This is a genomic window from Leisingera sp. ANG59 (genome assembly GCF_013317235.1).
In the GTDB taxonomy this organism is placed as follows: Bacteria; Pseudomonadota; Alphaproteobacteria; order Rhodobacterales; family Rhodobacteraceae; genus Leisingera.
Window position 1 is genome coordinate 110,801 of sequence record NZ_WLCM01000005.1, and the last position, 54,332, is coordinate 165,132.

The 54,332-nt window shown below is 64.9% G+C and carries 58 protein-coding genes and 1 pseudogene (1 of these 59 cut by a window edge); 20 read left to right on the forward strand and 39 right to left on the reverse strand.

Features of this window, described 5'->3' with window-relative positions; translation table 11 throughout:
* The 3 genes in view from GKC28_RS06890 to GKC28_RS06900 are tightly spaced (at most 26 nt apart) and all read right to left on the reverse strand, a layout consistent with a single transcriptional unit that may run on beyond the window.
* Positions 1-348: the 5' portion of a DUF6173 family protein gene (locus tag GKC28_RS06890; RefSeq protein WP_174146168.1), read on the reverse strand. 105 nt of this gene lie to the left of the window's left edge; only the first 348 of its 453 coding nucleotides appear in the window; it begins with the start codon at positions 346-348; its stop codon lies off the left edge, out of view.
* Positions 349-374: 26 nt separating this feature from the next.
* On the reverse strand, positions 375-1,421 hold the full coding sequence (locus GKC28_RS06895; protein ID WP_174146169.1) for an MBL fold metallo-hydrolase: 1,047 nt from the start codon (positions 1,419-1,421) through the stop codon (positions 375-377).
* A gap of 4 nt (positions 1,422-1,425) precedes the next feature.
* Positions 1,426-3,129 carry an acyl-CoA dehydrogenase gene (locus tag GKC28_RS06900; RefSeq protein ID WP_174146170.1) on the reverse strand — a complete coding sequence of 568 codons (1,704 nt, stop codon included), beginning with the start codon at positions 3,127-3,129 and terminating at the stop codon, positions 1,426-1,428.
* Between the two features lie 142 nt (positions 3,130-3,271).
* On the opposite strand from GKC28_RS06900, the gene GKC28_RS06905 reads away from it, so the two are divergent.
* Positions 3,272-4,222 carry an L-threonylcarbamoyladenylate synthase gene (locus GKC28_RS06905; RefSeq protein WP_174146171.1) on the forward strand — a complete coding sequence of 317 codons (951 nt, stop codon included), beginning with the start codon at positions 3,272-3,274 and terminating at the stop codon, positions 4,220-4,222.
* A 126-nt stretch (positions 4,223-4,348) separates the two neighbouring features.
* On the opposite strand, the gene GKC28_RS06910 is transcribed toward GKC28_RS06905, so the two are convergent.
* The gene (locus GKC28_RS06910; RefSeq protein WP_368041101.1) at positions 4,349-5,158 is read right to left on the reverse strand and encodes a YqgE/AlgH family protein; all 810 of its coding nucleotides are present in this window, start codon (positions 5,156-5,158) and stop codon (positions 4,349-4,351) included.
* Between GKC28_RS06910 and GKC28_RS06915 the strand changes: the two genes are divergently transcribed.
* Both GKC28_RS06915 and GKC28_RS06920 read left to right on the forward strand, forming a co-directional pair.
* Positions 5,095-5,907, forward strand: coding sequence for a protein-disulfide reductase DsbD domain-containing protein (locus GKC28_RS06915; protein ID WP_174146173.1), 813 nt, complete (start codon positions 5,095-5,097; stop codon positions 5,905-5,907). The two genes, GKC28_RS06910 and GKC28_RS06915, sit on opposite strands and share 64 nt — an antisense overlap.
* Entirely contained in the window at positions 5,904-6,365 is a 462-nt protein-coding gene (locus GKC28_RS06920; RefSeq protein ID WP_174146174.1) for an NUDIX hydrolase, read from the forward strand. The genes GKC28_RS06915 and GKC28_RS06920 overlap by 4 nt, the downstream gene beginning before the upstream one ends.
* Here the strand turns inward: GKC28_RS06920 and GKC28_RS06925 are convergent.
* From GKC28_RS06925 to GKC28_RS06950, 6 genes are all read right to left on the reverse strand, one after another.
* Complete coding sequence (locus GKC28_RS06925; RefSeq protein ID WP_174146175.1) at positions 6,335-9,730, reverse strand: efflux RND transporter permease subunit; 3,396 nt, start codon at positions 9,728-9,730, stop codon at positions 6,335-6,337. The two genes, GKC28_RS06920 and GKC28_RS06925, sit on opposite strands and share 31 nt — an antisense overlap.
* Positions 9,731-9,735: 5 nt before the next feature.
* A complete protein-coding gene (locus tag GKC28_RS06930; protein ID WP_174146176.1) occupies positions 9,736-11,190 on the reverse strand; it encodes an efflux RND transporter periplasmic adaptor subunit in 1,455 nt (484 codons plus the stop codon).
* 126 nt (positions 11,191-11,316) lie between these two features.
* Positions 11,317-11,859, reverse strand: a complete 543-nt coding sequence (moaB, locus tag GKC28_RS06935; protein WP_174146177.1) for a molybdenum cofactor biosynthesis protein B — start codon at positions 11,857-11,859, stop codon at positions 11,317-11,319.
* Entirely contained in the window at positions 11,860-12,480 is a 621-nt protein-coding gene (locus GKC28_RS06940) for a LysE family translocator (RefSeq protein ID WP_174146178.1), read from the reverse strand. It lies immediately after the preceding gene.
* A complete protein-coding gene (locus tag GKC28_RS06945; RefSeq protein ID WP_174146179.1) occupies positions 12,477-13,076 on the reverse strand; it encodes a metallophosphoesterase family protein in 600 nt (199 codons plus the stop codon). The genes GKC28_RS06940 and GKC28_RS06945 overlap by 4 nt, the downstream gene beginning before the upstream one ends.
* Positions 13,077-13,084: 8 nt before the next feature.
* Positions 13,085-13,849 carry a uracil-DNA glycosylase family protein gene (locus GKC28_RS06950; protein ID WP_174146180.1) on the reverse strand — a complete coding sequence of 255 codons (765 nt, stop codon included), beginning with the start codon at positions 13,847-13,849 and terminating at the stop codon, positions 13,085-13,087.
* Positions 13,850-14,003: 154 nt separating this feature from the next.
* On the opposite strand from GKC28_RS06950, the gene GKC28_RS06955 reads away from it, so the two are divergent.
* The 6 genes from GKC28_RS06955 to GKC28_RS06980 are packed head-to-tail and all read left to right on the forward strand — an operon-like array spanning position 14,004 to position 18,057.
* Positions 14,004-14,954: an aspartate carbamoyltransferase catalytic subunit gene (locus GKC28_RS06955; RefSeq protein WP_174146181.1), complete on the forward strand. Its 951-nt coding sequence runs from the start codon at positions 14,004-14,006 to the stop codon at positions 14,952-14,954.
* Between the two features lie 5 nt (positions 14,955-14,959).
* A complete protein-coding gene (locus tag GKC28_RS06960; protein WP_174146182.1) occupies positions 14,960-15,493 on the forward strand; it encodes a hypothetical protein in 534 nt (177 codons plus the stop codon).
* Positions 15,493-15,876, forward strand: a complete 384-nt coding sequence (locus tag GKC28_RS06965; RefSeq protein ID WP_174146183.1) for a hypothetical protein — start codon at positions 15,493-15,495, stop codon at positions 15,874-15,876. Before GKC28_RS06960 ends, GKC28_RS06965 begins: the two co-directional genes overlap by 1 nt.
* On the forward strand, positions 15,873-17,183 hold the full coding sequence (gene pyrC, locus GKC28_RS06970; protein ID WP_174146184.1) for a dihydroorotase: 1,311 nt from the start codon (positions 15,873-15,875) through the stop codon (positions 17,181-17,183). Before GKC28_RS06965 ends, pyrC begins: the two co-directional genes overlap by 4 nt.
* Positions 17,183-17,788: a glycerol-3-phosphate 1-O-acyltransferase PlsY gene (gene plsY, locus GKC28_RS06975; RefSeq protein ID WP_174146185.1), complete on the forward strand. Its 606-nt coding sequence runs from the start codon at positions 17,183-17,185 to the stop codon at positions 17,786-17,788. Before pyrC ends, plsY begins: the two co-directional genes overlap by 1 nt.
* Positions 17,785-18,057, forward strand: coding sequence for a hypothetical protein (locus GKC28_RS06980; RefSeq protein ID WP_174146186.1), 273 nt, complete (start codon positions 17,785-17,787; stop codon positions 18,055-18,057). The genes plsY and GKC28_RS06980 overlap by 4 nt, the downstream gene beginning before the upstream one ends.
* Here the strand turns inward: GKC28_RS06980 and GKC28_RS06985 are convergent.
* Entirely contained in the window at positions 18,047-18,397 is a 351-nt protein-coding gene (locus GKC28_RS06985; RefSeq protein WP_174146187.1) for a hypothetical protein, read from the reverse strand. The two genes, GKC28_RS06980 and GKC28_RS06985, sit on opposite strands and share 11 nt — an antisense overlap.
* Positions 18,398-18,637: 240 nt before the next feature.
* On the opposite strand from GKC28_RS06985, the gene GKC28_RS06990 reads away from it, so the two are divergent.
* On the forward strand, positions 18,638-19,114 hold the full coding sequence (locus GKC28_RS06990) for a YHS domain-containing (seleno)protein (RefSeq protein WP_174146188.1): 477 nt from the start codon (positions 18,638-18,640) through the stop codon (positions 19,112-19,114).
* 73 nt (positions 19,115-19,187) lie between these two features.
* Here the strand turns inward: GKC28_RS06990 and GKC28_RS06995 are convergent, their stop codons facing one another.
* From GKC28_RS06995 to GKC28_RS07010, 4 genes are all read right to left on the reverse strand, one after another.
* Entirely contained in the window at positions 19,188-19,442 is a 255-nt protein-coding gene (locus GKC28_RS06995) for a hypothetical protein (RefSeq protein WP_019297146.1), read from the reverse strand.
* A 195-nt stretch (positions 19,443-19,637) separates the two neighbouring features.
* Positions 19,638-21,008: a glutamate--cysteine ligase gene (locus GKC28_RS07000; RefSeq protein WP_174146189.1), complete on the reverse strand. Its 1,371-nt coding sequence runs from the start codon at positions 21,006-21,008 to the stop codon at positions 19,638-19,640.
* A gap of 65 nt (positions 21,009-21,073) precedes the next feature.
* Complete coding sequence (locus GKC28_RS07005) at positions 21,074-21,601, reverse strand: hypothetical protein (RefSeq protein ID WP_174146190.1); 528 nt, start codon at positions 21,599-21,601, stop codon at positions 21,074-21,076.
* Between the two features lie 163 nt (positions 21,602-21,764).
* Positions 21,765-22,490 (reverse strand): 16S rRNA (uracil(1498)-N(3))-methyltransferase, encoded by a 726-nt coding sequence (locus GKC28_RS07010; protein WP_174146191.1) that lies wholly within the window; start codon positions 22,488-22,490, stop codon positions 21,765-21,767.
* Between the two features lie 12 nt (positions 22,491-22,502).
* Between GKC28_RS07010 and ubiA the strand changes: the two genes are divergently transcribed.
* The 3 genes from ubiA to GKC28_RS07025 are packed head-to-tail and all read left to right on the forward strand — an operon-like array spanning position 22,503 to position 25,726.
* Entirely contained in the window at positions 22,503-23,465 is a 963-nt protein-coding gene (gene ubiA / locus GKC28_RS07015; protein WP_174146192.1) for a 4-hydroxybenzoate octaprenyltransferase, read from the forward strand.
* Between the two features lie 60 nt (positions 23,466-23,525).
* Positions 23,526-25,415 (forward strand): OmpA family protein, encoded by a 1,890-nt coding sequence (locus GKC28_RS07020; RefSeq protein ID WP_174146193.1) that lies wholly within the window; start codon positions 23,526-23,528, stop codon positions 25,413-25,415.
* Complete coding sequence (locus tag GKC28_RS07025) at positions 25,412-25,726, forward strand: hypothetical protein (RefSeq protein WP_174146194.1); 315 nt, start codon at positions 25,412-25,414, stop codon at positions 25,724-25,726. The genes GKC28_RS07020 and GKC28_RS07025 overlap by 4 nt, the downstream gene beginning before the upstream one ends.
* Before the next feature lie 251 nt (positions 25,727-25,977).
* Here the strand turns inward: GKC28_RS07025 and GKC28_RS07030 are convergent, their stop codons facing one another.
* From GKC28_RS07030 to GKC28_RS07085, 12 genes and pseudogenes are all read right to left on the reverse strand, one after another.
* A complete protein-coding gene (locus GKC28_RS07030; RefSeq protein WP_174146195.1) occupies positions 25,978-26,424 on the reverse strand; it encodes a molybdenum cofactor biosynthesis protein MoaE in 447 nt (148 codons plus the stop codon).
* Positions 26,425-26,428: 4 nt separating this feature from the next.
* Positions 26,429-26,674 (reverse strand): molybdopterin converting factor subunit 1, encoded by a 246-nt coding sequence (gene moaD, locus GKC28_RS07035; protein ID WP_174146196.1) that lies wholly within the window; start codon positions 26,672-26,674, stop codon positions 26,429-26,431.
* Entirely contained in the window at positions 26,674-27,345 is a 672-nt protein-coding gene (gene pgsA / locus GKC28_RS07040) for a CDP-diacylglycerol--glycerol-3-phosphate 3-phosphatidyltransferase (RefSeq protein ID WP_174146197.1), read from the reverse strand. The genes moaD and pgsA overlap by 1 nt, the downstream gene beginning before the upstream one ends.
* 162 nt (positions 27,346-27,507) lie before the next feature.
* The gene (locus GKC28_RS07045; protein ID WP_174146198.1) at positions 27,508-27,960 is read right to left on the reverse strand and encodes a hypothetical protein; all 453 of its coding nucleotides are present in this window, start codon (positions 27,958-27,960) and stop codon (positions 27,508-27,510) included.
* Between the two features lie 197 nt (positions 27,961-28,157).
* Complete coding sequence (gene uvrC, locus GKC28_RS07050) at positions 28,158-30,050, reverse strand: excinuclease ABC subunit UvrC (RefSeq protein ID WP_174146199.1); 1,893 nt, start codon at positions 30,048-30,050, stop codon at positions 28,158-28,160.
* A 299-nt stretch (positions 30,051-30,349) separates the two neighbouring features.
* Positions 30,350-31,129, reverse strand: a pseudogene (locus tag GKC28_RS07055) (SDR family oxidoreductase); the annotation flags it as partial.
* 30 nt (positions 31,130-31,159) lie between these two features.
* Positions 31,160-32,116 (reverse strand): calcium/sodium antiporter, encoded by a 957-nt coding sequence (locus GKC28_RS07060; protein WP_174146201.1) that lies wholly within the window; start codon positions 32,114-32,116, stop codon positions 31,160-31,162.
* Positions 32,113-32,286: a hypothetical protein gene (locus GKC28_RS07065; RefSeq protein WP_174146202.1), complete on the reverse strand. Its 174-nt coding sequence runs from the start codon at positions 32,284-32,286 to the stop codon at positions 32,113-32,115. Before GKC28_RS07065 ends, GKC28_RS07060 begins: the two co-directional genes overlap by 4 nt.
* Before the next feature lies 1 nt (position 32,287).
* Positions 32,288-33,085 (reverse strand): S49 family peptidase, encoded by a 798-nt coding sequence (locus tag GKC28_RS07070; RefSeq protein WP_174146203.1) that lies wholly within the window; start codon positions 33,083-33,085, stop codon positions 32,288-32,290.
* A 311-nt stretch (positions 33,086-33,396) separates the two neighbouring features.
* The gene (locus GKC28_RS07075; protein ID WP_174146204.1) at positions 33,397-34,158 is read right to left on the reverse strand and encodes an ABC transporter permease; all 762 of its coding nucleotides are present in this window, start codon (positions 34,156-34,158) and stop codon (positions 33,397-33,399) included.
* A complete protein-coding gene (locus GKC28_RS07080; protein WP_174146205.1) occupies positions 34,155-35,114 on the reverse strand; it encodes an ABC transporter ATP-binding protein in 960 nt (319 codons plus the stop codon). Before GKC28_RS07080 ends, GKC28_RS07075 begins: the two co-directional genes overlap by 4 nt.
* Before the next feature lie 111 nt (positions 35,115-35,225).
* Positions 35,226-35,747, reverse strand: a complete 522-nt coding sequence (locus GKC28_RS07085; protein ID WP_174146206.1) for a CoxG family protein — start codon at positions 35,745-35,747, stop codon at positions 35,226-35,228.
* Positions 35,748-35,955: 208 nt separating this feature from the next.
* Here GKC28_RS07085 and GKC28_RS07090 point away from each other — a divergent pair, with 208 nt between their 5' ends.
* Positions 35,956-36,630, forward strand: a complete 675-nt coding sequence (locus GKC28_RS07090; RefSeq protein ID WP_174146207.1) for an NAD(P)-dependent oxidoreductase — start codon at positions 35,956-35,958, stop codon at positions 36,628-36,630.
* Positions 36,631-36,782: 152 nt separating this feature from the next.
* Here the strand turns inward: GKC28_RS07090 and pobA are convergent, their stop codons facing one another.
* Positions 36,783-37,964: a 4-hydroxybenzoate 3-monooxygenase gene (gene pobA, locus GKC28_RS07095; RefSeq protein ID WP_174146208.1), complete on the reverse strand. Its 1,182-nt coding sequence runs from the start codon at positions 37,962-37,964 to the stop codon at positions 36,783-36,785.
* Positions 37,965-38,069: 105 nt separating this feature from the next.
* Here pobA and GKC28_RS07100 point away from each other — a divergent pair, with 105 nt between their 5' ends.
* Positions 38,070-38,930 (forward strand): helix-turn-helix domain-containing protein, encoded by an 861-nt coding sequence (locus tag GKC28_RS07100; RefSeq protein WP_254604174.1) that lies wholly within the window; start codon positions 38,070-38,072, stop codon positions 38,928-38,930.
* A 44-nt stretch (positions 38,931-38,974) separates the two neighbouring features.
* Entirely contained in the window at positions 38,975-40,057 is a 1,083-nt protein-coding gene (locus GKC28_RS07105) for a CaiB/BaiF CoA-transferase family protein (RefSeq protein ID WP_174146210.1), read from the forward strand.
* Between the two features lie 2 nt (positions 40,058-40,059).
* Here the strand turns inward: GKC28_RS07105 and GKC28_RS07110 are convergent, their stop codons facing one another.
* Positions 40,060-40,227 (reverse strand): hypothetical protein, encoded by a 168-nt coding sequence (locus GKC28_RS07110; RefSeq protein ID WP_174146211.1) that lies wholly within the window; start codon positions 40,225-40,227, stop codon positions 40,060-40,062.
* 63 nt (positions 40,228-40,290) lie between these two features.
* Complete coding sequence (hemE, locus tag GKC28_RS07115; protein ID WP_174146212.1) at positions 40,291-41,325, reverse strand: uroporphyrinogen decarboxylase; 1,035 nt, start codon at positions 41,323-41,325, stop codon at positions 40,291-40,293.
* A gap of 184 nt (positions 41,326-41,509) precedes the next feature.
* On the opposite strand from hemE, the gene hemC reads away from it, so the two are divergent.
* Positions 41,510-42,469 carry a hydroxymethylbilane synthase gene (gene hemC / locus GKC28_RS07120; RefSeq protein ID WP_174146213.1) on the forward strand — a complete coding sequence of 320 codons (960 nt, stop codon included), beginning with the start codon at positions 41,510-41,512 and terminating at the stop codon, positions 42,467-42,469.
* Positions 42,470-42,508: 39 nt separating this feature from the next.
* On the opposite strand, the gene GKC28_RS07125 is transcribed toward hemC, so the two are convergent.
* From GKC28_RS07125 to clpS, 5 genes are all read right to left on the reverse strand, one after another.
* Positions 42,509-43,330 (reverse strand): GH25 family lysozyme, encoded by an 822-nt coding sequence (locus tag GKC28_RS07125; protein ID WP_174146214.1) that lies wholly within the window; start codon positions 43,328-43,330, stop codon positions 42,509-42,511.
* Between the two features lie 178 nt (positions 43,331-43,508).
* Positions 43,509-44,390 carry an oxygen-dependent coproporphyrinogen oxidase gene (gene hemF, locus GKC28_RS07130; protein WP_174146215.1) on the reverse strand — a complete coding sequence of 294 codons (882 nt, stop codon included), beginning with the start codon at positions 44,388-44,390 and terminating at the stop codon, positions 43,509-43,511.
* Positions 44,391-44,414: 24 nt separating this feature from the next.
* A complete protein-coding gene (locus GKC28_RS07135) occupies positions 44,415-45,221 on the reverse strand; it encodes an SDR family NAD(P)-dependent oxidoreductase (RefSeq protein ID WP_174146216.1) in 807 nt (268 codons plus the stop codon).
* Positions 45,222-45,305: 84 nt separating this feature from the next.
* Positions 45,306-46,295: a methyltransferase gene (locus tag GKC28_RS07140; RefSeq protein ID WP_174146217.1), complete on the reverse strand. Its 990-nt coding sequence runs from the start codon at positions 46,293-46,295 to the stop codon at positions 45,306-45,308.
* Positions 46,296-46,307: 12 nt separating this feature from the next.
* Positions 46,308-46,631: an ATP-dependent Clp protease adapter ClpS gene (clpS, locus tag GKC28_RS07145; RefSeq protein WP_036762377.1), complete on the reverse strand. Its 324-nt coding sequence runs from the start codon at positions 46,629-46,631 to the stop codon at positions 46,308-46,310.
* A 106-nt stretch (positions 46,632-46,737) separates the two neighbouring features.
* Between clpS and GKC28_RS07150 the strand changes: the two genes are divergently transcribed.
* The 3 genes from GKC28_RS07150 to GKC28_RS07160 all read left to right on the forward strand — a co-directional run bounded on the left by GKC28_RS07150 (position 46,738) and on the right by GKC28_RS07160 (position 49,758).
* Complete coding sequence (locus tag GKC28_RS07150; protein WP_174146219.1) at positions 46,738-47,451, forward strand: HAD family hydrolase; 714 nt, start codon at positions 46,738-46,740, stop codon at positions 47,449-47,451.
* 43 nt (positions 47,452-47,494) lie between these two features.
* Positions 47,495-47,821 (forward strand): hypothetical protein, encoded by a 327-nt coding sequence (locus GKC28_RS07155; RefSeq protein WP_174146220.1) that lies wholly within the window; start codon positions 47,495-47,497, stop codon positions 47,819-47,821.
* Between the two features lie 260 nt (positions 47,822-48,081).
* The gene (locus GKC28_RS07160; protein ID WP_174146221.1) at positions 48,082-49,758 is read left to right on the forward strand and encodes a D-alanyl-D-alanine carboxypeptidase family protein; all 1,677 of its coding nucleotides are present in this window, start codon (positions 48,082-48,084) and stop codon (positions 49,756-49,758) included.
* Positions 49,759-49,991: 233 nt separating this feature from the next.
* On the opposite strand, the gene ccoS is transcribed toward GKC28_RS07160, so the two are convergent.
* From ccoS to ccoG, 4 genes are read right to left on the reverse strand one after another with little or no spacing between them, the layout of a single operon-like run.
* Positions 49,992-50,150 carry a cbb3-type cytochrome oxidase assembly protein CcoS gene (ccoS, locus tag GKC28_RS07165; RefSeq protein WP_019297180.1) on the reverse strand — a complete coding sequence of 53 codons (159 nt, stop codon included), beginning with the start codon at positions 50,148-50,150 and terminating at the stop codon, positions 49,992-49,994.
* Between the two features lie 30 nt (positions 50,151-50,180).
* Positions 50,181-52,358, reverse strand: a complete 2,178-nt coding sequence (locus tag GKC28_RS07170; protein WP_174146222.1) for a heavy metal translocating P-type ATPase — start codon at positions 52,356-52,358, stop codon at positions 50,181-50,183.
* 5 nt (positions 52,359-52,363) lie between these two features.
* On the reverse strand, positions 52,364-52,828 hold the full coding sequence (locus GKC28_RS07175) for a FixH family protein (RefSeq protein ID WP_174146223.1): 465 nt from the start codon (positions 52,826-52,828) through the stop codon (positions 52,364-52,366).
* A gap of 3 nt (positions 52,829-52,831) precedes the next feature.
* Positions 52,832-54,262, reverse strand: a complete 1,431-nt coding sequence (gene ccoG, locus GKC28_RS07180; protein WP_174146224.1) for a cytochrome c oxidase accessory protein CcoG — start codon at positions 54,260-54,262, stop codon at positions 52,832-52,834.
* Positions 54,263-54,332 lie beyond the last annotated feature (70 nt).

Consider the following 54,332-nt stretch of genomic DNA (forward strand, 5'->3'; position numbering starts at 1 on the left):
GTGCTGCACCAGCTGGGTCTTCGACCCGCTGCCTTCGCTGCCGTAGAAGGTGATGATGTCGGGATCGAAATAGCCCATGCCCTCGATCCTGAGCACGCCGGTATTGCCGCCAGTGAAGCCCATTGCGACCTCGTGTTCGGCGTCCAGCTGCTGTTCGAAGTTCTGGATATAAAGGATCAGCCGTTCATAGGCCCAGCGGGCCGGGCTTTTGGCGGCATCCGGTTTCTGCAGCTTCTCCGGCACCTTGCTCAGGCCTGCGCAGGCCTCCGGGTCGGAGTGGACCTCATGCACGCAGGGCAGCACCGCCGCCTCTGCCGCCTCGGCGCTGGTGGAAATCTCGTCGCTCATGGTGCCTCCCCTTTCCGGGGCGCGGATCACCCCTTGCTTTGATAGAGCCAGGCGCTGTCTTCGCGTTTCCATCGCGTCACCTGGCCGGTGTGGTACAGGTGATTTACATGGGCCACCGCCTCAACCAGTGCAAGCCCGTACTCACCTTCGCCGATTGTGCGCTTGAACAGCGGCGCAAAGCAATCGGCGGCGGTGCGCGGCACAGAAAGGTGATCCATCAGCCGCTCCAGCGCGCCGTGGTGGTTACCGATCAGCTGCTGCATCCTGAGCGGCAGGCGCGAGAACGGCAGCTTGTGGCCGCCCAGCGCCAGGTGATCGGGACGCGCCAGTTTTGCCAGCCGTTCGCAGGCCTCCAGCCATTCGCCCAGCGGATCGGCCATCGGTTCGGTCGCGTAGACGCCGATGTTGGGGCTGATGGTCGAGAGGATCTGATCGCCGGTGATCACCAGATTGTCGTCGCGGCTCCAGAAGGTCGCGTGCTCAGGCGCATGGCCGTTGCCGGTGTGCACATCCCAGTCGCGCCCGCCCATGCGGATCACGTCGCCCTGCTTGATGCGGGTGAAGCCCAAGGGCATCGGATGCACGGTGTCGGCGAAGTTGAAGGGCCGGTCGCTGACACGCTTCTCATAAATCTCCGGCGCCATCCCGGCGCTGCGGTAATAGGCCAGGGTTTCCTCCGGCCAGACCTCCTGCACGTCCAGCGTCAGCATGCGGGCAAACAGCCAGGCGGTGCGGGTGGTGACCAGTTCGGCGCCGTGGACGCTCTGAAACCACCCCGCCAGGCCGATGTGGTCGGGGTGGTGGTGGGTGGCAACAACGCGTGTCACCGGCTTGCCCTTCAGGGGGCCGGCCATAAGGCTCTCCCAGATCCCGCGGCTCTTGCGGGTATTGAAGCCGGTGTCGATCACCGTCCAGCCGTCGCCTTCGTCCAGCGCGTAGATGTTGACGTGGTCCAGCTTCATCGGCAGCGGCTGGCGCATCCACAGGACGCCCTCGGCCACCTCGATGGCTTCGCCATGCGCCGGCGGTTCTTCCCAGGGGGTGCGGGGGGAGACGTCGGGGATATCGGTCACGGTGTCAGCCCGCCAGTTCATCAAGGCTGAGCGCGAAGGTGCCGGCCGCGCCGGCCTGGGCGTGCGCCAGCAGAGCCGCATGCTCCGGCAGCATCCGGGTGATGTAAAACCTTGCCAGCTTCTCGCGCGCTCCGCCCTGATCCGCCATCGCGGCGGCCAGGTGGTAATGGCCGCCCAGCACCCGGGCGAAGGCGCGCAGGTACGGCACGGAGCCTGCGAAGCGGTCCTGCATGTTCTGCTGCGACACCAGCCATTCGGTTGCTTCGCGCAGGGATTCGCAGGCCTGCCAGACGGCTTCGGCCATGTTCGGATGGCTGGCGCGGGCGCGTTCGGCCTGCTCCTCGATCTCGTCGATCAGGGCAAAGGCCATGTCGCCGCCGTCCATCATCTTGCGCGCCACCAGGTCCATCGACTGGATCCCGTTGGTGCCCTCGTAGATCGCGGTGACACGCACGTCGCGGTAAAACTGCGCGGCGCCGCTCTCCTCTATGAAGCCCATGCCGCCGTAGACCTGCACCCCGGTTTCGGCCACCCGCATGCCGGTGTCGGTGCCAAATGCTTTGGCGATCGGCGTCAGGAAGGCCGCGCGGGCCGACCAGTCACTGCCGCCGGTGGCGGTGTGCATGTCGATGGCGCGGGCGCAGGCCATCAGGATCGCACGGGAGGCAAAGAGGTCCGCCTTCATTTCCATCAGCATCCGGCGCACGTCGGCGTGGTCGGCGATGGTGCCCGAGGGCGTCTTGCCCTGCTTGCGCTCCAGCGCGTAGGCCAGCGCATGCTGATAGGCGCCCTCGCCCCCGCCGACGCCCTGGCCGCCGACACCAAGGCGCGCGTTGTTCATCATGGTGAACATCGCCGCCATGCCGCCGTGCTCCGGCCCGACCAGCCAGCCGGTGGCACCGTCGAACTGCATCACACAGGTGGGGGAGCCGTGCAGGCCCATCTTGTGTTCAAGGCTCACGACCTTCAGATCATTCGCCTTGCCCGGGTTACCGTCCGCATTCGGCAGGTATTTCGGCACCAGGAACAGCGAGATCCCCTTGGTTCCCGGCACCCCGTCCGGCAGCCGCGCCAGCACCAGGTGGCAGACGTTGCCGCAGAAGTCGTTGTCGCCCCAGGAGATGAAAATCTTCTGGCCCGAGATGGCATAGGTGCCATCGCCGTTCGACTCTGCCTTGGAGCTGAGTGCGCCGACATCGGAACCGGCCTGCGGTTCGGTCAGGTTCATGGTGCCCGACCATTCGCCGGAGATCAGCTTGGGCAGGTACAGCTCCTTGATGGCATCCGAGGCGTGATGCTCAAGCGCTTCGATCTGGCCCTGGCTCAGCAGCGGTGCCAGCTGCAGCGACAGGCAGGCGCCGGCCATCATCTCGTAAACCGCAACGGCAAGTGTCTGCGGCAGCCCCATGCCGCCGAATTCCTCTGCCGCGCTGATACCAACCCAGCCGCCGTCCATGATGGCCTGATACCCTTCGGCAAATCCGGGCGAGGTCCGCAGCACGCCGTTTTCCAGATGCGCGGGATGCAGGTCGCCGTTGCGCTGCAGAGGCGCCATCACCTCGTCGCACAGCTTGCCTGCCTCTGTCAGGATCGCGCTTACGGTGTCGGTGGTTGCCTCGGCAAAGCGGTCTGTGGCCGGGATGCTGTCATACCCAACGACGTGGTTCAGCAGAAATTCATACTCGGAAACGGGGGCGCGGAAGGTCATGGGCGTCCTCTGGCGGGGGTTTCTGGGGCGTGCGGGCGCGGGCAGTCTTGGCTTCCCGGCGCTGGCCCATTATGGTCTGTGGCTTGTCCGATTACCTAACCGGGCACTTATTTCAATCAACCAAAACGCCGCGTCACCCCAAATGCCCCAGCAGAGCACTGAAATCCTTGCCGCAACGGCAGGCGGCATTGCCCGCGCCGCCCAGCTTCTGCAGGAAGGGCGGCTGGTCTCCTTCCCGACTGAGACGGTTTATGGCCTGGGCGCCGATGCCCGGCAGGGCGGAGCGGTGGCGGCGATCTACGAGGCCAAGGGGCGGCCGTCGTTCAATCCGCTGATCGCGCATGTGCATTCGGCAGAGGCGGCACGGCGCTATGTGGAATGGAATGACGTTGCGGAACAGCTGGCAGCAGCGTTCTGGCCCGGCCCGCTGACGCTGGTGCTGCCGCTGCGGGAGGGGCACGGGATTTCGCCGCTGGTCACCGCCGGGCTGAACACCCTGGGCGTGCGGGTGCCTGCGCATCCCGCGGCGCAGGCGCTGCTGCAGGAACTGGACGGGCCGGTGGCGGCGCCCTCGGCGAACCCTTCCGGCAGGATCAGCCCGACCACGGCTGCACATGTGAAGGCCGGGCTGGGCGGCCGGATTGCCGCGATCCTGGATGACGGCGCCTGCGGCGTTGGCCTCGAGTCCACCATCATCGGTCTGGCAGGGCCGGATGCGATGCTGCTGCGCCCTGGCGGGCTGGCTGCAGAGGTTATCGAGGCAGTGCTGGGCCGCAAGCTGGTGCAGCGGGATGTGCATGATCCGCTGACCGCCCCCGGCCAGCTGCTGTCGCATTATGCCCCTGGCGCGCCGGTACGGCTGAATGCTGACGCGCCCGGCGAGGGCGAGCTGTATCTTGGCTTTGGCCCCGGCAGCTGCGATCTGAACCTCTCGGAATCCGGCGAACTGGCGGAGGCTGCCGCCAATCTGTTCGGCCATCTCCACCAGCTGGATGCCCTTGGCAAGCCGATTGCCGTTGCACCGGTTCCGGCGCATGGGCTGGGCGAGGCCATCAACGACCGCCTGCGCCGCGCCGCCGCCCCGCGGGACTGAACGCCGCAAACCGCAAAACACCCGCGCCCATCACAGAAGCGCGCACGGCCCAAGGGTTTTGTGGTTATCTCTGATAATCAGAAATCCCGCGGGAGCCGTTCCGCTGTGCGGCCCGGACTTGAGCACTCAGGCGTGGCCGGCACTGGACGATAGAGTCAGCGGATCAACCCCCAGGGTCTTGAGCGCCGCGCCCCATTTGCTGTCATCGGCAAGGCCGAACACAAGCTCGGGGCTGGCCTCGGCCGTCAGCCAGCCGTTCATGGTGATTTCCGATTCCAGCTGCCCCGGCCCCCAGCCGGCATATCCCAGCAGCACCAGCAGGTCCTGCGGCCCCTGCCCCTGGGCGATGTCCTCCAGAATATCCAGCGTCGCGGTCATCGAGAAGCCGCCAGGCACCTTCAGGGAGCTCACATCCGATTCATAATCCGGCGTGTGCAGCACAAAACCGCGCTGGGTTTCCACCGGCCCGCCGAAACGCACCGGCAGCGCTGCTGCAGCGTTGTCGTCGCCGCCCAGGTCCAGTTGCTCCAGAAGATCGCCCAGCGCCACGCCATCCGCGGGCTTGTTGACGATCAAACCCATTGCGCCCTCCTCGCCGTGCGAGCACAGGAAGATTACCGAATGCTCAAACCTCGGGTCGCCGATTCCAGGCATTGCAATCAAAAGCTTGCCAGTCAGATCCATGAATTTCCGTCTTTCTGCTGCCTTCCCCCACCATGACGCGCACCCGCTTGCCGCGCAAGGGGCGCATCGGCGCAACTCCGCGCAGGCTCCGGCAAATTTGCCGCAAACACAGGGAGATGGGACCGCTATGACCGGATCGTGACTTGGCAAATCGGGCTGACGGGCGCATTTATTCCCATATGAAAGAAATGCTGACCAAAACCACTGCCGCCGCCGCAGCCCTGCTGGCCGTCGCAACCGGGTCGCCTGCACTTGCCGGCGCCGCGGATGGCGACATCGTGCAGGTCGAGGTGCTGGATGGCGGCATGACACCGCGCGGCACCCATCTGGGCGCGCTGAGGATCACCCTGCAGCCGGGGTGGAAGACCTATTGGCGCGCGCCCGGCGATGCCGGCATCCCGCCCAGCTTCTCCTGGCGCGGGGCGCGAAATGTCCGCAGTCTGTCAATCACCTGGCCGTCACCGGAAGTGTTCCTGACCTCCGGCTACCGCACCATCGGCTATCATGATCAGCTAGTGCTGCCGGTGGAGATCACGCCTGAAACCCCTGGCAAACCGGTGCGCCTGAAGGGGCGGATGCAGCTGGGGGTGTGCAGGGATGTCTGCGTGCCTGCCGAGCTGATGTTCGACCACCAGCTGGACAGCAGCGCCGGCCGCCATCCGGCGATTGCCGCGGCTTTGGCCAGCCGCCCCTGGTCGGCCAAGGAAGCCGGTGTGCGCAAGGCGTCCTGCAGCCTGCAGCCCTCGCAGTACGGGATGAAGGTGACTGCCCGCATCTCGATGCCCTCGGCCGGCGGCGAGGAGGTAGCGGTGATAGAACCGGGCAACCCCAAGCTCTATGCCGGTGAAACCACCTCCCGGCGCGAAGGCGGGCAGCTGGTGGCGGAAACCGAGTTTCTGCCGACGGACGGCAAGCCGTATGCCATCGACCGCTCTCAGTTGCGGATCACGGTGCTGGGGAAAAACCACGCGGTTGATATTCAGGGCTGCAGCGCCGGATGAGCGTGCCTGACGGCCCTGCCCGCCCGGTTCTGGGCACCATTGCCGTGGTTTGCCGCCATTTCGGCGGGCAGGATCATGTGATCCTGGTGCAGCGCGGCAAGGAACCGAACGCGGGCTGGTGGGGCTTTCCCGGCGGCCATGTGGAACTGGGCGAGACTGCCCTGCAGGCCGCCGCGCGGGAGCTGATGGAAGAGACTGGCGTGACCGCCCGGCCATTGGAGTACGTCACCAATGTGGATGTGATCTCGCGCGATGCCTCCGGCCTGACGCAACGGCAGTATCTGCTGACAGTGGTGCTGTGCGAGCATTTGAGCGGCGAACCGGTACCGGATGATGACGCCGAACAGGCGGACTGGGTGCCCATTGCAGAGATCGAAGCCCGCGGCCTGCGGCTGCTGGATCAGGTCGGTGACGTTGCGCGGCTGGCTCAGGCCCGCTGGCGGGCGTTGAGCCTGTAGGCGATCCCGCCCGCCGCATAAGCCAGCAGCGCCAGAACCAAAGCGCCTGCGAGGAAGGCCACCAGCCCTGCCCGCACCGGCTCCATCGCTGCGAGAGCCGGAAGCATCCGCAAGGCCGGGTGCAAGGCACCGGTGGCCATGGCCCAGCCCAGCGTCAGCACCAGCCAGCCGAGCTGCGTCAGAGCCGTGCCCAGCACCAGCCAGCGCAGGCGCCCCGCCCCTTGCTGCAGCGCGCGGCGCAGGGAGGTGAGCGGCCGCGACAGGTCGCGCTGCATCGCAACCAGCGCCGGGACCACCAGCAGCACCAGGAACATGCCGAAACCTAGGCCGTAGACCAGTGTGATCACTGTCGGTTTCAGGAACTGCGCCTGCTGAGAACGTTCAAACAGCAGCGGTGCAAGCCCCAGCACCGTGGTCATGGTGGTCAGCATCACCGGGCGCAGCCGGTCTGCCGCCGCGTCAATGATCGAGGGGACCAGGCCGCGGTCCTGCGCATACTGGTCGATGGTGGTCACCAGCACGATGGAATCATTGATGATGATCCCGGTCATCCCCAACAGGCCCACCACGGTGAACATGGACAGCGGCACTTCCCAAACGTAATGGCCCCAGATGGTGCCGACGAGGCCAAAGGGGATGATCGCCATCACCACCAGCGGCCGGGTCCAGCTGGCAAAGATCCAAGCCAGCACCAGGTAGATGCCGGTGAGGCATAGGATCAGCCCGGTGCCTGCCTCCTGCAGGAAGGTCTGCTCCTGCTCCGCCAGTCCCGACAGGCGCCATTCCACCTGCCGTTCGCTGGCAATCTTAGGCAGAATCTCGTTCCGTAGCGCCTGGGTAACCGCCTCGGCGCGGGCGGGGTCGTCCTCGGATATGTCGCCGGTCACGCTGATCACACGGATGCCGTTCTCGCGGCGCACGGTGGAAAAGCCGGTGCGCTGGGTGACCGAGACGATATCGGCAAGCGGCACATAGATGCCGCTGGGCGCCCGCATCAGGGTGCGTTCCAGGAAATCGGCGGTGAGTTCGTTCTCCGGCAGCTCCACCCGGATGGTGGCGCTGCGCGGGCCGTCGGGGTAGGTTGCGGCTTCGATACCGTTGAGCCGCGCCCTAAGGGCCTGGCCAAGGCTGCCAATGGTGAAGTTCAGTGCCTGGCCCTGCGGGGTCAGGTCGAGGATCACCTCCTCCTTGTCATAGGCGAGATTGTCCTCAACCGCCGAGACCTCCGGGAAGCGCAGCAGCGCGGTTTTCAGGTCTTCGGAGGCAACTTTCAGCACCTGCACACTGGGGCCGGAGAACTGCACGTCCAGCGCGTCGCCGCCCGGCCCGGACCGCCAGCTGCGGAAGGAGAGCGTTTCGACCATCGGGTGGCGCACCACCCGCTCCTGCAGTTCCGCCACGAAGGCAAAGCTGGAATAGGGGCGCAAATCGGCGTCGATCAGCTCGATCGAGATGCCGCCCAGCAGGTCGGCATCCTTGGCCTCCACCCCGCTGAGGCCGCGGCCGGCATTGCCGCCCACCTCGGCCATCACGAAATCCAGCGGATTGCGGCCATAGCGTTCTTCATAATCGGCGCCAAGCGCCTCTGTCGCGCGCTGCATTTCCTGCATCATTTCCAGGGTGTCGGCGCGGCTGGCGCCCTCCGCCATGGCGAAGTTGCCGGTGACCGAACCGCGCTCCGGCGCATTGAAGAAGCGCCATTGCACATCGCCGTTGATGAACAGTGCGGTCTGGCTGGCCAGGATTGCCAGCGCGCCTGCCAGCACCGCGTAGCGGGCGGTAACGATGCAGGCCATCAGCGGCCGGAAGGCATGGTCGCGCAGCCAGCGGAAGCCGCGGTTCACCATCCGGTTCGGCCAGTCGTACCAATGGCGCACCTGGGCGTGGGTCAGCGCATGGGCCAAGTGGTTGGGCAGGATAAGGAAACATTCCACCAGCGAGGCCGCCAGCACCGCGATCACGGTGAAAGGAATATCGCGGATCAGCTCGCCAAAGCGCCCGCCAACAAGCACCAGGGCAAAGAAGGCAATGATGGTGGTGAGGGTTGCGGCGAAGACCGGCATCGCCATGCGCCTGGCGGCGTTTTCAGCCGCCTGTATCGGGCTTTCGCTCAGACGCCTGGCCCGGAAATCGGCATGTTCGCCCACCACGATTGCATCGTCCACCACGATGCCCAGGGTGATGATCAGACCGAACAGGCTGACCATGTTGATGGTGATCCCGGCGGCGTACATCAGCGCCACAGCAGCGAACATCGAGGCCGGTATGCCCATTGCCACCCAGAAGGCGATGCGGGTGTTCAAAAACAGGAACAGCAGGCACAGCACCAGGCCGAGCCCCATCAGGCCATTGTCGACCAGAATATCCAAACGGTCGGTGATGGATTGGGCGCGGGTGCGGATCAGCTCAGCCGTCACTCCCTGCGGCAAGCTTGCCTGCATCTCATCCACAACCTCCTGCACCTGTGCCTGCAGGCGGATGGCATTGCCCTGGTCGGAGCGGTCCACCCGGATTGACATCGCCGGGTTGTCATCCACGAAGTAGGATCGGTTGCGGTCCACCCCTTCGACACGGATCTGCGCCACATCAGCGATGGTCAGCACAGAGCCGTCGGCATTGGTGCGCAGCACGATGGCCGCCAGCTCATCCGGCTTACGCTTTTCACTGCCGGTCCGCACGCGGGCATTGGCGCCGGTCACATCGCCTGCAGGGTCGGCATCAACCTCTGCCGCAATCGCCTCTGCGATCTCGCGCATGGTGATGTCATGAGTGATCAGCTTGGCGGTCGGCACCTCGACGATGGTTTCCGGAGCCGCCACGCCGCGGATGGTGGTGCGGGTGACGCCGGCCTTAAAAAGACGCACCACCAGTTCATCGGCAAAAAGACCCAGCTGCCCTGCCCCGACCGGCCCGGAGATCACCACGTCGGTCACCCGGTCGCGCCAGGCGCCGCGGCGCACGTCCGGCTCTTCCGCCTCATCCGGCAGGGTAGTGATGCCGTCCACCGCGGTCTGCACATCGTCGGTGGCCTGCCCCATGTCGGATCCCGGCTCAAACTCCAAGGTCAGCGAGGCCAGCCCTTCGCGGGAGATGGAGGAGGTTTCCTCCACGCCGTCAACCGCTAGCAGCGCAGGCTCCATCACCTGAACGATGGCATTGTCCACGTCCTCCGGGCCTGCGCCCTCCCATTCGACGGAAACGGTAACGCGCTCGACGATTACATCCGGAAAAAACTGTGTCCGCATGTTGGGCATCGCTGCCGCGCCCAGCACCAGCATGATCACCAGCAGGAGGTTGGCCGCCGTACGGTGGCGGGTGAAATAGCTGAACAGCCCGCGGGCCGGCCGGGGGAGCCTGCGCGCCATTACCCTCAGCCTCCCATCCGGGATTCGATCCGGCTGACCAGCTGTGCCGGCACCTTGGCCTCCGCCAGCTGCTGCAGCATCTTCGCCTTCATCTCGGAGGGCATTCGGCTGTTGCCCTCAACCAGCTCCACCAGCCGGGCGCGGCGCTCGTCCGTCAGTTCGATCAGCTCCGGCAGCGCCTGCGTCTTTGCGCCCCGGCGCAGCGGGCGCACCTTGATGCCGGCGCCCAGCAAAGGCGTGCGGCCTATGACAACTTCGCGGCCTTCCAGCCCCGAGCCGCGGATCAGCACGTCATCGCCCTGGCGGCGCACCAGTTCCACCGGCAACGCCTCCAGCCTGTCTCCCTCTCCCAGCACCAGGACCGAACCGTCTGCCCCGAACGCAGAGGCCGGAACCCGCGCGACCGCACGGACTTCAGGTTCCGTTACCCGGACGGTGACAAAGTCGCCGGGCTTGAACCCTGGCGCGGCATCAAGGCTCGCGTAGACCAGCCGCCCGGTCTGACCGTCACCCGCGGCACCGCTGGCACGCGAAATCCGCCCGATGGCGCTGAGGCCGGCACCTGCCGCATCCAGCGTCACCCGCACCGGGGCCTTCAGCAGATGGCCGTCGCTGTCCAGCAGCCGGGCGTATTGCGCGGTGGAAACCCGGAATGCCGCCTCTAGCAGGTCCGGGTCGACCAGATCCGCGAGTTTTTCATTTGCCGACACAAGCCGGCCCTGCACCAGGCTTACCGCTTGCAGGGTGCCGTCAAAGCCTGCCTTGATGGTGGTGTCCTCCAGATCCCGGCGGGCCTCGTCCAGCGCGATCTGCGCCCGGGCCACGCGGGTGGCAGCCTGATCGGCGCGCGCCTCTGCCTGGCTGACCGCCTGGCGACGCGAGATCACGGTTTGGCGGGCCTGCACCGCGGCCAGTTCCGCGGTTTCCACCGTGGCAGCGGTGCCGACGCCGCGTTCCTGCAAATCAACCTGCCGCTGGAAGGCGCGCTCGCGCAGCTGGGCTTGGTCCTGGGTGGCCTGCAATTCATCCTGCGCCAGGATCAGCGCCCGGCCCGCATCGCGTTCCTCGGCACGGGCGTCCATCATGTCGGCTTCTGCCCGGTCCAGCGCCGCCTGGGCGTCGGCCGGGTCGATCTGCACCAGCACTTCGCCCGCCCGGACCGCACCGCCTTCCTCGAAATCCTCAGACAGCTGCACCACCCGGCCGCCTGCGGCAGTGCGCAGTTCCAGTGTGCGGCGGCTTTCCACGCGGCCAAAAGCGGTCAGTTCCGGTGCCACAGTCTGCAAGTCCGCAGTCACCACATTGACCGCAAAGACCCGCTCGCGCACCGGTGGCGCCTTACGCTCGGCGTTGAGCTGCGCCTCGATGGCGCCAAAGATCAGCTGCCCGGCATAGAGCAGCAGGGCCGCCGTCAGCGACGCCAGGAAAAGCCCCATCATACTCTGACGCAAAAAGCGCATGTCTCTCCCTTCCGGTGGCGGCTGCTGCCGGGGCCGCGTGCGGCCAGCCAAAGCGCAAATGCCTTGTGCCCGTTTGGAAATATATGATTTTCCGCGCAGGTTTGCGAGGTTACACGCTGGCCGGCGCTATTTCCGCCGCAGATGTTCCTCCAATCTGGGCATGATTTCCACGAAATTGCAGGGGCGGTGGCGGTAATCGAGCTGTTTTGACAGGATTTCATCCCAGCCGTCCTTGCAAGCGCCGGGGCTGCCGGGCAGCGCAAACAGGTAGGTGCCGCCCGCAACGCCGCCGGTGGCCCGGGACTGCACCGCGCTGGTGCCGATCTTCTGCATCGACACCCAGGTGAAGACAGTGCCGAAGGCCTCGATCTCCTTCTCATAGACGTCGCGGTGCGCCTCCACCGTCACGTCGCGGCCCGTCAGCCCGGTGCCGCCGGTGGAAATCACCACATCCACTTTGGGGTCGGCGATCCAGGCCCGCAGCTGCGCGGCGATATCTGCCCGCTCGTCTGGGATGATCTTGCGGTCGGCCAGGGTATGGCCCGCATCGCGCAGCCGGTCGACCAGCACCTGGCCGGAGCGGTCGTCCTCCATCTTGCGGCTGTCCGAGACCGTCAGCACCGCAATGCGGACCGGGATGAATTCCATGCTTTCGTCAATACGGGACATCTAAGCCTTCTCCATAACCGCCAGCCGCACGGCCAGCCCTGCAAAAATTCCGGCGGAGACGCGGCCCAGCCAGCGCGCAAACACCGGCGAGCCCGTCAGCCGCCGCCCGGCCTGGCCTGCAAAGATGCCCACCAGTCCGTTGATGACAAACCCGCCCGCGGCCAGGATCACCCCGAAGATCAGGAATTGCCCCAGCACCGGCCCGGCCTCGGGCCTTACGAATTGCGGCACGAAGGCGAGCACGAAAAGGATCACCTTGGGGTTGGTCAGGTTGACGAGGAAGCCGGAGCGGAACGCCCGCCGGGCCGGCACGGATGGCGCGTCAGCCCGGACCGGGCCGCTGCGCAGGGCGCCCCAGGCGAGGTACAACAGATATCCCACGCCGATCCAGCGTATCACGTCAAACAGCCCTGGCATGGCAGCGATCACGGCGCCGAGTCCCAGGCCCGCCAGTGTCACATGCACCAAGCTGCCCGCTGAGATCCCTGCGCTTGCCGCCACCGCTGCAGCGCGCCCGGACCGCAGCCCCTGGCCGAGGCAAAACATCATATCCGCGCCCGGCGTTAGGTTCAGCGCCAGCGCTGCCGGGATAAAGGCCAGCAGGGTTACAGGGTCGATCACGGCTCCACCTCGAACCAGCTGACTCCGGGGCCGAGATTGGCCACCTGCGTCTTGCCCAGGTTGCCCCGGAAGCCCCAGCAGTCATGCACATGGCCGCAGAGCAGCAGCTGCGGCTGCACCCGTTCCGCCGCGGCCCTGACCGCGGTGGAGCCGACGGAAAGCCCGCTTGAGGTCATATCTCCCAGCCCCTTGGGCGGTGAATGGGAGATCAGGATATCCGCATGATCGCAGGCCGCCAGCATCGTCCCCGCCTGCACTTCGCTCAGGTCGCAGGACCAGCCGCCAAACGGTGTTTCCGGCACGCCGCAGCCCAATCCGAACAGGCGCAGGCCTTCGAAGTCCGTGCCGTCGCCATGCAGCACTGTGGTATTGGCAAACCCTGCCGCGCGCAGCTCATCGGCGCTTTCGCCGTTGCCGGGCACCGCCACCATCGGCGCCTTCAGCCCTGCCAGCATGGCGACGGCCCTGTCCATCCCCATCCGCATGTTGCAGAAATCGCCGGCGCCGATCACCAGATCCGCGCCCGCACTGGCAGCGACAATATCCGCGGCGTGGGAGGCCGAGAGATGCAGATCGGAGAACGCCAGAATTTTCATGGGTTACCTCAGGACAAGCTCCCCAGACGCGCTTTCAGTTCCAGCAGGTCGGCCCAGGCCAGCCGCTTCTGCTGCGGCTGGCGCAGAAGATAAGCCGGGTGGAACATCGGGATGACCGGCTTCTTCCAGGCCTGATCCCATTGCCCGCGCAGCCGGGTGATGCCCCGTTTTCCCAGCACCGCCTGGCAGCTGATATTGCCCATCAGCACCAGAATGTCCGGCTCCGCCAGCGCCACATGCCGCTCCAGGAAAGGCGTCAGCATGGCGATCTCGGCGGGCAGCGGGTCGCGGTTCTGCGGCGGCCGCCAGGGCAGCACGTTGGTGATATAGACGTTTTCCGCGCGGCTGAGGCCGATCGCTTCCAGCATCTTGTCCAGAAGCTGCCCGGCGCGGCCCACAAAGGGTTTGCCCTGCAGGTCCTCGTCGCGGCCCGGCGCCTCGCCGATGATCATCACCCGGGCACCCGCCTGGCCGTCGGAGAACACCAGATTGCGGGCGCCACGCTTCAGGTCGCAGTGGCTGAAGCCGTCCATCGCATCGCGCAGGGCAGGCAGGGAGGCAGCGCCCCTGGCGGCCCTCTTGGCCACGTCAACGGGGTCAACTTCCTTAGGCTTGGGCGGCGGCGCGGGGGCAGCGCCCGGTTTCGGCTTCGGCGCGGCCTGCTCCAGCGCATAGCGGTCGACCGGGTCGTCGCACAGCGCCTCGGTAGCGCCAAGCTCTGCCTGCCACTCCAACAGCGCCCGGGCGCTCCAGTAATCCAATGCCGATTCCATGCGCCCAAGCTACTCCGCCCGGTGCCCAAGCGGAACACCCCGCCATCATCTTACTGCAAATACTCAAAATACCCGGGGTGCGCGCCCACGCAGCCGTTGCCCGCTCCGCACACGCCGCCTATAAGAACCCGCAAATCAAGCGGAGCCGCCCCATATGTCCTTCGAACACCGCCACCTGCTTGGCATCGAACCGCTGAAGCCGCATGAGATCACCGCGATCCTTGATCTGGCCGATGACTATGTGGCGCTGAACCGCCGCCCGGAAAAGCACTCCGACGTGCTGGCCGGCCTCACCCAGATCAACATGTTCTTTGAAAACTCCACCCGCACCCAGGCCTCGTTTGAGCTGGCGGGCAAGCGGCTGGGCGCCGATGTGATGAACATGGCGATGCAGGCCAGCTCGATCAAAAAAGGCGAAACGCTGATCGATACCGCGATGACGCTGAACGCGATGCACCCCGACCTGCTGGTGGTGCGCCATCCGCATTCCGGCGCGGTAGATCTTCTGGCCCAAAAGGTTAACTGCGCTGTGCTGAATGCGGGCGACGGCAAGCACGAGCACCCGACCCAGGCCTTGCTGGACGCGCTGACCATCCGACGTTCCAAAGGCCGCCTGCACCGGCTGAACATCGCGATCTGCGGCGACATAGCGCACAGCCGCGTGGCGCGGTCGAACCTGATCCTCTTGGGCAAGATGGAAAACCGCATCCGCCTGATCGGCCCGCCGACGCTGGTGCCCGGCCAGTTCGCCGAGTTCGGCGCTGAGATTTACGACGATATGCGCGAAGGGCTGAAAGATGTCGACGTCGTCATGATGCTGCGCCTGCAGAAAGAGCGCATGGACGGCGGCTTTATCCCGTCGGAGCGCGAGTATTATCACCGCTACGGGCTGGATGCCGACAAGCTTCGCCAAGCCAAGCCCGATGCCATCGTCATGCACCCCGGCCCGATGAACCGCGGGGTGGAGATCGACGGGACACTCGCCGATGACATCAACCGCTCGGTCATTCAGGAGCAGGTCGAGATGGGCGTGGCAGTGCGGATGGCGGCAATGGACCTGCTGGCCCGCAACCTGCGTGCCGAACGCCAGGCCAAGGCAGGCTGAGCCGCTTGCAGGGCGTGATCCATATCCCGGCGGGCGAGCGCAGCGTGATCCGCCTCTTTGCGCTCGACATGCGGCCCGAGCAGGCGGCGTTCCTGAAGGAGCCCGGCGCGCTGGTGCAGGTTCTGGGCATCGAAGCCCTGGACATGGACCAGGTGGAAATCTTCCCGGTCTCCGACCTGGAAGACATCGGCCTGACCGGCTACCTCACCGAAGGCTGCGGGGTGCCGCGGGCACAGGTCGAGGAGGACCGCGGGATGCTGCAGGCACTGGAAGGCCATGTGCTGCTGATCCGCTCCCGCGCCTTCGGCGGAGAAGAGACCCGGCTCACCCCCGCGGATCAGATCGAGCTCAAGGGCACCTATGGCGAGCGGCGGACCAATTGGAGCGCCGCCCCTGCCACCGCCGAGAGCGCCAAGCCTTACTCCGCCCCCAAGCTGTCCCCGCGCGAGGCCCGCAGCCAGGCCCGCCGCATAGGCGCCACGCTGTTTACCATTGTCATGACCCTGATTGCCCTGCTGGTCTGGGCTCTGGTGTTCTGATGGTTGTGACCGAGTTCAAGCCCGACCGCAGCGCCTATGTCCGCGCGCATGCCTGGATGGCAGCGGCCGGCATGGGCGGCGCAATGGCCGTTCTGTGGTTCATGGACAGCCCCCACATCTGGACCGGCGCCGTGGGCGGGCTGGCCGCCATCGCCTTGCGCGGCTGGTATATGGCCAGCGAGGAGCTGGCGGTGGTCTGGACCCTGACCCGTGAAAACCTCTCAGGCCCCGCCGGGCGTTCGGTGCCGGTTTCCCAAATCGAAGCTGTCAAAACCATGGGCAGCTATGTGCAGGTGGTCACAAAGACCGGCGACAAGCATCTGATCAAATACCAGGCCGACCCGGCCGCGACCCTCAACGCAATTGAAAGAGCCAAGGCATGACCACCCTCTTCATCAACGCCCGCCTGATCGACCCCGAGGCAGGCACCGACACGCCGGGCGCGGTTCTCGTGCGGGACGGGCGGATCGCAGCGGTTGAAAAGGATGCCGCCGATCCTGCCCGGATGCTGCGCGCGCAGGGCCTCACGCCGGATGATGTGACCGAGGTGGACTGCGGCGGCAAATGCCTGGCGCCGGGGATCGTGGATATCGGCGTCAAGGTCTGCGAGCCCGGCGAGCGGCACAAGGAAAGCTATAAGACCGCCGGGCTTGCAGCAGCGGCGGGCGGTGTCACCACCATCGTCACCCGCCCCGATACCACCCCGGCAATCGACAGCCCGGAGACACTGGAATTTGTCACCCGCCGCGCCCAGGCCGATGCGCCGGTCAACGTGCTGCCGATGGCCGCGCTGACCAAGGGGCGGGAAGGCCGCGAGATGACCGAGATCGGCTTCCTGATGGATGCCGGCGCGGTGGCGTTTTCCGACTGCGACCACGTGGTCAGCAACACCAAGGTGTTCCAGCGGGCGCTGACCTATGCCCGCTCCTGCGGCGCGCTGGTCATTGCCCACCCGCAGGAGCCGGTTCTGAGCAAGGGCGCGGCCGCCACCAGCGGCAAGTTTGCGGCGCTCTACGGCCTGCCCGCGGTGTCGCCGATGGCAGAGCGGATGGGGCTGGACCGCGACATTGCGCTGCTGGAGATGACCGGCGCCAAATACCATGCCGACCAGATCACCACCGCGCGCGCCCTGCCCGCGCTGGAGCGGGCCAAGGCCAACGGGCTCGACATCACCGCGGGCACCTCAATCCACCACCTGACGCTGAATGAGCTGGACGTTGCGGGTTACCGCAGCTTCTTCAAGGTGAAGCCGCCGCTGCGCTCGGAAGACGACCGGCTGGCGGTGGTTGAAGCGGTGCGCTCAGGGCTCATTGACATCATCTCCTCGATGCACACGCCGCAGGATGAGGAAAGCAAGCGGCTGCCGTTCGAGGAAGCCGCAGCCGGTGCGGTGGCGCTGGAGACGCTGCTGCCTGCGGCACTGCGGCTGTACCATGCGGAACTCCTGGATCTGCCCGCCCTGTTCCGCGCCATGGCGCTGAACCCGGCCAAACGGCTGGGGCTGGAGAGCGGCCGCCTGGCGGCGGGCGCGCCCGCCGATCTGGTGCTGTTCGATGCCGATGTGCCCTTTGTGCTGGACCGTTTCAAACTGCGCTCGAAATCGCAGAACACGCCCTATGACGGCCAGCGGATGCAAGGCCGGGTTGAAGCAACCTATGTGGCGGGCGAGTCCGTCTACCGGAGGGATTGATGCCAGTACTCGAAAGCTCTGCCACCGCTCTGCTCCTGTGGGCGGTGATCGGCTACGGCCTCGGCTCGGTGCCGTTTGGCATGGTGGTCACCAAGGCCTTCGGGCTCGGCAACCTGCGGGAAATCGGTTCCGGCAATATCGGCACCACCAACGTGCTGCGCACCGGCAGCAAGGCCGCCGCGGCGCTGACACTGCTTTTGGATGGCGGCAAGGGCGCGGCGGCGGTGCTGCTGGCCCGTTTTCTGGCCGGCGAGGATGCGGCGCAAACGGCAGGGCTGTTGGCCTTCTTCGGCCATTGCTTTCCGGTCTGGCTGGGCTTCAAGGGCGGCAAGGGGGTTGCGACGTTCCTGGGCCTGATGCTGGCGCTGGCCTGGCCGGTGGGCATTGCCTGCTGCCTGACCTGGCTTGCGGCGGCGGCGGTCAGCCGGATCTCCTCCATGGGGGCGCTGGTTTCGGCCGCCTCCGGTGCGGTCTGGGCATTGCTGCTGGGATATCAGCCGGTTGCGGTGCTGGCGGTGCTGCTGGCGGCGGTGGTTTATGTCCGTCATTCGGCCAATATCGCCCGGCTGCGGGCGGGCACCGAACCGCGGATCGGCCAGAAGTGACACCGGAGAAGCTGCAGGCCTTCCTTGCAGCTTTTGACGCCCTGCCGCTGGGCGCCTTCACAGGGAACGCTGACGGACGGCGCTATGCGGCGGTCCGTCTGGATCTGGCCGGCGGCAAGGCTCAGAAACTCGTGGCGCGGGAGCTGGGCGGCACGGACTACATCAGCCTCAACCTCTACCGGCTGGCCTCCGGCGCGCGGCTGAAGCCCTGCGAGATGCCTGCGGAAAAGGTTGTGCGCTTCGTTCTGGCGCTGCAGGTCACGGAATGAGCCGCTCCAGCGCGCGGCCGTTGGACCAGGTGCCGTGAAGCTCGCCATTGGGCATCCGCACGTAGACCACCGGGTAGGTATCGCCCCAATTGACCCAGACCACATCACCGTTGCGGGTGCCGGTCCCGGCATAAGTCTGGCTGCCGACCTGCCAGTTCATCTCAATGGCGCCGCCGTTGTCGCGGATCTGCACCGTGCCGGCATAAGTGCTGCCGTCGGGGTTGCGCCCCTCTGCGCGGTAGCTGCCGCTGATGCTTTGGGCTGCGGCCGCCCCTGCAAAGGCTGCTGCCGCCAATAGGCCGCCCAGAATTGCGCGGCGGGTGGGGAATGGGCGTATCATGCAAGTCTCCAATTGGCCTGCCCTCACTCTGACCGCATCTGTGCAGCCTGTCACCCGTTCTGCGCGGCAATGCACAGCCAGCTGCCGCCGCGCGCACAGTCAATTTGAGTTGTTTTGAATGTGATCGGCCGGCTCTCCACATCGGTGCCGTGACCCGCAGCATACCGCGGCACACATGGTGAAACGCCGGCCGGGCAAGCAATTGGGAACGCCGCGGCCGGGATTTGAAAGGACGGGACCATGAACAAACTAAAGGCACTGATCAGCGGTGTGGCTCTGTCGGTTGCAATGGCAACCTCGGCACTGGCGGCGGGCGTTGAGATCAACGCATCCTCCACCGGCCTGGCCATGCAGGGCTATGACCCGGTCGCATATTTCACCGACGGCGCCCCGACCAAGGGCAGCTACAAAATCACTTCCATTTACAATGACGCAACCTACCGCTTTGCCTCGGAAGAGCACAAAGCGGCCTTTGAAAAGAATCCCGAAGCCTACGTGCCGGCCTACGGCGGCTACTGCGCCTTCGGCACCGCGATGGGCTTCAAGTTCGACGGCGATCCGAACCACTGGAAGATCGTCGACAACACCCTGTACCTGAACCTGTCGCAGGACATTCAGGACCGCTGGGAAGGCGACATTCCGGGCTTCATCCAGAATGCCAACGCCAACTGGACCGATATTGCGGACAAAGACCCGGCGGAGCTACAGACGCAGTAAGGTCTGAAGCCGCCACTCACGTGCAAACAACCGGCGGCGGGGCAACCTGCCGCCGGTTTTCTTTACAGAAGCGTCAGCTCCGCGCTTGACGGTCCACGGCCTCAGCGGTGCGTTTGGTGTTGTGGTAGATGCCAAGGAACAGGTACAGCATTCCGCCCAGCATGATCACATAGAGCAGCCCGCCCAGCAGTACCAATAGGGCGGGAAGGGTACCGCCCTTGAAGGGATCGGAGTAAATTGCAGCGGCACCGCCGAGCACACCGACAACCATCAGAATGACAATCAGGCCAACAAGTTTCTCGAAAGCCGAGATGAAAAAATCGCGCATAGTTCAAACCTTTGTTTCAATGAACAGCGGCTGAATATCCGTGTGCAATTTTGCCGGCAAGCCGCAAAACAACCCTGGTCAAGCACCGCCCTACCCGCGCTGAAAGCCGCAGGCTGTGCCGGGGCCGCAGTATGGAAAAACCCAGCCCTTCCTTTGCGGAATAGCTGGGTTTTGCAGGTGCAAGGTTGCACATTGTCAGTAGGCGAACTCACCGTAGATCCGGCTAAGGTCACCTTCCCAGGCGCCATTGTAGCGCTCCAGCAATTCATCCGCGGGCACCTTGCCGGTTTCAAGGCTGTCCTTCAGCGCGTTCAGGAAGTGGGTTTCATCCGGCACCAGCCCGCCTGCGCCTGGACGGGCGCGGGCCTTGAGGCCGCTTTCGGAGATTGCCACCACTTCGCGGGCCAGCTCGTGCATGCTGATGCCATTCACCTTGGCCTGCAGCCCCTGCTCGGAGGCGGCAACGCGCAGGGCGTCGCGGGTTTCCGCGTCCCAGCCCTTGACCAGGTCCCAGGCGGCATCGAGCGCGCTTTGATCATAGGTAAGCCCCACCCAGAAGGCGGGCAGCGCACACAGACGGCGCCAGGGGCCGCCGTCGGCGCCGCGCATCTCGATGAATTTCTTGATGCGGGCCTCGGGGAAGATGGTGGTCAGGTGGTCCGCCCAGTCGCTGAGCGTCGGGGTTTCGCCTGGCAGCGCGGGCAGCTCGCCTTTCAGGAAGTCGCGGAAGGACATGCCCAGCGCATTGATGTATTCGCCATTGCGGTAGACGAAATACATCGGCACATCGAGCGCATACTGCACCCAGGCTTCAAAACCGAAACCCTCCTCGAACACAAACGGCAGCATGCCGGTGCGGTCGGCGTCAAGCGAGCGCCAGACGCGGGCGCGCCAGGACTTGTGGCCGTTGGGCTGTCCGTCCAGGAACGGAGAATTGGCAAACAGCGCGGTTGCGACCGGCTGCAGCGCCAGCGCCACCCGGAGTTTCTGCACCATGTCGGCCTCAGACGAGAAGTCGAGGTTCACCTGCACGGTGCAGGTGCGGCGCATCATGGTGGTGCCCATGGTGCCGACTTCCTGCATGTAGCCGTCCATCAGCTTGTAGCGGCCCTTGGGCATCAGCGGCATGTCTTCATGGTGCCACACAGGGGCGGCGCCCAGGCCGATGAAGCCGACGCCTATCTTGTCAGCGATGTCTTTGACGTCGCGCAGGTGGGCGTTCACCTCGTCGCAGGTCTCGTGGATGGTCTCCAGTGGCGCGCCGGACAGTTCCAACTGGCCGCCCGGCTCCAGGCTGATGTTGGCACCGTCCTTGGTCAGGCCGATCAGGTTGCCGCCTTCCGTCAGCGGCGCCCAGCCATGGCCGTCGCGCAGGCCTTCCAGCACCGCCTGGATGGAGCGCTCGCCGGCATAGGGCAGCGGCTTCAGCGTGTCCTTGCAGAAGCCGAACTTCTCGTGCTCTGTGCCGATGCGCCAGTCTTCCTTGGGTTTGCAGCCGTCGGCAAGATACTGGGCAAGCTGCTCGTGGCGTTCGATCGGCCCGCCGCCGGACTGGGGAATGGACATGCCTGGCACTCCGTCCTGTTAGATCTGTCTTGAACGGTCAGTCGTGGGCGGAATCGCCGCCGGTGTCAATGCAGGCGCTGATGTTCCGGACGGCTGGCGGCACGCTCCCAGATCACGACCTGGTGAGGGCCGCGGCGGCGCAGCTCCGCCAGCATCCGCTCGGTCTTGAGGCCCGGGAGGGCGGCAAAGACATCAAACAGCGCCTCGTAGCCTTCCGCATTCACCGGGATTGCCAGCGGCGGCTGGCCGGGCTGTTCCAGCAGCCAGTGCGGCGGTTTGGAGGTGTGGTCCAGCGCCAGCCGCTCCAGTTCTGAGGCTGCCACGGCGCCGCCGGTGAGCGGCCCGAAATAGGCAATCTGCCCCTCGTCCACCTGCACCACGCCAGGGCCGCCGGTGCCGCGCCGGAACCGCATCCGCTGGGCGCCGATCACTGCGGTCACCAGCCCGGTGGCAACCAGCGCCCAGCCGGTGATCGCAGTAAAGCCAGCCGAGGAAAACGCCCATTTCAGCCCCAGCAGGAACATCAGGGCAGCGGCCAGTACCTCGCGCCATTGCCACAGGGTTTCGCGGGCTTCAGGGCGGATGAAACTCATGTGTTTCGCCTCTTTCAAACGTCCGGCAGACGAAGCGGCCTGCCTTGTCCTCTTTACTTGTGGAGCCGGAGCGGCGGATGCAATGGCTGCCTGCCGCTGCCGCACGCTAAAAGGTTAACAGAAAAGGGTTTCCAGTCTGTAACCAGAAACACACGCTCCGCCTCTACCAGTCCCCCAGCGCCTGCTGCCATAGGGTCATGGCGGCCACGGCGGCGGTATCCGCGCGCAAAATACGGGGGCCGAGGCTGACCACATGGGATTGCGGCAACGCGTGCAGCCGCTTGCGCTCTGCCTCGGAAAATCCGCCTTCAGGGCCGATCAGAATGGCCCAAGGCGCGTCTTTCTGCGTCTCTGCGGCCAGTTGCAGCGCATTACCCACCTCAGCCTCGTCGCAGAACATCAGCTGGCGCTCGGCGGGCCACTGGTCCAGCAGGCGGGAGAGCTTTTGCAGGTCCGACACCTCCGGCACATAGGTGCCTCCGCATTGCTCTGCCGCCTCGACCGCATGAGCCTGCAGCCGGTCCTGGCGGATGCGTTCGGAATTGGTGAACTCGGTCTGCACCGGCAGGATGCGGGCGGCGCCCATCTCCGCCGCCTTTTCGACAATGAAATCGGTGCGCGCCTTCTTGATCGGGGCAAACATCAGCCACAGGTCCGGCGGCAGCTGCAGGGGCTTCGTCTGCTCCTGGCAGATCAGCATGCCGCCGCGTTTGCCGGCTTCGGCAACCTCGGCCAGCCACTCGCCGTCCTGGCCGTTGAACAGCGCCACATGGGCGCCTGCAGACAGCCGCATCACCCCGAACAGGTAATGCGCCTGATCACGATCCAAGGGAACCGATTGCCCTGCCCCCAAAGGGTGCTCTACATACAGTCTGATTTTTGCACTCATGGGGTCCTACATATGCAAGGCCAGAAGCCAGCGCCAGAGGGTCAGGTCGCGGATGCGGTCAAGGGAAACTGGGTCGACACATATGCGCCGGAATGGACGCGGCCCTACCTGCGCCTTAGCCGCGCCGACCGTCCGATCGGCACTTGGCTGTTGCTGATCCCCTGCTGGTGGGGGCTGGCACTGGCGATCCTGGCCGATCAAAGCCCGCGCTGGAGCGACCTTTGGATTGCCATCGGCTGCGCGGCCGGCGCCTGGCTGATGCGCGGGGCCGGCTGCACCTGGAACGACATCACCGACCGCAACTTCGACGGCCAGGTGGAGCGCACCCGCTCACGCCCGATCCCCTCGGGCCAGGTGACGGTCAAGGGCGCGCTGGCCTGGATGGGGCTGCAGTGCCTGGCTGGCCTTGCAATCCTGCTGACCTTCAACCAGGCGGCCATTGCCATGGGCATCCTGTCGCTGCTGCCGGTGGCGGTCTATCCCTTTGCCAAGCGGTTCACCTGGTGGCCGCAGGTGTTTCTGGGCCTTGCCTTCAACTGGGGCGCCATGCTGGCTTGGGTGGCGCATACCGGGTCCATGGGCTGGCCGCCCGTGCTGCTGTATCTGGCCGGCATCGCCTGGACCCTGTTCTATGACACCATCTATGCCCATCAGGACACTGAGGATGACGCGCTGATCGGGGTGAAGTCCACCGCCCGTCTGTTCGGCAGCCAAACACCGATGTGGCTGCGCCGGTTCATCGTTGCCTTTGTCTGCCTGATGGCGATGGCAGTGATCGGCGCGATGCTGGAGAGCGCCTCTGTCCTGGCGCTGGTGCTGGCGCTGGCGGGGCCCTGGGCGATGGGCTGGCACATGACCTGGCAGCTGCGCGCCTTTGACGCGGAAAACAATGCCCGGCTGCTGCAGCTGTTCCGGCTCAACCGCGATACCGGCCTGATCCCGCTGATCTTCTTTACCCTCGCTATGTTCGTGTGATTGAACCACGGCCCCGTGCAGGGTAAGAGCCACTAACTGACTAAGGGAAACTGCCGCCATATGCGCTTGTCCTCTCTGCTGATCCCAGGCCTGGCCTTCACCGCCGCCGCAGGGCTGAGCCTTGTTGCTGCCGGATTTGCCGTCACCGCGGTGGAACGCAGCACCGAAACCGGGGTGCGTCAGGCGCTTGACGGCGCCGGGCATAACTGGGCTGAGGTCACGGCGGACGGGCTGCAGGTGCTGCTCGAAGGCACCGCTCCCGACGAGGCAACCCGGTTTTCGGTGATCTCGCTGGTTGGCGGCGTGGTGGACGCGGCCCGGATCATCGACGGGATGGAGGTTCCCCCGGCCAAGGGGCTGGCGCCGCCGCGGTTTTCCGCGGAAATCCTGCGCAACGACAGCGGCATTTCCATCATCGGCCTGATCCCGGCAGGCTCCGGCCGTGCGGCTATGGTCAAACAGCTGAACGCCCTGGCCGGTGAAGGCAGCGTGGCGGACCTCCTGGAAACAGCCAAATACACCAAGCCCGAAGGCTGGCAGCAGGCCTTGGATTTCGCGGTCAAGGCGCTGAAACTGCTGCCGCGCGCCAAGATTTCGGTTGAAGCCGGCGAGGTGTCCATCACCGCAATTTCCGGCAGCGAAGAGGCCAAGCACCAGCTGGAGGAGCAGCTTGGCCGGCTGGCGCCGCCGGGGCTGCGGCTGGCGATGGACATTGCGGCGCCGCGCCCGGTGATCACTCCCTTTACCCTGCGGTTCCTGCTGGACAAGGACGGCGCCCAGTTCGACGCCTGCTCCGCCGAGAGCGAGGAAAGCCGCAAGCGAATCCTCGCCGCGGCCCGCACAGCGGGGCTGGAAGGCGAGGCCGATTGCGTGATCGGCATGGGTGTCCCTTCGCCGAACTGGGCCCGAGCGGCGGAACTCAGCATTTCCAGCCTGAACGAGCTGGGCGGCGGCTCCGTCACCATCGCCAATGCCGATATCACACTGGTGGCCGCAGAAGGCACTGCCAGCGGCACCTTCGACCATGTGGTGGGCGAACTGGAAAGCGCCCTGCCCCGGGTCTTTGCCCTGCATGCGGTGCTGCCAGTGCCGGAAACCAGCGCCACTGCCGGGCCGCCCGAATTCACTGCCACCCTCAGCCCTGAAGGCCAGGTACAGCTACGCGGACGGCTGAGCGACGCGGCGCTGCGGACCGTGGCGGACAGCTATGCCAAAGCACGCTTCGGCTCGGCAAATGTGCACACCGCCACCCGGGTTGTCGCCGACCTGCCCGCCGACTGGCCGGTACGCGTGCTAGCCGGGCTGGAGGCGCTCTCCTATCTGCAGCGCGGATCAGTGACAGTAACGCCGGAAAACCTGGAACTCCGCGGGATGAGCTACCGCAAGGATGCGCTCTCCGAGATTTCCCGTTTCCTGTCCGCCAAACTGGGCGAGGCAGAGACTTATAGCCTCGACATCACTTACGAGGAGCCGCCCGCCCCGAAGGATCAGCCGATCCCGCCGGAACTCTGCGAGGCGCAGCTGGCCGGTGCCCAAGCCGAGGCCAAAATCGCCTTTGAACCCGGCTCTGCCACCATTGCCGGCGAAAGCGCGGGCACCATGGACCGGATTGCAGAGGTGCTGAGCCGGTGCGGCCCGGTGCGACTGGAGATCCAGGGCCACACCGACAGCCAGGGCCGCGAAGTGATGAACCAGAACCTGAGCCAGGCCCGGGCGCAATCGGTGCTGAACGAGCTGCGCGCGCGCCGGGTGGTGACCTCGACCTTTGCCGCCAAGGGCTATGGCGAGAGTGAACCGATCGCCGACAACGGCACCGAAGAAGGCCGCGAGGCCAACCGCCGCATCGAGTTCAAGCTGGTCCGCCCGGCTGAGCAAGCGGAAACGGAAAACGAGAATAGCGGCGAGGCCGCCGAAAGCGCAGATGACGCACAGGAGACCACAGAGGAATGAACAGGACGGAGTTCATCATCACCACCGCGATCATCCTGTTTGCGGCCTTTGCCATGGGTTGGTTTGCCAATTGGCTGGTGCATCGTTTCACCCGGGTGCGGCAAAGCGACGTGGCTGACCTCGACCGGATGAGCCAGGAGCTGCATGAGGCGGAGGAAACCCGCGACCAGGCGATCACCTATCTGCAGCAGCGCGAGGCGGAGCTGACCAACCAGCTGACCCAGACCGAAGCGGAGCTGCAGGCGGCAATGGAAGGCCTGCGCGAGGCCCGTCGCGAGGCTGAGGAGCTGCGCTCCCAAATTCCGCACTGACCTTGGGAAGAGACCTCTGCCACGCCTGCAGGCTCCGGCGGGCCAAGGAGGCCGCAGGCCCCGCGAAGCGCGCATGCCCTTGACGCGCCAGTCTTCAAACAAGCTCGAATTGGGCCTGATCGGCTGACCTGCCCTGTCAGGCCCTTTCAGCAAAAGGAAAACGCCGCGCAGAGCGCGGCGCCCGGCACAACAGGTGGAAATCATCTCTTGATGATTGAATGGCTGGCGGGAGCCCCTGCTCCGCCTCGGCCTCACCAGCGCTTCAGGGCGTCCTCGTCGGCATCCTTGGCTTCGACCCAACCGGTGCCGCCGCCTTCCAGAATCTCTTTCTTCCAGAACGGCGCGCGGGACTTCAGGTAATCCATCAGATACTCCGCCGCCTCAAACGCATCCTTGCGGTGGCGCGCCGCGGTGGCGACCATCATGATGCGCTCGCCCGCGGCCAGGCGCCCGTGGCGGTGAATCACCAATGCATCGGCCAGCGACCAGCGCTTCATGGCCTCCTGCGCTATTTCGGTCAGGGCCTTCTCGGTCATGCCCGGGTAATGCTCAATCTCCATCGCCTGAAGGCCGCCCTGATCGGCGTCCCGCACCACGCCGGTGAAGGTCACCACCGCACCCGCATTCTCGACACCCTCGGCGAAGGCATCACTTTCAGCCCCAAGCTCAAACGGAGCCTCCTGCACCGAGATCCGCATCGCTTCACCCCCCTGTCATCGGTGGGAAGAAGGCCACCTCGCGTACGCCGTCCAGGGGGGCGTCAAACTCCGACAGCTCCTGGTCCAGCGCCACCCGCAACGCCGACAGATCGGCAAAGGCGGCGGCGTAGCGGTCTTCGCGCCCGCGCAACTCCTCGACCAGATCCGCGACCGTGGCGGCAGTCGTTTCCACCCGCTCACGCGGCAGGCCGATGCGCTCGCGCACCCAGGCGAAATACAGAACATCCATCAGTGCGCCTCCTTCAGATGCGGCATCGCCTTACGCAGGTAGTCGATCCCGGTGATAGCCGTTAGGCCCGCGGCAATCCAAAGCAGCCACAGCCCGACGCGGCCGGTCCAGACCATGCCGTCAAACTTCCAGCGCAGGCCCATCTCATCAGAAACTTGCCCCGTCATGATCTGGTCGATCAGCGCCTGATCCATACCAAAGGAAGACATCACCAGATAGTGCTCGAAGATGCCCTGCGAGAAAAGCGTGGCAATGGCGATCATTTGGGCCGTGGTCTTCCACTTGGCGAGCTTGGTCACCTTCAGCGTGCCGGCGGTGTCGCCGAGGAATTCACGCAAGCCCGAAACGAACACTTCACGGAACAGGATCACCGTGGCCGGCAGCACCAGCCAGGGTGTCCAGTGCTCGGCGGAGTATCCCACCAGAATCATTAGCGCGATCACCACCATCGCCTTGTCGGCAATCGGGTCCAGCATCGCGCCCATCTTGGTTTCCTGCTTCCAGGCCCGCGCCAGGTAGCCGTCAAACCAGTCAGTGACCGCTGCAGTCACAAACAGCAGCAAGGCAAACCAGTCCGCATAGGGCCGGGTGAAATACAGGAACATCACGGCCAGGCCGGGTGCTGCGACCAGCCGCAGCAGCGTGAGGATATTGGGCAGAGTCCACTTCATGCCGCGCACATTATCCGGCTGTTTCAAAAGTGGAAAGCGGGCTTGGCTAAAATTCGGTAATAGCTGGGCACCGCGAAGCCGCGGCGGCAGGCGGTAATCAGACCAATGCACAAGCGAGGCGTGTTCTCTTCTTCCTTCGGAGGGATACGGCAGCGCCCTATATTATTCGCCACGGAGGCTTGAGTGGCGGAACGTCCGGTGCATCTCGCTCAGCCGGTACCGGTCGACTACGAAGTCTTTGTCTTTCTCGCGCATCCGATCTTCCTTGGCCATCCCCAGCGCGTCCGCCTCAGTGTCAGCCAGGCCTTTCCCCGTAAGCTTGTTCAACTCCTTGGCGATCTTCTCGCATTCCTTCTTGGCCTTATCTAAATGCTGCGCCTCATGGTCCAGGCAGCAGGCATAGAAACGGCAGCATTCGATCAGCGCCTGCGGCGGCGGCCCGCTATCAGAGCGTTTCGGGCATTTGGACGCCGTATGCAAAGTCAGCTTCAGCGCTGAGACCTGTACCGTCGCCTCGAACCAACCGGATTTCTTGTCAATCTTGGGCCTACCGTCCGCCTCGTTTTTGCCCGTGGCGGTCAGGCATTCCAATTCCGTGGTGGTGAGAAAGGCCACTTTCTTGTTGTCGCTGGGGTTTCTCGGCCCGCTCTTCTTGATGCTCTTGGCAATGTGGGGGAGTGTTTTTTCCTGACACCAGATAGGTGTAATAGACAACGGAATTGACAGTCTGCGAGACGGGAATAATTCCCCCGGGCAGAAAATCGCAGCCCTTCAGGCACAGCACGGTTTCCTTTTAGTCCAAAATCAACTGCCTAGCCCTGCGCGTGGAAGTGGTCGTAAATCCGTTCTGCCAGCGCCTCAGATATTCCATCCACAGCCTTGAGGTCAGCCAGATTGGCACGGCTCACCGCCTTGGCGCTGCCGAAATGCGCCAGCAGCGCGCGCTTGCGCGAGGCGCCGACGCCAGGCACTTCGTCCAGCGGCGTGGCGCTTACGGCCTTGGCGCGTTTGGCGCGGTGGGTGCCGATGGCGAACCTGTGCGCCTCGTCACGCATCCGCTGGATAAAATACAGCACCGGGTCGTTGCGCTGCAGCGCAAAGGCGTTTTCACCGGGGCGGTAGAATTCCTCCTTGCCGTGGTCGCGGTCGACGCCCTTGGCCACGCCCACCATCGGGATATCCTGCACGCCGTGCTCCTCCATGATCTCCGCCACCGCCGAAACCTGGCCGGCGCCGCCGTCAATCAGCAAGAGATCCGGCCACAGGCCCTTGTCCCGGTCCGGGTCCTCTTTCAAGAGGCGCGAGAAACGGCGGTTCAGAACCTCCTTCATCATGCCGAAGTCATCGCCCGGCACCAGGTCGTCGCCCTTGATGTTGAACTTTCGGTAGGCGTTCTTCATGAAGCCCTCAGGCCCCATCACGATCATGCCGCCCACCGCATTGGTGCCCTGGATATGCGAGTTGTCGTAGACCTCGATCCGCTGCGGCGGGCCGTCCAGCCCAAAGGCCTCCGCCAGCCCGCGCAGCAGTTTCGCCTGGGTCGCGCTTTCGGCCATGCGGCGGGCGAGACTTTCGCGGGCGTTGCGCACGGCAAAGGCCACCAGCTCTGTCTTTTCGCCGCGCAGGGGCACCAGCAGCTCGACCTTGCGCTCGGCTTTCTCGCTCAGCGCCGCCTCCATCAGGTCGGCGTTTTCGATACCGTCTGACAGGATCAGCTGCCGCGGCGGCTCCTTGTTGCCGTAGAACTGGCCGAGGAAGGCCTCCATGACCTCTGCCGGGCTCATGTCTGCATCCACCCGCGGATAGAAATCCTGGTTGCCCCAGTTCTGGTTGGCGCGGATGAAGAACACCTGCACGCAGGCCTGGCCGCCCTCCATGTGCAGGCCGATCACATCCGCCTCTGCCACGCCGCGCGGGTTGATGCCTTGCGAGGTCTGCACTTGGGTCAGCGCCTTGATCCGGTCGCGCAGCGCGGCGGCGCGCTCGAACTCCATCGCCTCAGACGCTGCCATCATCTGCTCCGCCAGCTCCTCCTGGATCTTGGTGGAACGGCCGGACAGGAAACGCTCGGCGTCGCGCACGCTGGCGGCGTAATCCTCTTCGCTGATCAGCCCGGTGCAGGGCGCGGTGCAGCGCTTGATCTGGTACTGCAGGCAGGGGCGCGTGCGGGTCTCGAACATCGAATCCGAGCAGTTGCGCAACAGGAACGCCTTTTGCAGCTGGTTGAGCGTCCGGTTCACCGCGCCTGCGCTGGCGAAGGGGCCGAAATAACTGCCCTTCTGCTTGCGGGCACCGCGGTGTTTCTTGATCTGCGGAAAGGCATGATCCTTGGCCACCAGGATATTGGGGAAGCTTTTGTCGTCGCGCAGCAGCACGTTGTACTTGGGCTTCAGCTGCTTGATCAGGTTCTGCTCCAGCAGCAGCGCCTCGGTCTCGGTCCGGGTCGTCAGGAACATCATCGAGGCGGTGAGCGCGATCATCCGCTCGATCCGCGGGCTGTTGCCGGGGCGGGTATAATTCGACACCCGCGCCTTGAGATTGCGCGCCTTGCCCACGTAGAGCACCCGGCTGTCCGCATCCAGCATCCGGTAGACACCGGGCGAAGCGTCCAGAGTTTTCACATAATCCTGGATCACTGCATAGCCAGTGCGTGCAGGCGAATCCGGAGCTGTATCGGAAGGCTGGTCGATCATGCGCCCAGACATATGATTCCCTGCCCCTGGCTGCAATGTTTGCCTGTCAGGATCAAGAGCGGGAAAATCCACGGAAGCTGTGGATAACTACGGAGATATCTTTGGGCTATCCCGCCTTTTCTCTTATTTCAGAGCAGTTTTGGACGAATGCCTAAAATTTAGGCGCTGAACTAAGCTGCTGATTCAATGGGAAACTTTTCCCGCAACCTGTCAAGGTTTTGAAAAGAAAGGTACTTTTGTAACGCTTCCGTGACGGCAGGTGAGCCGGTGCAAAACTTGCAGCAAAAGGGGCGGTTTTATCGCTGTTTGCGTCACTCAAGCCCATCGCTGTCCGGGGTCCTCCAGCACAGGTGCTGGCCGCCATCCACGCAAATCATCTGGCCCGTCACCGCCTTGGCCTGCAGCAGGTAGCTGAGCGCTGCTGTCACGTCTTCTGCATCTGCCCCGCGCTGCAGAATAGTAGCCCTGCGCTGGCGGGAGAACTGCTTCACGCTCTGCCGTGGTCCCTGCAGGGTCGGGCCTGGGCCGATGGCGTTGACACGGATTCGCGGGGCCAGCGCCTGTGCCGCCGTCTGCGTCAGTGTCCACAGCGCCGATTTGGCCAGGGTGTAGCTCATGAATTCAGGCGTCAGCTTGCGCACCCGCTGGTCGACCATGTTGACCGCCAGCCCCCAGGCGCGCGGCTCGCCGCCCGCATCCATTTCTACCGGGACTTCTTGCGCTGCCATCGCCTGCAGCAGAACGAAAGGGGCCCGCAAGTTGCTGTCCAGATGCCGGTCCCAGCTGCCTCGGGTTGCCGTGCACAGGGTATCATGCTCGAACACGGAGGCATTGTTTACAAGGCAAGTGATGGGTCCACCCAACGCCTCGGACGCGCGCGGAAGCAGAGGCTGTGTTTGATCCTCCTTCTGAAGATCCGCCTGCAATGCCGCAGCCTGACGGCCCATCGCGCTGATCTGCGACGCCACCGCCTCAGCTTCCTCCGCCGAGGTGGCATAATGCACAGCCACGTCATACCCCCGCGCCGCCAGTTCCAGCGCCATGGCCCGGCCCAGCCGCCTGCCCGCTCCGGTCACCAATGCCCGCATCTGCGCCTCCCTGCTGCTGCCGTTGAAACAGAGTTAGAACAGGACGAAGAGATAGGCCAGATACAGCACGGTCAGAATGCCGCCCCAGATGCGGGTGATGTCCTGCTTGAAGAAGACAAAAGGGATCAGCAGCAGCGAGGCAGTCAGCATCACCCACAGGTCGAACCGCAGGAACTCCGGGTCTACGCTGATCGGACCGACAAAGGTGGCAATGCCGATGATGGCCAGCAGGTTGAACATGTTGGAACCGATCACATTGCCCAACGCCACATCGGCCTGGCGGCGCAGGGCCGCCATCACGGTAGTGGCCAGCTCCGGCAGCGAAGTGCCGATCGCCACCAGTGTCAGGCCGATCACGGTTTCGCTGATCCCATAGGTGCGCGCAATGATGCTGGCATTGTCCACCAGCAGGTCAGCCCCCAGCGGCAGGCCGATCAGGCCCAGCAGCAGATAGATGCAGACCCGCCAGTACGGCATGTCCGGGTCGGCTTCCTCGATCTCTTCCAGGTCCGTATCCGCGGCACAGCCTTTGCCGTTGCGCCGGTGGTTGCGTGCCTCGTGAAAGGCTATGCCCAGCACCCCGGCAAGCGCGGCCAGCAGAATCAGGCCGGACCAGATGGTGAAGGTGCCGCAGAAGGCCAACCCGATGAACAGCACGGAGGCCCCGAGCATGAATATGTAGTTCTTGCGGGTGCTGCATTCGCTGGTGTGCAGGGCGCGCATCAGTGCGGGAATGCCCAGCACCAGCAGGATATTGGCGGTGTTCGAGCCCACCACGTTGCCCAGCGCGATACCGTCTGCCCCCTCATGCACAGCACTGATGGCAATGAGCAGCTCCGGCGCCGAGGTGCCGAAGGCCACGATGGTAAGGCTCACGATCAGCGCAGGCACCCCTAGCCGCAGGCTGAGGTTCACCGCACCGCGCACCAGCGCGTCACCCGCCAGCAGCAGGATCACCAGACCAAGCGCCGAGTACAGCCATGGCATCATTTGCCACGATCTCCTTTTCTACAGGCGCACGGCCCCTTGCCGATCTTGAACCGGCCGCATGACGGGCAGCGCCTGGAATTGATTTGCTTCTGGCCGGGAAACCGCAGCTTGCCGAACATCGCAAGCACAGCCATCACCACCAGAAAGATTGCAACGATCTTGAACAGCACGTCAGAGACCGAAACGCGCGTATTCGGCACGCTCCTCGATCCCGGCCAGCGCGTCCTGCGCGACCTGCATGCCGAAGCGGCTCCAGAACGGTTTTTTCAGGCCGTAGCGGCGGAAGCGGACCTTCTCGCCGAACCGTTCCTGCATTTTGGGTTTCAGATGGCCGATGCCGTCGATCAGCCCCAGCTCCTCGGCCCGGCGCGCCAGCCAGATCTCGCCGGTGAACAGGTCTTCATCGCTGTGCAGCTTGGACCCGCGGCGTTCGGTGATATGGTCGATGAAGTTGGCGTGGATGTCGTTCAGGATCACCTTGAGGCGTTTGACATCCTCGGGCTTCTCCGGACGGAACGGGTCCAGCATGGACTTGCTCTCCCCCGCGGTATAAACCCGCCGCTCCACGCCCTGGCGGGCCAGCAGCACATGGGCGCCAAAGCCAGCCGATATGACCCCGACCGAACCCAGCACGGAGCTGGCGTCGGCCCAGATCTCATCCGCAGCCGCGGCCAGCCAGTAGCCGCCGGAAGCGGCCACGTCCTCGACAAAGGCATAGACCGGGATGTTCATTTCCTCGGCCAGGCGGCGGATGCGGGCGCCGATCATCGAGCTTTGCACCGGCGAGCCGCCGGGAGAGTTGATTTCCAGCGCCACCGCGGCGGGCTTGCCCTTGCGGAAGGCGCGCTCCAGCACCGGGGCCAGCGCGGTATCGCTGAGGGAGCCGCGGCCTGGCATGCCGATGGCGCCATTGAGGCGCACGACTGCCACCAGCGGCTGTCTTTTCAGGAAAGGCAGGCGAAATCTCATGGCGCCGATGTAGAGGGCCGCCCGGGGTGAAACAAGGTGCGCGGTATTGGGAATTGGCGTGAAATGCAAAAACCGCCCCGCCGCGGGCATAATTGCAACGCTGGTCTGCGCCTGCAAATAGCCCGGATGCTCTCCTGCCCGCCAGTCCTGCAGCTTGCAGCTGCCGCCTTACCATCAAGTCACGCGGCGCTTGCACCTAGCTGCCCGCGGAACACCCGGCACGCGGCACGCGTGCCGGGCCCAACCGTGACGGGCGCCCTGCGGGTGTCCGGAGCGGGCGGGAGCGCTTTGTCTTGCCTGCAATGCCCGGATCAGGCCCGGATGCGCCAGCCGGTTTTGAAGATCCACCAGATCACTGCCATGCAGGCCAGGGTAAAGCCGCCGATTGCACCGAGGCTCAGCAGCACCGGCACATCCGCCTGGCCGAAGAAGGCCCAGCGGAAGCCGGACACCAGATAAACCACCGGGTTGAACAGGGTGATCGTCTGCCACACCGGCGGCAGCATCGAGATCGAATAGAAAGACCCGCCCAGGAACACCAGCGGCGTCACCACCAGCAGCGGCACCAGCTGCAGCTGCTCGAAGTTCCCCGCCCAGATGCCGATGATGAAGCCCATCAGCGAGAAGCTGAGACAGGTCAGCACAAGGAACGCCACCATTGCCAGCGGGTGCTGGATGGACAGATCGACAAACAGCGACGCCGTGCACAGGATCACGGTGCCGATGAACAGCGACTTGGTTGCCGCCGCGCCGACGAATCCCGCGACCACCTCAAGGAAATTGATCGGCGCCGACAGGATCTCATAGATATTGCCGATGAATTTCGGGAAGTAGATCCCGAAGGAGGCGTTCGAGATGCTCTGGGTGATCACCGACAGCATCACCAGCCCCGGCACAATGAAGGCGCCGTATTCGACCCCGTCGACCTCCTGAATGCGGCTGCCGATGGCGCTGCCGAACACCACGAAGTACAGCGACGTGGACAGAACCGGCGAGATGAAGCTTTGCAGGAAGGTGCGCCAGAACCGCGCCATTTCCGCCCTGTAGATGGTGGCAACTGCTGTCCAGTTCATGCTGCATCTCCCGAAACAGCCCCGCCTGAGGCTTTTCCGCCTGAAACCAGGCCGACAAAGATGTCCTCCAGGCTGGATTCGCGGGTCTGCACGTCTGCCAGCACCAGACCGGCCTCCGCCACATCGTTCAGAAGCGTGGTGATGCCCGTCCGTTCCGCCCGGGTGTCATATGTGTAAAGCAGCGCATCGCCGCCGTTGACGATCTGCAGGTTGTGCTGCGCCAGCGCCGCAGGGATCGCGGTGACCGGTGCGGTCAGCTGCACCTCCAGCTGCTTCTGCCCCATCCGGGCCATCAGCTGCTCCTTCTCCTCGACCAGCAGAAGCTCACCGCCGGTGATGACCCCGACCCGGTCGGCAATCGCTTCGGCTTCCTCGATGTAATGCGTTGTCAGGATGATGGTGACCCCGTCCGCCTTCAGCTCGCGGACGATCCCCCACATGTCCTTGCGCAATTCGACGTCGACACCCGCGGTCGGCTCATCCAGAAACAGGATGCGCGGCTCATGCGCCAGCGCCTTGGCGATCAGCACGCGCCTTTTCATGCCGCCCGAAAGATCCATGATCCGGCTGTCCCGCTTTTCCCACAGAGACAGTTTGCGCAGCACGTCTTCCACCAGCGCCGGGCTGGCAGGCTTGCCGAACAGGCCGCGGGAGAAGGTGACCGTGTCCAGAACCTTGGTGAAGGGCTCCAGCGTGATCTCCTGCGGCACCAGCCCGATCAGGGCACGCGCCTGCCGGAACTGGCCGACATTGTCGAACCCGCCAACGCTGACACTGCCGGAAGTCGCGGTGGTTATACCGCAAATGGTTGAAATCAGGGTGGTCTTGCCCGCGCCATTGGGGCCGAGCAGTGCCAGGATTTCACCTTCTTCAATATCCAGCGAGACGCCTTTCAGCGCCTGGAAGCCGCCATCGTATGTTTTGCGCAGATCGCGGATGGACAGGATCGCTGCCATGATGCCTCCGGGATGGTCTCAAATCCGGGCCACCCTAGCGGCGGTCTGCCGCATCTGCCAGCCCTGCGCCGTGGATCGGTCCGCAGAATGGCCTGTGCGCCAGTGCAGGGGTCAGCCGCGCCCTGTCACCTTGCTGAACCAGCCCTTCTTTTCTTCACCCTCTTCCGCTGTATCGCCATCCTGGCTTTCCTCTTCCGGCGCCAGATGCGCCTGCAGGTTGGCAAAGAACTGATCCGCCATCTTCTTGGCAAAGCCGTCGATGATCCGGCTGCCCAGCTGCGCCAGCTTGCCGCCGACCTTGGCCTCCACGTCATAGGACAGCAATGTGCCGGTTTCCGACGGCGCCAGCGTCACCACCGCACCGCCTTTGGCGAATCCCGCCGCGCCGCCCTTGCCCTCGCCGGAGATGGTCAGCTTCTCGTTTGCAGCCAGATCCGACAGCGTAACCTTCCCCTTGAAGGTGGCTTTGACCGGCCCGACCTTCTGAGTGACCGTGGCCTCGAACCCGTCTTCCGGCGTGCCGACCACTTCCTGCGCGCCGGGCACGCAGGCCTGCAGCACCTCCGGGCTCAGCAGCGCCGCATAGACGGTTGCGGGGTCAGCGGCGATCTCTTTTTGGTCACTCATCTGCATGGTGAAGCCTCCCTGGCGCTTGCTTGCGGACTGTTCCAGACCTAGCCCCCTGCTCCGCCCCTGCCAAGCCTGCAGTGACATTCTGGCATCTTGCGGCCGCTCCCGGCTTTCTTGCCGGCGGCGGTTTAGCCGATTTTATCTTGACGTCAAGATTTTGCGCCATTATCTCGACATCAAGATAAATGCAAAGCCAACACAGGAGCACACCATGAAGATCATTCTCTTTGGCGCCACCGGAGACGCCGGCGGTGCAGCATTGCAGGCGGCCGTTGCCCGCGGCCACCAGGTCACCGCGGTTGCACGCCGCCCGCAGGCCCTGGCGGCGATCAGCCCGCTGGTGACACCGCTGGCACTGGATCTGCTGGCAGAGCCGCAAGCTGCAGCAGACGCCGCCGCGGGCCACGATTTGGCCATCAGCACCCTGCGCCCGCCCGCTGGGCGCGAGCCGGACATGGTGCCGCTGACCCGCACTGCGCTGGCGGCGGCACGGCAAGCCGGGATCCCGGTTCTGGTCACCGGCGGCGCCGCAACGCTGAAACTGGCAGACGGCAGCGGCCACACGGTGCTGAGCGCACCGGGCTTCCTGCCCGGCAGCGTCCGCCCGATTGCAGAGGCCTGCGCCGCGCAGGACGCGCTGCTGGAGGCGGAAACAGAGGCGCAATGGACCTGCCTGCGCCCGCCCGCGATGCTGACGGAGGGGCCGCAGACCGGCAGCTACCGCTTCGGCACCGACACGCTGGTCACCGATGCAAAGGGCAACTCGCAGATTTCCTTTGCCGATTTCGGTGCGGCGCTGCTGGATCTGGCCGAAACCCCGCGCGGCATCCGGCAGAAGCTTACCGTTGCGTGGGGTGCTCCCGCCCCCGCCCTGGCGGCCGGCTGACGCCGCCCTTGGGCCAGCGTTGGGCCGGGCAGCACGCGGCCGCGTGCTGCAGCGCCGCGCGCCAGCGCGGCGCCGGGCCCGCGGCTTTGCCGGGCAAAGCCGCGGGTGCCGTTCGCTCGCCCGATGACCGGATCAGCCGCAGGACAGCGCCCTCAGTAGGGCAGCCCGACGTAATTTTCCGCCAGCGACACCTGTGCCGCCTCTGAGGAAAACAGGTAGTCCAGTTCGGCCCGCTGCAGCCGCAGGTCTGTCTCCGACCCCTCCGGCGCCCGGTGTAGCAGGTTGGTCATCCACCAGCTGAACCGCTCCGCCTTCCAGACCCGGGCCAGCGCCTTTTCCGAATAGCCGTCCAGCCTGGCACTATCGCCGTTCAGGTAGTGGTCCAGGAACCCATGGTAGAGGTAGTGAATATCGGATGCCGCCAGGTTCAGCCCCTTGGCGCCGGTGGGCGGCACGATATGGGCTGCGTCACCCGCCAGGAACAGATTGCCGTACCGCATCGGCTCGGCCACGAAGCTGCGCAGGGGGGCGATGGATTTCTCGATCGAAGGCCCGGTCTGCAGGCCAGCCGCCACGTCCTGCGGCAGCCGCCGTTTCAGCTCCTCCCAGAACGCCGCATCGCTCCAATCCTCCACGCGGTCGGTCAACTGCACCTGGATGTAGTAGCGGCTCAGCACCCGGCTGCGAAGCGAACACAGGGCAAAGCCGCGCTCATGGCGGGCATAGATCAGTTCCTCAGCCACTGGCGGTGTTTCCGATAGAACCCCCAGCCAGCCAAAGGGATAGACCTTCTCATACTCTTTCAGCACATCGGACGGTATCGACTTGCGGCTGACCCCATGAAAGCCGTCGGCGCCGACAATGAAGTCGCACTCAGCCCGCTTGGCCTCGCCGCCATGGTCCCAGGTCACATAGGGGCGCGCTTCGGTCAGCGCCTGCGGCTGCACATTCTGCGCCTCGTGAATGACCATGCCGCCCATCGCATCCCGCGCCTCGTAAAGGTCTCGCGTCACTTCGGTCTGGCCGTAGACCATCACCGTGTCGCTGCCAGTGTGCTTTGCCAGGTCAATCCGGTCCAGCTGCCCCTGATGGGCGATATGGAAGCCCTCGTGGATTTCCCCCTCGCGGTCCATGCGTTCACCGCAGCCCGCTTCGCGCATCAGGTTGACGAAACCATGCTCCAGCACGCCTGCCCGGATGCGGCCCAGCACGTGCTCCCGCGTGTGCTTCTCCAGCACGATCGAGGTGATCCCCTTGCGGTGCAGGAGCTGCGACAGCAGCAGCCCCGAAGGCCCGCCGCCGATGATGACAACCTGTGTCTGATGCGTGGGCATGCGCGCCCCCCTGATCGTTTGATTGTATTCGTGCGATAAGGATTATGCACCAACCGCTGGTGCCTGCGAATGGACCAAGCGCGCCAATACTTGTACATATCAAACATGACACGTTCACCGAGCATAAACAGCTACAACCTGTTCGGCGAAACCGCTGAACTGGCTGATGTGCTGCACATAGAGACGATCCGTGCGCGTTCGGAGCTGCATGACTGGGAGTTGCGGCCGCACAGGCATGCCAGGCTTCATCAGCTTCTGATCCTGACCAGCGGCGGCGGGGCGGCGGAAATTGACGGTATCAGCCATTCCCTTCACCCGCCCTGCCTGATCAATGTGCCGCGCGGCGTGGTGCATGGGTTCCGGTTTGGCGCGGGCACCAGCGGCTGGGTGATTACCCTGGCCTCCGACCTGCTGGACCAGAACCTGACGGCGGGCGAAGGGGTCCGGGCCGTTCTGGACCTGCCCGCCGTTCTAGCGCTGCCGGAGGGGCTTCAGGATCTGGCAGAGCAGCTTTTCAACGAGTATGGCCACCGCGACTTCGGCCGGGCGCAGATGCTGCGCGGGCTGGCGCTTTCGCTCACCGCGGCGGCTGCACGCGCCATCGCCGCCGGTCAGGACGCCGCCTCGCATTCCGCTGCCAGCCCGCTGTTTGCCCGCTTCGAGGCGCTGGTGGAGCGGGATTTCCGCCTGCGCCGCCCGCTGGCGGAATATGCGGCGGAGCTGGCTGTTTCACCAACACACCTGAACCGCATTGCCCGGCAGGCCACCGGACAGCCGGCCTCCGCCCTGGTCAATGACCGGGTGCTGCGGGAGGCGCGGCGGCTGCTGATTTACACCAATCTGACGGCTGCCCAGATCGCTTATGAACTGGGGTTCAACGAACCCGCGCATTTCAGCCGGGTCTTTGCCAAGGGCACCGGAATGCCGCCACGGAAATTCCGGCAGCGGCTTGCCGGAAGCGCTTAAGCCGCCGCAGACTGGCCGTGCCGGAGAGCAAAAGGAGAGGCCAAATGCTGCAAGGGGTTCGCATTCTGGAAGTCGAAGGCCTGGGCCCCGGCCCCTTTGCCGCGATGACGCTGGCCGACCTCGGGGCGGAGGTGATCTGCGTGCACCGCCGGTACACCGGGCGTACACCGGGGATGCCGGAAAACTCTCTGTTGGACCGGGGCAAACGGTCGATCACGCTCGACCTGAAGAACCCGGGCGATGCCGGAACCTTCCTGAAACTTGCCGAAACCGCACATGGGCTGATCGAAGGTTTCCGCCCGGGTGTGATGGAGCGGCTAGGGCTGGGGCCCGAGCAGTGCCACGCAGTGAACCCAGGCCTGGTCTATGGCCGGATGACCGGCTGGGGCCAGGATAGCCCGCTGGCCCATGCTGCGGGGCATGACCTCAATTACATATCGTTGTCGGGGGCGTTGTGGTACGCCTCGAACGCCGGTGATGCACCGCTGACACCAGCCACGCTGGTGGGCGATATCGGCGGCGGGGCGATGTATCTGGTGGCCGGGATACTGGCAGGCATCCTAAAGGCCAGGACCACCGGACAGGGCTGCGTGGTGGATGCCGCGATCTATGACGGCTCGGCCCATATGATGAACCTCCTGATGAGCATCCGCCAGGCCGGAAACTTTGGCGTCACACGTGGAGCAAACCTGCTCGACGGGCCGCATTGGTGCCGCACCTATGCCTGCGCCGATGGCGGCTATGTCTCGGTGCAATGCCTGGAGCCGAAGTTCTATGCGCTGTTTCTGGAGAAGCTGGGGCTGGCGGAAGATCCTGAATTTCAGCAGCAGTTCGACAAAACCAAGTGGCCTGCCCTGACCGGCCGCCTTGCCGGGATCTTTGCCAGCCAGCCGCGCAGCCACTGGGCGGAGCTGTTTGAAGGATCGGATGCCTGCGTTGCCCCGGTTCTGAACCCGGAGGAAGCATTGGCGCATCCGATGAACGCGCGCGGTGCCTGGTTGGAGGAGGACGGCGTGCTGCAAGCCGCCCCTGCCCCCCGGTTTTCCGGCCAGCCGGATTGGACGCCGCCGGAAATCCCCCGGCGCGGCCAGCACACGGAGGAAATCCTGGCGGAACTGGCCCGGTAGGGTCAGTCTTCTTTCTTAGCCTTTTCAGCCGCGGCTTTCATACGCTTGAGCAGTTCAGTCTTGTCCGACTGCTTGCCAAAAGGGTTCTTCTTGGTGCCCTTGGCATTATGTTCCGAATGACGGGGCTTATTGCTGCCCATGCGGGCACCGCCCATTCTGCTGTAGTCCATCGTGAGACCTCTGGATGTATCCGAAGATGCGGCTATTGCCGCATCTTATTTGATAACACAAGATCAGCCGTTGCGGACCGTGTCGATCATCAGCTGCACATTGTCCGGGTTGGCATCCGGGGTGATGCCGTGGCCGAGGTTGAAGATATGCGGGCCGTTCCTGAATGCCTCGACGATGCGGCGGGKTTCATTGACCAGATCCTGCCCGCCAGTCACCATGTGGCGGGAGGCGAGGTTGCCCTGCACGCAGCCGTCCGCCTGCACGTTGGCGGCAGCCCAGACCGGATCCACGGAGTTGTCCAGCGCCACGCAGTCGACGCCGGTTGCCTTGGCGAAGCCCACGTAATTCTCGCCCGCCTCGCGCGGGAAGCCGATGACGGGGATGCCCGGGTGGCGCTCCTTCAGCGCCGCAGTGATCTGGCGGCAAGGCTCCAGCGCGTATTTCCGGAATGCTTCGCCCTTCAGCGAGCCGGCCCAGCTGTCGAAGATTTTGACCACTTCGGCGCCGGCCTCGATCTGCTTGGAGAGGTAGTCGATGGTGGCCTCGGTGATGCGCGCCAGAAGCGCCTCGAACAGGGCGGTATTTCCCTCGCGCAGGGCGTGCGCGGGCCCCTGGTCCGGGGTGCCGCGGCCCGCGATCATATAGGTGGCAACGGTCCAGGGCGCGCCGGCGAAGCCGATCAGCGTGGTTTCCGCGGGCAGCTCGCGCGACAGGATGCGGACGGTTTCATAGATCGGGTTCAGCGTCTCGTGGATATCGGACGCCGGGCCCAGCTTGGCGAAGTCCGCATCAGTCGTGATGGTCGAGAGCCGCGGGCCTTCGCCGGTCACGAACCACAGATCGGCGCCGAGCGCCTGCGGCACCAGCAGGATGTCGGCAAACAGGATCGCCGCGTCGAACCCGTAGCGGCGGATCGGCTGCAGGGTCACCTCGGCGGCCAGATCGGAGTTATAGCAGAGCGAAAGGAAATCCCCGGCCTCGGCACGCGTGGCGCGGTATTCCGGCAGATAGCGGCCCGCCTGGCGCATCATCCAGATCGGCGGCACATCCTGTTTTTCACCCGCCAATGCGCGCAGCAGCTTCTTTTGTCCGGCCATGGTCATCCTCGCTATCGTTCGCCCCTGAGGTCACGCCTGCGAAGGCGAATGTCAAGAGCAGGGGCGATCTGCCGCGCCCCGGGCAAACGCGCCTTGTCCTATGTCAAAGTCCGCGCGCGGCGCCCGTGTGAGATGCGCAAAAACCGGTTTCCTCCGGGGCGCAATCTGATTTAAGGCTTTCTGCATGACACTGACTCTGCCCTCCCCCGCTTCGCCCCTGAAGATCGGCACCCGCGGATCGCCGCTGGCGCTGGCCCAGGCGTATGAGACCCGCAGCCGCCTCGCCGCCGCCTTCGATCTGCCGCAGGAGGCGTTCGAGATCGTGGTGATCAAGACCACCGGCGACAATCAGGCGCTGATTGCGGCGGACAAGCCGCTGAAGGAGCTGGGCGGCAAGGGGCTGTTCACCAAGGAGATCGAAGAGGACCTGCTGTCGGGCGCCATCGACATCGCGGTGCATTCGATGAAGGACATGCCGGTGGCCCAGCCCGAGGGGCTGCTGCTGGGCACCTATCTGCCGCGCGAGGATGTGCGGGATGCCTTTATCTCGCCGTCGCTGAAGTCACTGCATGAATTGGCTGAAGGCGCGGTGGTCGGCACTTCGTCGCTGCGCCGCCGGGCGCAGCTGCTGAACCGCCGCCCGGACCTGAAGGTGGTGGAGTTCCGCGGCAATGTGCAGACCCGGCTGCGCAAGCTGTCCGAGGGCGTGGCGGAGTGCACCTTTCTGGCGATGGCCGGGCTGAACCGGCTGGCGATGGCGGATGTGCCTGCCACTCCGATCGAGACCAGCGACATGCTGCCCGCGGTGGCGCAGGGCGCGATCGGCATCGAACGGCGCGCGGATGACAGCCGCGCGGGCGACATGCTGGCGGCGATCCATGACCATGAGACGGGCAAGCGGCTGGCGGCGGAGCGGGCGTTCCTGGCGGCGCTCGACGGCTCCTGCGAGACGCCGATTGCCGGGCTGGCGGAACTGGACGGCCCCACCCTGCGCCTGCGCGGCGAGGTGCTGCGGCCGGACGGGTCGGAGGCGATCAATGACGACCAGACCTGTGCAGTCGAGGACGGCGCGGAGCTGGGCCGGGAGATGGCAGCCAAACTGCTGGCACAGGCCGGCAAGGGCTTCTTCGACTGGAAAAACTAAGAGCCTTTTGCCCAGCCCAATGAGCGCCTTCGAAACAGTTCAAATCTGACCGGACCACCTCAGCCAGCTCTCCGGGCTGCCGCGGAAGGTGTTGAGGTCGACGTCGCCCGCCACCCCCGGCACCTGGCCGGTGCCGGAATACTGCCAGAAGCTCCAAGCCTTGCCCGGGTAGACCTTTTGCGGATGGCCCGCGACGGAGCGCAGCCAGAACTCGGTGCCGCTGAGCCGCCCGATGCCGGTGTCGCGGTAGAAATCCACCGTGGTGTAGACCACCGGGCGCTTGCCGTAGTGGCGCTCCAGGATGCTGAGGAACTTGCGCGCCTCGGCCCGGACAGTGGCGCCGTCAGGCCGGGTGCGGCAGGTGCGGGAGCGGTGGTTCCATTCCATGTCCAGCACCGGCGGCAGCGCGTTTGCGTCCTTTGGCACATTGCGGATGAACCAGCGGGCCTGCTCCGCCGCCGGGCGGCAGAAGTAGTAATAGTGGTAGGCGCCGTGCTTCAGTCCCGCCGCACGCGCGCCGCGCCAGTTTTCGCGGAACTTGGCGTCAGCGTGGTCGCCGCCCTCGGTTGCCTTGATATAGGCGAAGGATACGCCGGAGCGGCGTACTCTGTGCCAGTCGATGTCGCCCTGATAGCGCGAGACGTCAATGCCGTGGACCGGGTAGGACCAGGGCTTGCGGCCTTCCCAGTCATGCGGGTCGCGGTCGCCGAAACGGGGATAGGTGGAAAGCCCTGCAAGCCGCGCGTTGGCAGGTTCAGTGCGGGTGACCGCCGGCGCGCCGGCATCCCTTTCCGGCGGCCTGCCGCAGCCCGCCGCCAATGCCAGTGCCAATGCCAATGCCCCAAGAACCAGTCTGCGCATGTGATGTGCTCCCTGCCTCGTTTCGTTACAACTGCTCTTTTCTTTGCCTGTTGAGTTTCATCTTAGCGCAGGGCGGAGCAAAGTCGCGCCCCGAAGGACGCAGATCAGCATAAATCCGCCGCAAGAAAAAACGCGCCGCTGGGAGCGGCGCGCTGCGATTTCGAGGAAAACTGCCGGGTCAGACCCACTTGGCCAGCGGCGGCAGGCTCATCAGCACCGCGTTGGCATCGTGGCCGGTTTCCAGCCCGAACTTGGTGCCGCGGTCATAGACCAGATTGTATTCCGCATAGAGGCCGCGGTGAATCAGCTGCGCGTCCTTGTCGGCCTCATCGAAAGCCTGCACCCGGCGCTTTTCGACCAGCGGCACAAAGGCCGGCAGGAAGGCGCGGCCGATGTCCCGGGTCAGGGCGAAATCCGCGGCCCAGTCGCCGGAGTTCCGGTCATCCATGAAGATGCCGCCCACCCCGCGGGCGCGCTGGCGGTGGGGGATGTAAAAATACTCATCCGCCCATTCCTTGAGCCGCGGATAATGCTCTGCCCCGTGCGGGTCCAAGTGCCGTTTCTGCTGCCCGTGGAAATGCGCGGTGTCTTCATCGTATTCGATGCAGGGATTGAGGTCCGAACCGCCGCCGAACCACCAGGCGTGCGGAGTCCAGAACATTCGGGTGTTCATGTGTACGGCAGGCACATGCGGGTTGCGCATGTGGGCGACCAACGAGATGCCGGAGGCCCAGAAACGCGGATCGTCCTTCATCCCCGGGATACCCTTGCGCGCGGCCATCGCTGCCTGCGCGCGCTCACCAAGGGTGCCGTAGACCTCGGAGATGTTGACACCGACCTTCTCGAACACGCGGCCGCCGCGCATCACGCTCATCAGCCCGCCGCCGGCGTCGGAACCGTCGTCCGAGGTGCGTTTGGTTTCCGTCACCTCGAACCGGCCCGGTTCCATTTCCGAGAACGGGCCCTCGCTGTGGCTGTCCTCCAGCCCCTCGAACGCGGCAACGATTTGGTCGCGCAATTCCCGGAACCAGGCAGCTGCCCGGGCCTTTTCTTCTTTCATTTCAGCAGTCAATGGTCTGTCCAATCAGTGCATCGGGGCGGACACCGGGTCCAGCAGAGTGCGGCCGCCGTCCAGCGTGAGCACCTGCCCGGTCATGAACCCGGAGGCGTCAGAAGCCAAATACTGGGCCGTCTCGGTCAGTTCCGTCGGAGAGGCCACCCGGCCCAGCGGTGTGTGCGCCTCGATATCCTGGCGGAAACTGCGGTTTTCCTTGAGGGTCTCCTGCATCGAGGCGCTCATCACCGAACCAAAGGCAATCGAATTGACCCGGATCCGGTGCGGCGCCAGCGCCACCGCCAAAGATCGCGTGACCTGGTCCAGCGCGGCAGACGCCACCGAATAGGCCATCAGTTCCGGGTGGGTGCGGCGGGCCGCAATCGATGACAGGTTGATGATGCTGCCGAGCGGGCCGGCGTCGTTTTCGCGTTCCTCCGCCTGCTTGATCATCCGCTTGGCAACCTGCTGGGACAGGCGCACCGACGGCAGCAGGCTTTGGTTCAGGAGCTGGTCCAGAGTCTGGTCCTGCGGATCCAGCGCATCGGTGGCCACAACCTGCCGCGCTCCGTTGACCAGAATATCGATATCGTCAAAGGCGTCGATGGTGGCCGACAGCAGGTTGGCAATAGTCAGCCGCTCGCGCAGATCGCCCGCGAAATAGCGGATATTGCTTTCGTCGGCCTGCTCTCCCAGCTCATCAACCAGCTGGGTTTCGTGCATGTCGGCAAACATCACATTGGCGCCGGCATCGGCGAACTGCTTGCCGATCGCCAAGCCGATGCCGCTGGCGGCGCCGGTCACAATGGCAGTTTTTCCGGAAATGGAAAAGGACATGAAAGGGTGCTCCCCTATGGCATTTGGCCCGCACGTTAGACCGCGTCTGCCGGTTTGGAAACCGCCATTGCGCCCCGCGCGCGGTTACTTGCGCCCGCGCTTCGGCTTGGCTGCATGCAGGATCTTGAAGCGGTTGTCTCCGCCCTCCTCGCGCACTTGGGCGAATTTTTCCGCCAGCGCGGTCTCATACGGCAGGTGCCTGTTGGCTACCATCCACAGGCTGCCGCTGGCGGCCAGCATGGAAGCGGCCGAGGCGATGAAGGCCTGCCCCAGCGCGGGTTCGGCTGCGCGGCCGCTGTGGAACGGCGGGTTCATCACCACGGTGTTCACCACGCCCGGCGCCTTCCATGTGCGGGCATCAGCCCAGTGGAAATGCGACCGCGGATCCGCTGCATTCAGGCGGGCACAGGCCAGTGCGGCATGGTCGGCCTCAACCAGATGCAGTTCTTCGACGCCCTCGCGCTGCAGCACCTGCGCCGAGAGATAGCCCCAGCCCGCGCCGAGGTCGGCCACGCAGCGGCCCAGTTTCTGCGGCAGCGCCGCCGCCAGCATGCGGGAGGCCGGGTCGATGCCGTCCGCCGAGAACACGCCCGGGGCGGTGATGAAGCCCTCGACCTGCTGCGGTCCGTCGGGCAGCCAATCGGACAGATCGGTGCCGCCCTCGATCCAGAACACCTTGCCATGCGCCTTGGAGACCGGCGCGGAGGGCGCACAGCGCTTGCGCAGGTCCTTCAGCACCGAATCAATGCCTTCGGTCTTTGCGCCGTCGATCAGCACCTGCCCCGCGGTGACGGCAGCGGCCTGAGCCACCAGCATCCGGGCCAGTGCCTTGGCCCGTGGCAGGAAGACAACGGCGGCAGCGTATTCCGCCCCTGCTTCCAGTGCGGGCGCGCAGGTGTAGCCCTGCCCCTCGAAATGATCATGGTCCGGGCGGAGCGGCTGGATGATCAGAACCTGATCCTTGGGCAGCACCGACAGATCGTGTTCGCTGCGCGGGTGGAACACGGCAATGCGGCCCTCGGCAGGCACAGCAAAGCCGCCCGATTGGGCGGCCAGGGACAAGCGGACAGACATCTAAGGGCCTCTTTATTCTTCTTTTTCCATGGTGCACTGCAGCGGGTGCTGGTGGCGTCGGGCGAAGTCCATCACCTGGCCCACCTTGGTTTCCGCCACCTCATGGCTGAACACGCCGACCACGGCAACGCCCTTCTTGTGCACTGTCAGCATGATCTCAAACGCCTGCGCGTGGGTCATGCCGAAGAAGCGTTCCAGCACCATCACCACGAATTCCATCGGGGTGTAGTCGTCATTCAGCAGCAGCACCTTGTAGCGCGGCGGGCGCTTGGTCTTGGGCCGTGTCTTGGTCAGAACGCCGGATTCCGTGTCGTCGTCAGAATGATCGGTCATCATTGTCGGCAGCAGCGGCATAGGCAATTTGATCCAGTGATACGTGGAATTAACTGTGACGCTTATATAGCGTCTATGGCGTAGAGGAAAAGAGACAGAGACCGGCAGATTGACACCTAATTTGACAACAATCGGCTTTGATGCCGACGATACCCTCTGGCACAACGAACGGTTCTTCCGCGTCACGCAGGAACGGTTTGCCGAGTTGCTGCAGGATCACACCCCCGCGGACGTCGGCCCGGAGCAGCTGGAACGGCAGCTGCTGGAGGCTGAAAAACGCAACCTGGGGCGCTATGGCTACGGGGTGAAGGGGTTTACCCTGTCGATGATCGAAACCGCGATCGAAGTGACCGGCGAGAGGGTGCCCGCCCCGGTTATCAAAGAGCTGATCACCGCCGGCCAGATGATGCTGTCCTACCCGATCGAACTGCTGCCGCATGCACGGGAGGCGGTGGAGGCTGCTGCGAGCCGCTGCAAGGTGGTGCTGATCACCAAGGGCGACCTGCTGGATCAGGAGCGCAAGCTGGCACAGTCCGGCCTGGGCGAGCTGTTCGACGGGGTCGAGGTGGTGTCGGAAAAGACGCCGGCAGTCTACATGGACATTTTCAGCCGCCATGGCGACGGCCCGGACCGCGCGATGATGGTCGGCAACTCGATGCGCTCCGACGTGGTGCCGGTGATCGAGGCCGGCGGCTGGGGCACCTATGTGCCGCACGGGCTGGTCTGGGAGGTCGAGCACGCCGAAGCGCCGGAGCACAGCCCGCGCTACACGGAAATCGCCGATCTGGGCGCACTGGCAGACCTGGTGGACAAACTGGGCTGAGCGGCGTTATCGCTTCGGGGAATGCCAGAGGAGCCCCGGACAGATGCCGCACGCAGAATTGAAGTACTCCAGCGACCTGGACGTCGATGCAGAGGCCATTCTGGCTGAAATCGAAACCGTTATCTTGGAGCATGACGGCGGCGCGGGCGCCTGCAAAGGCCGCGCCTACCCTGCCGGCCGGTTCCACCGCACGCATGTCACCGTCAGCGTGACCCTGCTGACCAAGCCGCACCGGGATGAAGCCTTTTCCAAGGCGCTGCTGGCGGACCTCGAATCCCGCATCAAAGCGCGGCTGCATCAGCCCTGCGAATTCTCCCTCGGCCTTAGCTATTCCACCCCGTTCTATGTGACCAATTTGCACACCGGATGACCGGAAATCGGGGCAGAAGCCCCCGTGGCACGCGCCTCCGGCCTCTGCCTCCGGCCGCAGCGGCAACTTTTTTTGATAACATTTCGTTAGGACTTGCCGCATCTAGCGGCCAGACCCGGCCCACATACAAGATGCCGGCACAGTTTGCCCGAACCGCCCAACAGGGCGCTTTCGCACCTGTTTATTCCTCGTAAACCCTGTGTTACGCTTTTCAGCACAGGCAAAAACGTCAGCCGGAAAACCGGCGGCACGAGGCAAACATGGCAGTGATCACGCAGGTAAGTCCGGCGTCTGGCCGGTATTCCCGTACCCGGCTCCTATGGGCGGCCGCGGTCTTCTTTCTGGCAGTTTTTACAGTGGCGCTCCAGCCGCAGCGGGCCGCAGCTGCGCCCTATGCGGCGATGGTGATCGACGCCCGCACTGGCGAAGTGCTGCATTCGCGCAATGCCGATACCCGCCTGCACCCGGCATCGCTGACCAAGATGATGACGCTCTACATCGCATTCGAAGCGGTGCGGAACGGCGAGATCACCCTGGATACCAAAGTCCGGATCAGCCGCAACGCCGCCGCCGAGCCGCCGTCAAAGCTGGGCCTCAAGGCGGGGCAGAAGATCGCCTTCCGTTACCTGATCCGCGCTGCGGCGGTGAAGTCCGCCAATGACGCCGCCACCGCCATCGGCGAGACCCTGTCCGGGTCAGAGGCGGCCTTTGCACGCCGGATGAACCGCACCGCCAAGGCGCTGGGGATGAGCCGCACGACCTTCAAGAACGCTCACGGGCTGACTGCCAGCGGGCATCTGTCGACCGCCAGCGACATGACCACGCTGGGGCGGCACCTGCTGTATGACTATCCGGAGTATTACAACCTGTTCTCGCGCCGATCGACCAATGCCGGCATCCGCGAGGTTCCCAATACCAACCGCCGCCTGCTGGCGGCCTACCGCGGCGCCGACGGGATCAAGACAGGTTACACCCGCGCCGCCGGCTTCAATCTGGTGGCCTCGGCCAAGCGCGGCAACGAACGGATCATCGCCACCGTGTTCGGCGGCAAATCCACCGCCTCGCGCAATGCCAAGGTGGCGGAACTGCTGGACCTTGGCTTCCGCCGGGCGCCCTCACGCGCGGCCCTGCGCAAGCCGCAGCGGCCGGCCTATCAGGGCTCGGGCAATGTGGTGGTTGCCGACGCAGATGACGGTCCCTCGCATGAGGTGGCAGGCAAGACCCTCCGTGTGAGCGGCCAGGTAAACACAAGCCTGCGCCCGAAAACCCGCCCGGGCAGCAGCGAATCGCCGGTGCTGGTTGCCGCGCTTGAGGAAGCACTTCAGACACCGGTTAGAGAGCCGCAAGAGGATACCGCTCCGGCTGTAGCCGTTGCCTCTGCTGAGGCCGTCGCAGGAACAGCTTCTGAAACGGCGGGAAACCCGGTGGAAAACAGCCCGCAGGAGCAGATTGAGAACCTTCAGACCGTCAGTGCGGATAGCATTGTTCAGGGTGATGCCCTGCGTGAGAGCATTGCAGTTGCCCTTGCCGAAGCGGAAGCCGAACCGCAGCCTGCAGAAGAGACAGCGGAGCCGGTCATCATCGCTGCCGTGCAGAAAGTGCCCTTCACCGGCCTTCGCCCCGTGGCCCGCCCCGCCAGCCTGACCGGAGCCGCACCGGAGCCGGAGCCCGTCGTCGTGACCCGCCTGTCCACCTCCGGCGGGCGCTACTGGGGCGTCAATGTTGGGCTCTACACCAGCCGCTACCAGGCCGAGAAGGTGCTGTTGCGCACGGCGCTGTCGGAGTTGGAAACACTGGACGGCACCCTGCGCAAAGTGGCCAAGACCCGCCGCGGGTTCGAGGCCAATTTCCTGGGCATGAGCCAGGAGCAGGCGGAACTGGCCTGCCGCCGCCTGAACGCCCGCAACGTGACCTGCGCGCCGATCGGCCCGTCCTGAGTGCGGTGAGACCTCAAATCAGAAAAGGCGCCCCTGAGGCGCCTTTTTTCTTGCCCTGCCGTCTCTTTCCAGCGGGCTCTCCCGCCCGTCGTCAGGCTTTTCATTCGAAAACCCATCCTCCCGTTGGGCGTGGCACCGCGCATGGCGCGGTGCCACGCCCAACGCCGCCAAGGTGTTCCGGCGTCAGCCAGGGCACCTGCGGGGGCGGGAGGTCTTGACTGCTGAACAGTCCGTCAGGGCTTGGGCTTGTCGTCCCACTCGTCGTTCAGGATCCGGCGGGCATCGCCTTCGGGGTCGTCGTACTGGTTGCTGCGCACCGTGTAGAAGAAGGCTGCAAGCCCCACTGAACCGAGGATCAGCGAAATCGGGATCAGATAGGCAAGGACGCTCATAGGTTTGGTACCAGTCTTGCGGGCGCGGGCTCAGCGCAGCCGCAGCGCGTTGAGGGAAACGGTTATGGAGGAGGTAGACATCGCCAGCGCTGCAATCAAGGGCGTTGCCAGCCCGGCGATCGCCAGCGGCACTGCAATCACATTGTAGAGCGTGGCAATGCGGAAGTTCTCGCGGATGCGGCGGGTGGCCTTCTGGGCCACGCCGCAAGCCTCGGCTATGGGCTCAAGATCCTGCCCCAGCAGCACGATATCGGAGGCGACACGCGCCGCGTCCAGGGCTGAGGCCGGAGAGATGGAGACATGCGCCGCAGCCAGTGCTGCGGTGTCGTTGAGGCCGTCACCGACCATCAGCACCTTCTTGCCCTGATCCGCCAGCAACTGAACGCGGGCGGATTTATCCGCAGGTAGCGCCTCAGCCACCCATTTGGAAATGTTCAGCCGCCCAGCCAGGTCCTCCACCGCGCCGGTGGTGTCGCCGGAGATCAGCAGCACATCCTTGCCGGCCGCCTTCAGCGCCGCCACCGCTTCCGCCGCACCGGGACGCAGGGCATCAGTGTAGTCGAAAGGCTTGGCCTCCCCTGCCCCGGTATCGAGCCAGGCCGCCGTCTGGCTGCCCTGCTCCGCGCCGACCCAGGCCGCCCTGCCGAGCCGGACACGGCTGCCGCGGTACAAGCCTTCGGCGCCGTAGCCGGGCACCTCGGTGATGTCCTGAACGCTGGCGGGCTTGATCCCGGCTTCGCGGGCCGCGCGGGACAGCGCCACGGACAGAGGGTGCGAGGAGCCTTCGGCCAGCGCCAGGGCAATCTCCAGATCCGCGCGGGCATGGTCGCCCAGATTGGTGACTTGCGGCGTGCCGGCGGTCAGCGTGCCGGTCTTGTCAAAGACCACGGTATCGACCTCCGCCAGCCGCTCCAAAGCGGTGGCGTGTTTGATCAGCATGCCCTTCTTGAACAGGCGGCCCGAGGCGGCCGTGGTCACGGCAGGCACCGCAAGGCCCAGCGCGCAGGGGCAGGTGATGATCAGCACCGCAGCGGCAATGTTGAGCGAGGTGCGGATGTCGAAGGTGTAGAGATACCAGCCGGCAAAGGCGAGCGCCGAGAGGATATGCACGCCGGGGGCATAGAGTTTCGCAGCACTGTCGGCGAGCGAAGTATAGCGGGACCGGCCGGATTCTGCGATGGCGACCAGATCGGCCATGCGGTGCAGCGATGTGTCCTCGCCCACCGCGGTTGCGCGGATGGTCAGCGGGCCGGTCAGGTTCACTTCACCCGCTGAAACCGCCAGGCCGGGATCCGCAAAGACCGGCAGGGTTTCCCCGGTCAGCAGCGAGCGGTCGAGCTCCGACTGGCCTGAAACGATCTCGCCATCCACCGGCATCCGCCCGCCGGGGCGCACCAGGATCAGGTCGCCGATGGCCAAATCCGCCACCGGCACCTCGTATTCGTCACCGTCCAGCAGCCGGATGGCGCGGGGCACTTCCAATGCCGCCAGCTCCTCTGCTGCCGACCGGGCCACCGCGCGGGTGCGGTAGTCCAGATAGCGGCCCGCCAGCAGGAAAAACGTGAGCGTCAGCGCCGCGTCGAAATAGGCGTGCTCGCCTGACAGGAAGGTCTCCCATAGCGATGTGACGAGCGCCAGCACCAGCGCCAGGACAATCGGCACATCCATATTCAGCCGCCCGACCCGGAGCGCTGTCCAGGCATTGGCAAAGAAGGGCTGCGCCGAGAAGATGATGGCAGGAAATGTGATCGCAGCCGAAATCCAGTGGAACATGTCCCGCGTCGCGTCAGACGCGCCGGACCAGACCGAAATCGACAGGAGCATCACATTCATCGAGGCGAAGAAGGCCACCGCCAGCCGCATCAGCAGATCCCGCCCGGCCTTGTCGTTCTGGGTGGCCGCCAGCGCCGCGAGATCCAGTTCATGCGCCTCAAAACCGGCCTTTTCCAGCACCGGGATCAGGTCCGCCACGCGCACGTCCGGGTCCGCCTCGATCAGCGCCCGCTTCAGGGTCAGGTTCACCCGTGCCGAATGGATGCCGGGATGGGCGTTCAGCTCCCGCTCCACCGTCGCAATACAGGCCTGGCAGTGGATGCCCGGCAAGGACAGCGCCAGCCGCGCCTCGGTTGGCGCCTGCTCCGCACCGTCGTGCGGGGCGGCGACGCAGGCGGGACAGGCGGCAAGCAAGGGGCGGAGCTGCGCGGTCATCGCGGTCAGCCTTTCACATGCAGGATCACCCGCTGGGTGAACTCGGTGCCATCCTCGGCTCGTGCCACCATTCGGATGTTCCAGTTGCCCGGGCCAAGATCAGCCGGCGCCACATAGGCCTGGCCGTCAAAGGTGAACTCCGGTTTCTGGTCGTCCTGCACATGGGTTGCGCGGCCGAGCGTCGCGCTCAGCTTGGCGACCTCGACGGGATTGCCGTCAGCGTCGGTGATCTCAAGCTTGACCTGATCCCCTGCCGAAGAGGCATAGACCGACCAGCCCAGCGCCTCCTGCGCGGAGCGGCGCTGGTCAAACTCCTGGCTGGCAACGTAGGAGTTCTTCACTTCCAGCCCCGGAAAGGTCTTCACTGCATTGACCGCCAGGATGATGTTTACCCCGATTATCACCGCAAAGGCGCCGCCGAACAGCAGGAGGGCGTGCTTGCCGGTAAATTCGCGTTCGCGCTTGGCCATGGCTCAGTTCCCCTTGCCGTTAAAGCTGGTGTCCTTGTGGGCACGCTCGCCGCTGTTCAGATCTTCCACCCATATGCGCACCGGAGTCGAGCCCGACTTGGACGGCGCGGCATCTTTCGGCGCAACGATGTAGACCCGCTGTAAAAGTGCGGTATCGGCTGGCACGGTGACGGTTTCGCCTTCGACGCCTTCCAGCCCGATCTGCATTTCCGGATCGCCCTTAAGCGACAACTGGAACGGGCGCGCCTCGCCATGCTTGTTGCGCAAGCGCACGTCGTAGGTGTTGCGGATCGAACCATCAGACAGGGTAACGTAGGTCGGATTGCGCACTGGCGCGACAGTCAGCTCAATATCGGAGCGGATGAACAGCGCAAATAGAAGCCCCACACCGACCAGCGACCACAGGCTGGTATACATGATGGTGCGCGGGCGCAGGATGTGCTTCCAGATGTTCTTGGGCGGTTTGCCGCTCCGCTCCAGCGTCTCATCCGACAGCGCCATATAGTCGATCAGTCCGCGCGGCTTGCCGATCTTGGCCATCACGTCGTCGCAGGCGTCGATGCACAGCGCGCAGGTGATGCATTCCATCTGCTGACCGTCGCGGATGTCGATCCCCACCGGGCAGACGTTGACGCAGGCCATGCAGTCGATGCAGTCGCCCTGCCCTTCCGCCACCTGGCCCTTTTTCAGCTTTCCGCGCGGCTCGCCGCGCCATTCGCGGTAGCCGACGGTGAGGGTATCCTCATCCATCATTGCGGCCTGGATGCGCGGCCAGGGGCAGGCGTAGATGCAGATCTGCTCGCGTGCGAAACCGCCGAACAGGAAGGTGGTCGCGGTCAGGATCAGCATGGTGGAATAGGCAATCGGGTGCGCGTTCAGCGTCACCAGGTCATAGGCCAGCGTCGGCGCATCGGCGAAATAGAACACCCAGGCGCCGCCGGTGGCGAGGCCGATCAGGAACCACGCTGTCCATTTGGTGACCCGCAGGCGCGCCTTGCGGAAATCCATCTTCTTCTGCCGGTGCAGGCGCAGGCGGGCGTTGCGGTCGCCCTCGATCCAGCGCTCCACCAGGATGAAAAGGTCGGTCCAAACGGTCTGCGGGCAGGCATAGCCGCACCAGACCCGGCCCAGAGCAGAGGTGAACAGGAACAGCCCCAGCCCCGCCATGATCAAGAGGCCCGCGACAAAGTAGAATTCGTGCGGCCAGATCTCGATCCAGAAGAAATAGAAGCGGCGGTTCGCCAGATCCAGCAGCACCGCCTGATCCGGCAGCGAGGGGCCGCGATCCCAGCGGATCCAGGGGGTCAGGTAGTAGATCCCCAGCGTCACCGCCATAATGTACCACTTCAGATTGCGGAACTTGCCGGACACGCGCCGCGGGAAGATCGGCTCTCTGGCGGCATAGAGGCTGGGGGCCGGGTTGGAATCGCTCACGGACTCTCTCCGTCTTGTGGCATTGCTGCCGCCCTTGTCACAGAAGCAAAGTGCCGGAACTTTGACGTGG

What these genes read in the sequence shown, in the direction of transcription:
- GKC28_RS06990 (WP_174146188.1), top strand. Translation starts at nt 18,638, where the DNA reads ATGAACAAACTAAAGGCACTGATCAGCGGTGTGGCTCTGTCGGTTGCA.
- GKC28_RS07160 (WP_174146221.1), top strand. Translation starts at nt 48,082, where the DNA reads ATGGCAGTGATCACGCAGGTAAGTCCGGCGTCTGGCCGGTATTCCCGT.
- GKC28_RS06920 (WP_174146174.1), top strand. Translation starts at nt 5,904, where the DNA reads ATGAGCGTGCCTGACGGCCCTGCCCGCCCGGTTCTGGGCACCATTGCC.
- hemF (WP_174146215.1), bottom strand. Translation starts at nt 44,390, where the DNA reads ATGAAAGAAGAAAAGGCCCGGGCAGCTGCCTGGTTCCGGGAATTGCGC.
- GKC28_RS07100 (WP_254604174.1), top strand. Translation starts at nt 38,070, where the DNA reads ATGACACGTTCACCGAGCATAAACAGCTACAACCTGTTCGGCGAAACC.
- GKC28_RS07085 (WP_174146206.1), bottom strand. Translation starts at nt 35,747, where the DNA reads ATGCAGATGAGTGACCAAAAAGAGATCGCCGCTGACCCCGCAACCGTC.
- GKC28_RS07105 (WP_174146210.1), top strand. Translation starts at nt 38,975, where the DNA reads ATGCTGCAAGGGGTTCGCATTCTGGAAGTCGAAGGCCTGGGCCCCGGC.
- GKC28_RS06995 (WP_019297146.1), bottom strand. Translation starts at nt 19,442, where the DNA reads ATGCGCGATTTTTTCATCTCGGCTTTCGAGAAACTTGTTGGCCTGATT.
- GKC28_RS06945 (WP_174146179.1), bottom strand. Translation starts at nt 13,076, where the DNA reads ATGAAAATTCTGGCGTTCTCCGATCTGCATCTCTCGGCCTCCCACGCC.
- GKC28_RS06965 (WP_174146183.1), top strand. Translation starts at nt 15,493, where the DNA reads ATGGTTGTGACCGAGTTCAAGCCCGACCGCAGCGCCTATGTCCGCGCG.
- GKC28_RS06925 (WP_174146175.1), bottom strand. Translation starts at nt 9,730, where the DNA reads ATGGCGCGCAGGCTCCCCCGGCCGGCCCGCGGGCTGTTCAGCTATTTC.
- GKC28_RS06930 (WP_174146176.1), bottom strand. Translation starts at nt 11,190, where the DNA reads ATGCGCTTTTTGCGTCAGAGTATGATGGGGCTTTTCCTGGCGTCGCTG.
- GKC28_RS07070 (WP_174146203.1), bottom strand. Translation starts at nt 33,085, where the DNA reads ATGAGATTTCGCCTGCCTTTCCTGAAAAGACAGCCGCTGGTGGCAGTC.
- GKC28_RS07170 (WP_174146222.1), bottom strand. Translation starts at nt 52,358, where the DNA reads ATGACCGCGCAGCTCCGCCCCTTGCTTGCCGCCTGTCCCGCCTGCGTC.
- pgsA (WP_174146197.1), bottom strand. Translation starts at nt 27,345, where the DNA reads ATGAAGTGGACTCTGCCCAATATCCTCACGCTGCTGCGGCTGGTCGCA.
- ubiA (WP_174146192.1), top strand. Translation starts at nt 22,503, where the DNA reads ATGCAAGGCCAGAAGCCAGCGCCAGAGGGTCAGGTCGCGGATGCGGTC.
- moaD (WP_174146196.1), bottom strand. Translation starts at nt 26,674, where the DNA reads ATGGATGTTCTGTATTTCGCCTGGGTGCGCGAGCGCATCGGCCTGCCG.
- hemC (WP_174146213.1), top strand. Translation starts at nt 41,510, where the DNA reads ATGACACTGACTCTGCCCTCCCCCGCTTCGCCCCTGAAGATCGGCACC.
- ccoS (WP_019297180.1), bottom strand. Translation starts at nt 50,150, where the DNA reads ATGAGCGTCCTTGCCTATCTGATCCCGATTTCGCTGATCCTCGGTTCA.
- pyrC (WP_174146184.1), top strand. Translation starts at nt 15,873, where the DNA reads ATGACCACCCTCTTCATCAACGCCCGCCTGATCGACCCCGAGGCAGGC.
- GKC28_RS07075 (WP_174146204.1), bottom strand. Translation starts at nt 34,158, where the DNA reads ATGAACTGGACAGCAGTTGCCACCATCTACAGGGCGGAAATGGCGCGG.
- GKC28_RS07010 (WP_174146191.1), bottom strand. Translation starts at nt 22,490, where the DNA reads ATGAGTGCAAAAATCAGACTGTATGTAGAGCACCCTTTGGGGGCAGGG.
- GKC28_RS06950 (WP_174146180.1), bottom strand. Translation starts at nt 13,849, where the DNA reads ATGGAATCGGCATTGGATTACTGGAGCGCCCGGGCGCTGTTGGAGTGG.
- moaB (WP_174146177.1), bottom strand. Translation starts at nt 11,859, where the DNA reads ATGTCCCGTATTGACGAAAGCATGGAATTCATCCCGGTCCGCATTGCG.
- GKC28_RS07030 (WP_174146195.1), bottom strand. Translation starts at nt 26,424, where the DNA reads ATGCGGATCTCGGTGCAGGAGGCTCCGTTTGAGCTTGGGGCTGAAAGT.
- GKC28_RS07175 (WP_174146223.1), bottom strand. Translation starts at nt 52,828, where the DNA reads ATGGCCAAGCGCGAACGCGAATTTACCGGCAAGCACGCCCTCCTGCTG.
- GKC28_RS07155 (WP_174146220.1), top strand. Translation starts at nt 47,495, where the DNA reads ATGCCGCACGCAGAATTGAAGTACTCCAGCGACCTGGACGTCGATGCA.
- GKC28_RS07000 (WP_174146189.1), bottom strand. Translation starts at nt 21,008, where the DNA reads ATGTCCATTCCCCAGTCCGGCGGCGGGCCGATCGAACGCCACGAGCAG.
- GKC28_RS07080 (WP_174146205.1), bottom strand. Translation starts at nt 35,114, where the DNA reads ATGGCAGCGATCCTGTCCATCCGCGATCTGCGCAAAACATACGATGGC.
- GKC28_RS06915 (WP_174146173.1), top strand. Translation starts at nt 5,095, where the DNA reads ATGCTGACCAAAACCACTGCCGCCGCCGCAGCCCTGCTGGCCGTCGCA.
- GKC28_RS07125 (WP_174146214.1), bottom strand. Translation starts at nt 43,330, where the DNA reads ATGCGCAGACTGGTTCTTGGGGCATTGGCATTGGCACTGGCATTGGCG.
- GKC28_RS07020 (WP_174146193.1), top strand. Translation starts at nt 23,526, where the DNA reads ATGCGCTTGTCCTCTCTGCTGATCCCAGGCCTGGCCTTCACCGCCGCC.
- plsY (WP_174146185.1), top strand. Translation starts at nt 17,183, where the DNA reads ATGCCAGTACTCGAAAGCTCTGCCACCGCTCTGCTCCTGTGGGCGGTG.
- GKC28_RS07060 (WP_174146201.1), bottom strand. Translation starts at nt 32,116, where the DNA reads ATGATGCCATGGCTGTACTCGGCGCTTGGTCTGGTGATCCTGCTGCTG.
- pobA (WP_174146208.1), bottom strand. Translation starts at nt 37,964, where the DNA reads ATGCCCACGCATCAGACACAGGTTGTCATCATCGGCGGCGGGCCTTCG.
- GKC28_RS07135 (WP_174146216.1), bottom strand. Translation starts at nt 45,221, where the DNA reads ATGTCCTTTTCCATTTCCGGAAAAACTGCCATTGTGACCGGCGCCGCC.
- clpS (WP_036762377.1), bottom strand. Translation starts at nt 46,631, where the DNA reads ATGATGACCGATCATTCTGACGACGACACGGAATCCGGCGTTCTGACC.
- GKC28_RS07005 (WP_174146190.1), bottom strand. Translation starts at nt 21,601, where the DNA reads ATGAGTTTCATCCGCCCTGAAGCCCGCGAAACCCTGTGGCAATGGCGC.
- GKC28_RS06900 (WP_174146170.1), bottom strand. Translation starts at nt 3,129, where the DNA reads ATGACCTTCCGCGCCCCCGTTTCCGAGTATGAATTTCTGCTGAACCAC.
- GKC28_RS06985 (WP_174146187.1), bottom strand. Translation starts at nt 18,397, where the DNA reads ATGATACGCCCATTCCCCACCCGCCGCGCAATTCTGGGCGGCCTATTG.
- GKC28_RS07025 (WP_174146194.1), top strand. Translation starts at nt 25,412, where the DNA reads ATGAACAGGACGGAGTTCATCATCACCACCGCGATCATCCTGTTTGCG.
- uvrC (WP_174146199.1), bottom strand. Translation starts at nt 30,050, where the DNA reads ATGTCTGGGCGCATGATCGACCAGCCTTCCGATACAGCTCCGGATTCG.
- GKC28_RS07110 (WP_174146211.1), bottom strand. Translation starts at nt 40,227, where the DNA reads ATGGACTACAGCAGAATGGGCGGTGCCCGCATGGGCAGCAATAAGCCC.
- GKC28_RS07140 (WP_174146217.1), bottom strand. Translation starts at nt 46,295, where the DNA reads ATGTCTGTCCGCTTGTCCCTGGCCGCCCAATCGGGCGGCTTTGCTGTG.
- GKC28_RS06955 (WP_174146181.1), top strand. Translation starts at nt 14,004, where the DNA reads ATGTCCTTCGAACACCGCCACCTGCTTGGCATCGAACCGCTGAAGCCG.
- GKC28_RS06905 (WP_174146171.1), top strand. Translation starts at nt 3,272, where the DNA reads ATGCCCCAGCAGAGCACTGAAATCCTTGCCGCAACGGCAGGCGGCATT.
- GKC28_RS07090 (WP_174146207.1), top strand. Translation starts at nt 35,956, where the DNA reads ATGAAGATCATTCTCTTTGGCGCCACCGGAGACGCCGGCGGTGCAGCA.